46 protein-coding genes and 1 tRNA gene (1 of these 47 running past the window's edge) are annotated in these 57,671 nt (G+C 39.5%); 30 read left to right on the top strand and 17 right to left on the bottom strand.

Going from position 1 to position 57,671, the window contains the following annotated elements; genetic code table 11:
- From I7X29_RS10480 to I7X29_RS10450, 7 genes are all read left to right on the top strand, one after another.
- Positions 1–497, top strand: partial view of a DNA adenine methylase gene (locus I7X29_RS10480; RefSeq protein ID WP_198474537.1) — the 3' portion only. It extends 502 nt beyond the left edge of the window; 497 of the gene's 999 nt are visible here — the last part of the coding sequence; the start codon falls outside the window, past its left edge; it ends in the stop codon at positions 495–497.
- 39 nt (positions 498–536) lie between these two features.
- Positions 537–1,571: a ferrochelatase gene (gene hemH, locus I7X29_RS10475; protein WP_198474535.1), complete on the top strand. Its 1,035-nt coding sequence runs from the start codon at positions 537–539 to the stop codon at positions 1,569–1,571.
- A 4-nt stretch (positions 1,572–1,575) separates the two neighbouring features.
- On the top strand, positions 1,576–2,250 hold the full coding sequence (gene cmk / locus I7X29_RS10470; RefSeq protein ID WP_198474533.1) for a (d)CMP kinase: 675 nt from the start codon (positions 1,576–1,578) through the stop codon (positions 2,248–2,250).
- 84 nt (positions 2,251–2,334) lie between these two features.
- On the top strand, positions 2,335–3,468 hold the full coding sequence (gene bioB, locus I7X29_RS10465) for a biotin synthase BioB (protein WP_009417015.1): 1,134 nt from the start codon (positions 2,335–2,337) through the stop codon (positions 3,466–3,468).
- 40 nt (positions 3,469–3,508) lie between these two features.
- Positions 3,509–3,736, top strand: a complete 228-nt coding sequence (locus I7X29_RS10460) for a DUF3820 family protein (protein ID WP_009414122.1) — start codon at positions 3,509–3,511, stop codon at positions 3,734–3,736.
- Entirely contained in the window at positions 3,717–4,226 is a 510-nt protein-coding gene (locus I7X29_RS10455; RefSeq protein ID WP_009414121.1) for a gamma carbonic anhydrase family protein, read from the top strand. Before I7X29_RS10460 ends, I7X29_RS10455 begins: the two co-directional genes overlap by 20 nt.
- 83 nt (positions 4,227–4,309) lie before the next feature.
- Positions 4,310–4,831: a porin family protein gene (locus tag I7X29_RS10450; protein ID WP_088593642.1), complete on the top strand. Its 522-nt coding sequence runs from the start codon at positions 4,310–4,312 to the stop codon at positions 4,829–4,831.
- 79 nt (positions 4,832–4,910) lie between these two features.
- Here the strand turns inward: I7X29_RS10450 and I7X29_RS10445 are convergent, their stop codons facing one another.
- On the bottom strand, positions 4,911–6,188 hold the full coding sequence (locus I7X29_RS10445; RefSeq protein ID WP_198474531.1) for a sensor histidine kinase: 1,278 nt from the start codon (positions 6,186–6,188) through the stop codon (positions 4,911–4,913).
- Positions 6,189–6,190: 2 nt separating this feature from the next.
- Positions 6,191–6,862: a response regulator transcription factor gene (locus I7X29_RS10440; RefSeq protein ID WP_198466734.1), complete on the bottom strand. Its 672-nt coding sequence runs from the start codon at positions 6,860–6,862 to the stop codon at positions 6,191–6,193.
- A gap of 482 nt (positions 6,863–7,344) precedes the next feature.
- Between I7X29_RS10440 and I7X29_RS10435 the strand changes: the two genes are divergently transcribed.
- The 9 genes from I7X29_RS10435 to ric all read left to right on the top strand — a co-directional run bounded on the left by I7X29_RS10435 (position 7,345) and on the right by ric (position 33,035).
- Positions 7,345–10,371 carry a SusC/RagA family TonB-linked outer membrane protein gene (locus tag I7X29_RS10435; RefSeq protein WP_198474529.1) on the top strand — a complete coding sequence of 1,009 codons (3,027 nt, stop codon included), beginning with the start codon at positions 7,345–7,347 and terminating at the stop codon, positions 10,369–10,371.
- Positions 10,372–10,389: 18 nt separating this feature from the next.
- The gene (locus I7X29_RS10430; protein WP_198474527.1) at positions 10,390–12,048 is read left to right on the top strand and encodes a SusD/RagB family nutrient-binding outer membrane lipoprotein; all 1,659 of its coding nucleotides are present in this window, start codon (positions 10,390–10,392) and stop codon (positions 12,046–12,048) included.
- Positions 12,049–12,066: 18 nt separating this feature from the next.
- Positions 12,067–13,449 carry a glycoside hydrolase family 18 protein gene (locus I7X29_RS10425; RefSeq protein WP_198474525.1) on the top strand — a complete coding sequence of 461 codons (1,383 nt, stop codon included), beginning with the start codon at positions 12,067–12,069 and terminating at the stop codon, positions 13,447–13,449.
- Between the two features lie 12 nt (positions 13,450–13,461).
- The gene (locus tag I7X29_RS10420; protein ID WP_198474523.1) at positions 13,462–14,721 is read left to right on the top strand and encodes a DUF1735 and LamG domain-containing protein; all 1,260 of its coding nucleotides are present in this window, start codon (positions 13,462–13,464) and stop codon (positions 14,719–14,721) included.
- Between the two features lie 135 nt (positions 14,722–14,856).
- Positions 14,857–16,257 carry a BT_3987 domain-containing protein gene (locus I7X29_RS10415; RefSeq protein ID WP_198474521.1) on the top strand — a complete coding sequence of 467 codons (1,401 nt, stop codon included), beginning with the start codon at positions 14,857–14,859 and terminating at the stop codon, positions 16,255–16,257.
- 18 nt (positions 16,258–16,275) lie between these two features.
- The gene (locus I7X29_RS10410) at positions 16,276–17,676 is read left to right on the top strand and encodes a DUF1735 domain-containing protein (protein ID WP_198474519.1); all 1,401 of its coding nucleotides are present in this window, start codon (positions 16,276–16,278) and stop codon (positions 17,674–17,676) included.
- A gap of 13 nt (positions 17,677–17,689) precedes the next feature.
- Positions 17,690–19,072: a DUF1735 domain-containing protein gene (locus I7X29_RS10405; RefSeq protein WP_198474517.1), complete on the top strand. Its 1,383-nt coding sequence runs from the start codon at positions 17,690–17,692 to the stop codon at positions 19,070–19,072.
- Positions 19,073–19,501: 429 nt separating this feature from the next.
- Positions 19,502–31,705: a T9SS type B sorting domain-containing protein gene (locus I7X29_RS10400; RefSeq protein WP_198474515.1), complete on the top strand. Its 12,204-nt coding sequence runs from the start codon at positions 19,502–19,504 to the stop codon at positions 31,703–31,705.
- A gap of 607 nt (positions 31,706–32,312) precedes the next feature.
- Positions 32,313–33,035, top strand: coding sequence for an iron-sulfur cluster repair di-iron protein (ric, locus tag I7X29_RS10395; RefSeq protein ID WP_009414110.1), 723 nt, complete (start codon positions 32,313–32,315; stop codon positions 33,033–33,035).
- A gap of 57 nt (positions 33,036–33,092) precedes the next feature.
- On the opposite strand, the gene I7X29_RS10390 is transcribed toward ric, so the two are convergent.
- From I7X29_RS10390 to I7X29_RS10375, 4 genes are all read right to left on the bottom strand, one after another.
- Complete coding sequence (locus I7X29_RS10390; protein WP_198474513.1) at positions 33,093–34,130, bottom strand: phosphatase PAP2 family protein; 1,038 nt, start codon at positions 34,128–34,130, stop codon at positions 33,093–33,095.
- A 4-nt stretch (positions 34,131–34,134) separates the two neighbouring features.
- Positions 34,135–34,920 carry a PDDEXK nuclease domain-containing protein gene (locus I7X29_RS10385; protein ID WP_225883724.1) on the bottom strand — a complete coding sequence of 262 codons (786 nt, stop codon included), beginning with the start codon at positions 34,918–34,920 and terminating at the stop codon, positions 34,135–34,137.
- Between the two features lie 128 nt (positions 34,921–35,048).
- Positions 35,049–35,651 carry a PAS domain-containing protein gene (locus tag I7X29_RS10380; RefSeq protein WP_198474511.1) on the bottom strand — a complete coding sequence of 201 codons (603 nt, stop codon included), beginning with the start codon at positions 35,649–35,651 and terminating at the stop codon, positions 35,049–35,051.
- An 18-nt stretch (positions 35,652–35,669) separates the two neighbouring features.
- A complete protein-coding gene (locus I7X29_RS10375; protein WP_198474509.1) occupies positions 35,670–37,220 on the bottom strand; it encodes a glycine--tRNA ligase in 1,551 nt (516 codons plus the stop codon).
- Between the two features lie 180 nt (positions 37,221–37,400).
- On the opposite strand from I7X29_RS10375, the gene I7X29_RS10370 reads away from it, so the two are divergent.
- From I7X29_RS10370 to I7X29_RS10340, 7 genes are all read left to right on the top strand, one after another.
- Entirely contained in the window at positions 37,401–38,090 is a 690-nt protein-coding gene (locus I7X29_RS10370; RefSeq protein WP_034555927.1) for a ComF family protein, read from the top strand.
- A gap of 42 nt (positions 38,091–38,132) precedes the next feature.
- Complete coding sequence (locus I7X29_RS10365; protein ID WP_198474507.1) at positions 38,133–38,453, top strand: hypothetical protein; 321 nt, start codon at positions 38,133–38,135, stop codon at positions 38,451–38,453.
- Between the two features lie 74 nt (positions 38,454–38,527).
- Positions 38,528–39,097: a gliding motility lipoprotein GldD gene (gldD, locus tag I7X29_RS10360; protein WP_198466725.1), complete on the top strand. Its 570-nt coding sequence runs from the start codon at positions 38,528–38,530 to the stop codon at positions 39,095–39,097.
- Positions 39,098–39,167: 70 nt separating this feature from the next.
- The gene (locus I7X29_RS10355; RefSeq protein WP_009414102.1) at positions 39,168–39,617 is read left to right on the top strand and encodes a GatB/YqeY domain-containing protein; all 450 of its coding nucleotides are present in this window, start codon (positions 39,168–39,170) and stop codon (positions 39,615–39,617) included.
- Between the two features lie 19 nt (positions 39,618–39,636).
- Positions 39,637–39,708, top strand: a tRNA-Arg gene (locus I7X29_RS10350).
- 168 nt (positions 39,709–39,876) lie between these two features.
- Positions 39,877–40,110 carry a hypothetical protein gene (locus I7X29_RS10345; RefSeq protein WP_009414101.1) on the top strand — a complete coding sequence of 78 codons (234 nt, stop codon included), beginning with the start codon at positions 39,877–39,879 and terminating at the stop codon, positions 40,108–40,110.
- Complete coding sequence (locus I7X29_RS10340; RefSeq protein WP_009414100.1) at positions 40,098–40,568, top strand: DUF2335 domain-containing protein; 471 nt, start codon at positions 40,098–40,100, stop codon at positions 40,566–40,568. Before I7X29_RS10345 ends, I7X29_RS10340 begins: the two co-directional genes overlap by 13 nt.
- A 9-nt stretch (positions 40,569–40,577) precedes the next feature.
- Here the strand turns inward: I7X29_RS10340 and I7X29_RS10335 are convergent, their stop codons facing one another.
- The 7 genes from I7X29_RS10335 to I7X29_RS10305 form a co-directional block, all read right to left on the bottom strand.
- A complete protein-coding gene (locus I7X29_RS10335) occupies positions 40,578–41,369 on the bottom strand; it encodes a hypothetical protein (protein ID WP_198474505.1) in 792 nt (263 codons plus the stop codon).
- A gap of 11 nt (positions 41,370–41,380) precedes the next feature.
- Positions 41,381–41,890 carry a c-type cytochrome gene (locus tag I7X29_RS10330; protein WP_198474503.1) on the bottom strand — a complete coding sequence of 170 codons (510 nt, stop codon included), beginning with the start codon at positions 41,888–41,890 and terminating at the stop codon, positions 41,381–41,383.
- Between the two features lie 115 nt (positions 41,891–42,005).
- On the bottom strand, positions 42,006–43,808 hold the full coding sequence (locus I7X29_RS10325) for a quinol:electron acceptor oxidoreductase subunit ActD (protein WP_198474501.1): 1,803 nt from the start codon (positions 43,806–43,808) through the stop codon (positions 42,006–42,008).
- A gap of 14 nt (positions 43,809–43,822) precedes the next feature.
- Positions 43,823–46,732 carry a 4Fe-4S dicluster domain-containing protein gene (locus I7X29_RS10320; RefSeq protein WP_198474613.1) on the bottom strand — a complete coding sequence of 970 codons (2,910 nt, stop codon included), beginning with the start codon at positions 46,730–46,732 and terminating at the stop codon, positions 43,823–43,825.
- Between the two features lie 23 nt (positions 46,733–46,755).
- Entirely contained in the window at positions 46,756–47,457 is a 702-nt protein-coding gene (locus tag I7X29_RS10315) for a cytochrome c3 family protein (RefSeq protein WP_198474499.1), read from the bottom strand.
- Positions 47,458–47,487: 30 nt separating this feature from the next.
- Positions 47,488–48,072, bottom strand: a complete 585-nt coding sequence (gene coaE, locus I7X29_RS10310) for a dephospho-CoA kinase (RefSeq protein ID WP_198474497.1) — start codon at positions 48,070–48,072, stop codon at positions 47,488–47,490.
- Positions 48,069–48,977, bottom strand: a complete 909-nt coding sequence (locus tag I7X29_RS10305; protein WP_034555924.1) for a YbbR-like domain-containing protein — start codon at positions 48,975–48,977, stop codon at positions 48,069–48,071. Before I7X29_RS10305 ends, coaE begins: the two co-directional genes overlap by 4 nt.
- A gap of 132 nt (positions 48,978–49,109) precedes the next feature.
- Between I7X29_RS10305 and I7X29_RS10300 the strand changes: the two genes are divergently transcribed.
- From I7X29_RS10300 to I7X29_RS10285, 4 genes are read left to right on the top strand one after another with little or no spacing between them, the layout of a single operon-like run.
- On the top strand, positions 49,110–50,144 hold the full coding sequence (locus tag I7X29_RS10300; protein WP_198474495.1) for a hypothetical protein: 1,035 nt from the start codon (positions 49,110–49,112) through the stop codon (positions 50,142–50,144).
- Positions 50,145–50,183: 39 nt separating this feature from the next.
- Entirely contained in the window at positions 50,184–51,023 is an 840-nt protein-coding gene (locus I7X29_RS10295) for a prephenate dehydrogenase (protein WP_198474493.1), read from the top strand.
- A gap of 44 nt (positions 51,024–51,067) precedes the next feature.
- On the top strand, positions 51,068–52,003 hold the full coding sequence (locus tag I7X29_RS10290; RefSeq protein WP_198474491.1) for a hypothetical protein: 936 nt from the start codon (positions 51,068–51,070) through the stop codon (positions 52,001–52,003).
- A gap of 11 nt (positions 52,004–52,014) precedes the next feature.
- Positions 52,015–52,818: a hypothetical protein gene (locus I7X29_RS10285; RefSeq protein ID WP_198474489.1), complete on the top strand. Its 804-nt coding sequence runs from the start codon at positions 52,015–52,017 to the stop codon at positions 52,816–52,818.
- Positions 52,819–52,839: 21 nt separating this feature from the next.
- On the opposite strand, the gene I7X29_RS10280 is transcribed toward I7X29_RS10285, so the two are convergent.
- Positions 52,840–53,817, bottom strand: a complete 978-nt coding sequence (locus I7X29_RS10280; protein WP_198474487.1) for a glycosyltransferase family 2 protein — start codon at positions 53,815–53,817, stop codon at positions 52,840–52,842.
- Complete coding sequence (locus I7X29_RS10275) at positions 53,814–54,269, bottom strand: type I restriction enzyme HsdR N-terminal domain-containing protein (protein WP_009414087.1); 456 nt, start codon at positions 54,267–54,269, stop codon at positions 53,814–53,816. The genes I7X29_RS10280 and I7X29_RS10275 overlap by 4 nt, the downstream gene beginning before the upstream one ends.
- A 36-nt stretch (positions 54,270–54,305) precedes the next feature.
- Here I7X29_RS10275 and holA point away from each other — a divergent pair, with 36 nt between their 5' ends.
- From holA to I7X29_RS10260, 3 genes are all read left to right on the top strand, one after another.
- Positions 54,306–55,319, top strand: a complete 1,014-nt coding sequence (gene holA, locus I7X29_RS10270; RefSeq protein ID WP_198474485.1) for a DNA polymerase III subunit delta — start codon at positions 54,306–54,308, stop codon at positions 55,317–55,319.
- Between the two features lie 62 nt (positions 55,320–55,381).
- Positions 55,382–55,588, top strand: coding sequence for a hypothetical protein (locus I7X29_RS10265; protein WP_009414085.1), 207 nt, complete (start codon positions 55,382–55,384; stop codon positions 55,586–55,588).
- Positions 55,579–55,869, top strand: a complete 291-nt coding sequence (locus I7X29_RS10260; protein WP_198474483.1) for a type II toxin-antitoxin system RelE/ParE family toxin — start codon at positions 55,579–55,581, stop codon at positions 55,867–55,869. The genes I7X29_RS10265 and I7X29_RS10260 overlap by 10 nt, the downstream gene beginning before the upstream one ends.
- Before the next feature lie 58 nt (positions 55,870–55,927).
- Here the strand turns inward: I7X29_RS10260 and I7X29_RS10255 are convergent, their stop codons facing one another.
- Together I7X29_RS10255 and I7X29_RS10250 are read right to left on the bottom strand one after the other, a co-directional pair.
- Entirely contained in the window at positions 55,928–57,055 is a 1,128-nt protein-coding gene (locus I7X29_RS10255) for a TPM domain-containing protein (protein WP_198474481.1), read from the bottom strand.
- A 4-nt stretch (positions 57,056–57,059) separates the two neighbouring features.
- Positions 57,060–57,641 (bottom strand): LemA family protein, encoded by a 582-nt coding sequence (locus I7X29_RS10250; protein WP_088593670.1) that lies wholly within the window; start codon positions 57,639–57,641, stop codon positions 57,060–57,062.
- Between the last annotated feature and the right edge of the window lie 30 nt (positions 57,642–57,671).

Raw genomic sequence — 57,671 nt, 5'->3', positions numbered from 1 at the left:
AAACAGCTCAGAAAGACTTGTACCTTGAGCCTGCTTTCTTTGTTGAAAATGAAAATGATCATTTGGTATTTAATGAAGATAGTAATACCCTTATAACAAAAATTAGTGGAGATATCCTCTATCTCGACCCTCCTTATAATCATCGAGAATACGGAGCTAATTATCATCTACTCAACACTATTGCTAAATACGACACTTTCACCCCACAAGGAAAAACAGGCTTGCGTCCTTATCACAAATCTAATTATTGTAAAAGAACTATGGTTGTTGAAGCTTTTGATGAATTGATTAAAAATGCTCAATTTCGCTATATATTTCTTAGTTATAATAACGAAGGATTGATGTCTCTTAATCAAATAAGGGATATTATGCAAAAATATGGTAAATACGACCTGCAAAGCACTCACTATAACCGCTTTAAAGCAGATAAAGAAGAAAATAGAACTCACAAAGCAAATACTACTACTGAATACATTCATATTTTGGAGAAATATTGAATAAACATTTTCACTTTTAACTTTTTCACTAACTAAAAAATGTCTAAAAAAGGAGTATTACTCGTAAATGTAGGGTCGCCTGATTCCCCTGCTGTAAAGGATATCAAGCGATACCTAAGAAAATTTTTAATGGACGAACGTATAATTGATTTGCCTTACCTATTGCGTTACACTTTGGTGAATGGCATCATCCTCAATACACGTCCGCCAAAAACAAGCAAAGCTTATCAAAAAATATGGTGGAACGAAGGTTCTCCCCTCATTGTGATTACAAAACGACTCACTGAAAAAATACAACAACAAGTCTCAGTACCTGTGGTAATGGCTATGCGCTATGGCAACCCCAATATAGCCAGCGGCCTCCAACAATTGCACGACCAAGGAGTAGATGAGGTGCTTTTGATGCCCCTTTACCCTCAGTATGCAATGGCTACCACTCAAACTATTGAGGTATTCGCTCAGCAATTGGTAAAAAAGCAGTTCCCAAAAATGAAACTTATAAAATTCCCTGCTTTCTTTCATCGCTCCGAGTATATAGAAGCATTAGCCGAAGTAACCCGCAAATACTTAGAAAACAACCCTTGCGACCATCTGCTGTTCTCTTATCACGGAGTGCCCGAACGCCATTTGCGCAAAACCTCTCCTACCCCTGCTCACAAAAATATAGTGGAAAATACCTCCTGTTGCAATCCCTATAGTGAGGAAGGAAAATATTGTTACCGAAGCCATTGCTTTGAAACCACTCGCTTGTTAGCCGAAAAATTAGAATTGAAAGAAAATACCTACTCACAATCATTCCAATCGCGTTTAGGCAACGATAAGTGGATAACCCCCTTTACTGCCGATAAAATAGCCCAACTCGCTCAACAAGGCGTGAAAAAATTAGCGGTTATTACCCCAGCTTTTGTTACCGATTGTGTAGAAACACTCGAAGAAATTGAAATGGCTGGAGGCAAAACTTTCCGCGAAAATGGCGGAGAAGAATTCAAAATGGTTCCCTGTCTCAACGACTCCAATTTGTGGGTACACGCCCTTAGCAAATGGATTAACGAATACCTAACACCTAACATTTAACAAAATGAGTATTATTATTGCCATTGACGGCTATTCCTCAACAGGAAAGAGTACTACTGCCAAAGCTGTAGCCAAAGCATTGGGCTACGTCTATATCGATACAGGTGCGATGTACCGCGCCGTTACTTATTTAGCCTTAGAAAAAGGTTATGTTTCTACCTCGGGCATCGAAGTAAAACCCCTGATGAAAGCCCTGCGAAAGTCGGAAATAAAGTTCGTGTACAACCCTGAGTTGGGATTTTCTGAAATTTATTTGGACGGTAAGAATATCGAAAACGAAATACGCGGTATTGAAATAGCCAATTGGGTGAGCGAAGTTGCCAAACAACCCGAAGTGCGCACTTACTTAGTAGACCTTCAACGCAAAATGGGTAAAGATAAAGGTATTGTAATGGACGGACGCGATATAGGTACAACAGTATTTCCCAATGCTGAACTTAAAATATTTATGACCGCTAGCGAACAAGTGCGCGCCCAGCGCCGTTATAAAGAGTTACAAGCCAAAGGCGATAAAGCATCGTTCGACGAAGTGCTTGCCAATATCCAGCACCGCGACCATATCGATACTACCCGCAAAGAGTCACCTCTCAAAAAAGCCGATGATGCCGTAGTAATTGACAATACCAATCTTACTATAGAGGAACAAGTACAAAAAATCTTAGCAATGGTTAAAAGTTAATATGGCTTTACACACTTTCGTAATTCGTAATTTGTCATTCGTAATTAATTTACTACCTTTGCCCCCGAAATAAAGAAAAGAACTATGTGCGAAAATCAACATACGTGTGGCTGTAGCAATGCCGAAACCCGTCATAATTGGACGAAAGAAGAAATAATGGCTATTTACAATAAACCCCTAATGGAGTTGCTCTACGAAGCCGCTACCGTGCACCGTAAATATCACGACCCTAACTCGGTACAAGTCTCTACACTTCTCTCTATTAAAACCGGAGGTTGCTCCGAAGACTGTGCTTATTGTCCGCAATCGGCGCGTTACGAAACCGAAGTAAAGATAGAAAACGCCGATATGATGAGTGTTACTCACGTAAAAGCCCAAGCCCTCCGCGCTAAATCAGCAGGAGCTTCACGTGTGTGTATGGGGGCAGCGTGGCGTAACGTAAAAGATGGTCCCGAATTTGAACAGGTGCTCGAAATGGTGCGTACTATCAATAAGCTGGATATGGAAGTGTGCTGTACACTCGGTATGCTTACCGAAAATCAAGCCAAACGTTTGGCGGAAGCAGGCTTGTACGCTTACAATCACAACCTCGATACGTCAGAAGAATACTACAAAGAAATCATTTCTACCCGTAGTTATGACGACCGCCTCAAAACGATTGACAACGTGCGCAAAACTAATATCACTGTGTGCAGTGGAGGGATTATTGGTATGGGTGAATCACTCGAAGACCGCGCCGGAATGCTTGTAGCTCTCTCAACGCTCAATCCACAACCCGAGTCGGTGCCTATCAATGCCTTAGTGCCCGTAGAAGGAACGCCTTTGGAAGACTGTGAGCCCGTAGATATCTTCGAGATGGTGCGTATGGTAGCTACCGCGCGTATCGTAATGCCACAATCGCAAGTGCGCCTTTCCGCAGGTCGTACCCAAATGAGCCAAGAAGGACAAGCGCTCTGTTTCTTTGCGGGAGCTAATTCTATTTTCGCAGGCGATAAGCTCCTCACCACTCCTAACCCCGATATCAATGAGGATATGCAAATGCTCGGTGTACTTGGTATGCGTATTCAGAAACCTTTTGAAACGCATCCACAGCCTCAAACGGTAGAAGCAGAAGATTCTCAATATCACTCCTTAGGCGAAAACCCTAAATGGACGCGCCCTAACCATAAAATAGAGCGCAACGAAGAAAAGAGGAAGATGGTTAAAATAGCACATTAGTAAATCTGCTAATTTTCTAATTATCTAATTTTCTAATTCTATGTCCCCCGAAATTCTCAAAGAAATCATCACTACCCCAATGCCTTATGGCAAGTACAAGGGTACTATGATAGCCGATTTGCCTTCCTATTACCTCGAGTGGTTTAGCACCCAGGGATTTCCCAAAGGAAAATTAGGAATGCTATTGGCTACTACTTTCGAGATAAAAACTAATGGTCTACAAGAGATAATCGATAAACTAAAAGAATATGTTAGTCAAGAAAGTTAACGGAAAGCAACCTACCTTTGGGGAAGGTTGCTTTTTTGCTGAAAATGCTACTCTTACCGGTGATGTGCACTTAGGCGACCGCTGTACGGTGTGGTATAATGCGGTTATTCGTGGCGATGTAAACACTATTTGCATAGGTGATGACACCAATATTCAAGATGGTGTAGTGATTCACGCTACCTATCAAACACACCCCACAACCATTGGCAATCGCGTGTCCATAGGGCATAACGCTATTGTACACGGCTGTACTATCGAAGATGATGTGCTTATAGGTATGGGAAGTATCGTAATGGACGGATGTGTGGTAGAAAGCCATAGCATTGTAGCTGCTGGAGCCGTAGTACCTCCTAATACCCATATAGAAAAAGGGAGTCTTTATGCAGGAGTGCCTGCTAAGAAAATCAAAGAAGTAACCGAAGAACAACGTGCTCTTATTGAGCGTACCGCCACCAATTACCCCAAATACGCCAGCTGGATAGACAACTAATTTTATAGATTTGACAATCTACAAATTTGCTAATTAACAAATTATTTGTATCTTTGCCATTATTTTTTAAACTAAGAATATCGATGAAAAAAATTATTGTAGCTGCAATGCTTGTGTTTTTCTCAGTAAAAACATTCGCGCAAGACCGTCAACATCAAGTAAATTTAAACATCTTGAACGCCATTTGGTTAGCATCAGTTGAAGTAGGTTATGAACACTTTATAGCCGACAACCAATCTATCGAAGGTGAATTGTTTTTCAACGACCGCTTTTCAGTGATTCCTAAAGGTAGTGGGAAATTTAATGCTACTAGTATAAAAGTAGGCTATAACTACTATTTTGAAGAAGATGGAGGTACAGGTCTCTATATCAATCCCTTTATAAAACAACGTTTTGGTAATTATAAATACGACGATGGTTCCAAAACAAAGTTAGATAGCTTTATCTTAGGAATTGGTGTAGGTTACCAATGGAACTATGAAGATACCTTTGTTGTAGCTCCTTATGCGAATATTGCTCGCAACTTCGGTAAAGGCGTAAATGATGATAAAAAATTCTGGGCTATCGAACCTAATTTTGGTATCAAAATAGGTTATAGATTCTAATCAACATAATTATAATGAATAAAAAAACAGGTAATATTATTACCTGTTTTTTTTATGCGTTACAAACCTCTCTTACCTCTTATCTCTTATCTCTTACCTGAAAACAGTGTCTTCCCTCCTCAAAAGTGTAATACACCTTTAAATGATAGCGCTCTGCAATCGATTTTACTATAGCTAAACCCAAACCCGTTGAAGTAGCATCCTGCTCTCCCTTGTGGAAGCGTTGGAAAATCTTAGAAGGATCTAAGTGTATGGCATCTTTGGCAGTATTTTTTACTTGAAAACGATTCTCTTCTATCAATATTTGTATATTGCCTCCCTTTTCAGTATATTTTATAGCATTGCGCAATAAGTTTGAAACGAGCACCCTTGCTAAATCAGGATTCATCTCTACTTGAAAATCACTTATTTCTTCTATGTTTACTTCCAATGATTTAAAGGCTATCAAATCACTCAAGTCTTCTATAATATCAGTAGTAAGAGTTTGAAATGAAATATATTCTGCTTGCTTGTATTGTTGATTTTCTATACGAGTGAGCATCAGTAGCGACTTGTTTAGGTGAGTCATTCGCATCAACGATTGTTTTACCTCACTCAGTTGCACCAATTGCTTCTCAGTCAGCGACGAATCATTGCAGAGCAATTCCAATTTGTTGAGCGTGATAGCCAAGGGCGTTTGTAGTTCGTGTGAAGCATTCTCAATAAACACCTTTTGTTCCTCAAACATCACCTCATTACGCTGCCACATCTGTTGGATGTTGTCGTGCAGTATGTTGAACTCTATAACCTCAGTAGTGATAGGTTGTAGAGTAGTTTTACTCCCCACCTCATATTGTCTAATTGCAGAGACAATTCCCTTAAAAGGTTTCCATATTTTGTTGATTACTAATAGATTGATAAGGTACATCGAAATCACTAATACCACATAAAGCACCCCCAAGGCAACCGCCAAGTTGAATAGTAGGTCATCTTTTTCCACTGTCGAAGTGCGTATCTCAAGCGTATAAGGGTTCATATCGTGGTCGTAGAACCCTGTTTTTAGCACCCTATAAGGCTCATCTTCATCGTCAAAAGGCATATAGAAAAATGCATTGCTAAAGATATTGCGGTCAGAAAAATCTTCTTGTGAAGGATAGACCCTAAAATCCTCTATACCAAACTCATTCACTTGCAATAGTTCGGGGTGGCGGAGGATATTTTGGATAATAAGCGTCTTTTTATCCTTAAGTCCATCGTCTATATTGTCGTACACTTCATCTAAAATATAAGCGTAGAATACAACTGCCCACACCGCCAAAATCACTAAGAAGGCGAGTGTAAGGTAGCGCAGAGTGTAGTTTTTCAATGATATTTTCATCCTTATACCAATTTGTAACCAATGCCGTAAACCGCCTGTAAATCTATTTCAGCTTCAGCAGTTTTAAGTTTTTTACGGAGATTTTTTATTTGTGAATAGATAAAATCAAGGCTGTCTACCTGGTCTATATAGTCACCCCACACAGCTTCAGCGAGTGTCATTTTCTCTACCAATCGATCAGGACGAATCATAAAGTAGTATAATAAGTCGTATTCCTTGCGATTGAGAGTCAGAGTCTCCTCACCTACCTTCACAGTACGTGTTTCCGGGAAAAGACGTACGTTTTTAAGATGAATCACCTCTTCACCTTGTTGGTTTTTTCGTCGTATAATCGATTTTATCCGAGCCAAGAGTTCTGCCAGGTGAAACGGTTTTGCCAGATAGTCGTCAGCTCCTTTTTCAAGTCCTAACACCTTGTCTTCCACCGAGTCTTTCGCCGATATAATGAGTACCGAGTGGTTCTTTTTCATCGCTTTCAGCTCGTCTAAGAGCTGCATACCACTGCCGTTGGGCAACATAATGTCCAACAGTATACAGTCGTAGTCGTAATCAGCGAGTTTAGAAAGACCAGAAGTGTAATCTTTCGCTGTTTCTACTAAAAAATGCTCTTCTTCAAGAAACTGTCGCAGGGTAAGACGCAGTTCTTTTTCGTCTTCTATTATCAATATTTTCATACGGGGGCAAAGATAAAGATAATTAGTTAATTAAGCAATTTGTCAATTAGTAATTTTAGTTTGTTATTTTTATATTATTCATATACGTAAGACGAATAGTTATTAAAATATTTTAAAAAATATCGAAAGATTGTTTTTGTCTCAAATACCCTTGTAAAACTTCATTACTTTAATTTTAACAATAAATTAACCTAAACTTCATTTTTAGTAAAAATAATATCTTAAATCTGATGTTTTAATGATTTTAATTTGGTAAAAAGTGGAAAAATAATTCAATATTCATTTTTTTTACAGTTAAAATTTGCAAATTTAGAAAGTGAATAAAATAAAAAATAATCTTATTTAATTTCGTTTGATTATCAAACTACTACATATTTTAAAAAGAAAATATATAAAAAACGAAAAAAATATTGTCCCAAAAATTTGCATTATGTTAATGTATTCATAACTTTGCCCCAAAATTAATTTATTTCAATAAAGTAATGAAAGTAAAAATATCAATGCTGATTTTCGTTTTTGCATTGTTTAGCGGTGCGCTAATGGCACAAACGAAAGTAACTGGTACAGTTACTGGCGGTGATGGAATGCCACTGCCAAGTGTGAGTGTTGTCATTAAAGGTACAACACGTGGAGTTTCTACCGACTTTGATGGGAAGTATGAAATTCAAGCAAATGCAAATGAGACCCTTGAGTTCATCTCATTAGGGTATGCTACTCAGCAGAAAAAAGTAACTCAATCTAAAGGGCATCTCACCCTTAATATAGTGATGCAAGAAGAAGCATTACAACTCGGTGGGGTAGTGGTAACCGCTTTGGGTATCAAACGCCAAGAAAAAGCCTTGAGTTATAACGTACAACAAGTGAAATCTGAAGAACTTACTAAGGTGAAAGACGTGAACGTGGTAAATAGCCTCAATGGTAAAGTAGCTGGGGTAAACATCCAGCGCAGCTCTTCTGGGGTAGGTGGATCTACCAAAGTGGTAATGCGCGGTCTCAAATCATTGGACGGTAATAACGGTGTGCTCTATGTAATTGATGGGGTACCACTCTTCAACAAACAAAGTGATGGTGGAGGTAATAACTTCGGTCGTCCAGGTGGAGGAGAAGGTATTTCAGATATCAACCCTGAGGATATCGAAAGTATCAACGTACTTACAGGTCCTTCGGCAGCAGCTTTGTACGGTAGTGAAGCCGCTAACGGGGTAATCCTTATCAACACTAAAAAAGGTAAAGAAGGTAAAACTGAAGTGAACCTATCCAGCAGTGTAGAGTTGATGACTCCTATATTATTACCTGAATTCCAAAATACTTATGGTAGCAATGGTGATAAAAGTTGGGGTGCTAAATTAGCAACACCTTCTACTTTCGAACCTCGTAAATTCTTCAATACAGGTACAAACTTTATGAACTCTATTACCTTCTCTACAGGGAATGCTCAAAACCAAACTTTTGTATCTGCTGCACAAACCAATGCCGAAGGTCTCATCCCTAATAACGCTTACTATCGTTACAACGTTGGGGTGCGCAATACTGCTAATTTTGCTAAAGATAAATTGCACTTAGATGTAAGTGGTAACTTTATCCGCCAAGGTAGCCGTAATATGATGGCGGGAGGTGGTTATTTCAACCCCTTAGTAGGCTTGTATTTAATGCCACGCAGTATGGATTATCGCGATGTACAAGCTTATGAACGCTACAACCCTTCAAGAGGTATTTATGAAAGATATCAACCTTATTCTGATAGAGTTGACAGTTACTTCTCCGAAAACCCTTATTGGGTAGCGAACCGCGAACTCTTCTTGAACAACAAGAAACGCTATATGATGTCGGCTTCTTTGAAATACGATATCCTCGATTGGTTGAACATTACAGGGCGTGTGCGTTTAGATAACGACTACGGTACTGCTGAAGAAAAACTATATGCCAGCACTACCAACTTCTTAATCGGTTGGAAAACTGAATGGGGGCCTAACAACAACGGTTCTTATGCTAATACCCAAACTAAAGATGAGCAAACTTATGCCGATATAATGTTTAACGTCAATAAAAACTTTGGCGAAAAATTCTCTTTAACAGCTAACGTCGGTTCAAGTTATAACGACCGTTATAGCACTGGTCTTTCGGCAAGAGGCGTGTTGTTCCGTTTGCCTAACCTCTTCTCAACAACTAACTTCGACCCTCAACGAGGAGGCTCAGGTCAGAGTTATTCTCGCGCTAAAAACGTAGCGGTATTTGCAAGTGCCGAACTTGGCTATAAAGGTATGTTATACCTCTCTGCTACAGGTCGTAATGACTGGTCTTCTCAATTAGTAAACTCTGCCGAACCTTCATTCTTCTATCCTTCTGTAGGGCTTTCAGCAGTGATTTCTCAAATGGCAAAATTGCCTGAGTTTATCAATTATTTGAAAGTACGTGGTTCATATACTGAGGTAGGTTCTCCTATCAGCAAAACAGGTATCACCCCAGGTACCATTACCCACAACCTTACTGCCGATGGCTTGAAAACTAATAAAGTATATCCTTATCCAGAATTTAAAGCGGAACGCACTACTTCTTGGGAAGCTGGTTTAAACACCAAATTGTTTGATAATAGCTTGTCAGTAGATTTGACTTTGTACAAGTCTAATACTTACAATCAATTCTTTGAACAACAATTATCCGCTTCTTCTATCTACTCTTCTTTCTATTTGCAAGCAGGTAACGTTGAAAACCGCGGTATTGAGTTGTCAGTGAACTACAACAAAGAATTCTTTAACAAAGAACTCAACTGGAATTCTACCCTTACCTATTCTCGTAACATAAACGAAATAAAAGAATTAGTTCGCGGTTACCGCAATCCTTTCACTGGTGAATTATTCGATATTACCGAAGTGCGCAAAGGTAGCACTGTATTGCGCGAAGGAGGTAGTATGTCCGATGTTGTAGTAAGAGGTGTATTGCTCCGCGATGTAAACGGAGATCTTATCGAAGAAGCTTCTCAATACAAATTTGATAAAACTCAAGAAGTAAAATTAGGACGTTCTACCCCCGATTTCCAAATGGGATGGCGCAACACCCTTTCTTATAAAGGTATCGATTTGAGCTTCTTGTTCAACGGTAGCTTTGGAGGTATCGTTTTAGCAGGTACACAACCTATGCTCGATGCCTACGGAGTATCAAAAGCTTCTGCCGATGCTCGTGATAACCGTGGGGTAGTAGTGAACGGTAAAAAATACGACGCTCAAAAATACTACAATACCATTAAAGACCTCCCTGGTTATTACTCTTACGACGCTACTAATGTACGCCTCCAAGAAGTATCTCTCAACTATACTATAGATGGCAAACACTTCTGGGATAAAGTAAAAAGCGTAACGATTGGTGCCATTGGTACTAACCTTTGGATGATTTACAACAAAGCTCCTTTCGACCCTCAACTTACTTATGGTGTAGGTACCTATGCTACTACTGAGTTCTTTATGACTCCAAGTGCAGCTACTTACGGTGCGAGCTTGAAAATTAAATTCTAATTCTAAAACAACAAAACAATGAAAATATTCAATAAAAATATAGCAGTTGTAGCATTATCAGGTATATTACTCGGCGCTTGTACTAAAGATTTTGCCGATGTAAATACTAATAAAACACAACCTACCGATGAAGATATCAATCGTGGTGGCTATGCCTCTGGTGGATATTTCGCCGAGTTGGTACAACGCCCGATCCCTACAGGAGTAGGTGTTGACCCTGCTAACGACTATCAAGTAGTACAAAATATGAGTACTGATAACTGGGTAGGTTATTTCTCTCCAGGGCGTAACAAATGGGATAATGGTAATAACCAAACCAGTTACTATGTGTCCGACTTCCGTGCCAATGGTACTTTCTCCACACTCATTACTAAGGTGATGAACCCTTATTTTGAGATTAAAAACCGCTTGCACAATGTCCAAACTGTAAATGGTAAATTGGTGTACTCCCCTAAAGATTTAACAAGCCAAGCGGCTTTTTCTTTAGCGCAAATTGTAAAAATAATGGCTATACACCGTGCTACCGACCTCTTTGGCCCTATCCCTTATAGCGATATGGAACCTGGTAAAATCAAAGCTAAATACGATAGCCAAGAAAAAGTCTATAAATCTTTCTTAAAAGAATTAGACGATGCAGTAACCATACTCAACCAATACGGGGCTAACAACAAAGTGTTAGAAAGTTTTGACCCTGTGTACCAAGGTGATACAGCTAAATGGATACGCTTAGCCAATTCATTGATGTTGCGTTTAGCAATGCGTGTGCGCTATGCCGACCAAGCGCTCGCTCAACAATATGTAACTAAAGCTACTACTAATGCAGGGGGACTTATTGAAGACGATTCTCAAGCTGGTAAGTTAGTAACATCTAGTAAATATATTTTCGACCATTCCTTGGTAACTATGTTAGGTTATGGTGAGCTTAAAATGGGCGCAACTATCTATTCTTATCTAAAAGGATATAACGACCCTCGTATGGCTAAATACTTTACCAAAGCAACTGCCGATACCCATACCTCCGATTTCTATGCCGTGCGCTCTGGTATCGACCCTACCACCGATGAAACAACCTACAAAAATTTCTCAGTACCTACTGTAGTAAATGCAACTCCTACCTATTGGTTGCGTGCTTCCGAAGTGCAATTCCTACTCGCCGAAGCTGCTTTGATAGGATGGTATACTAACGATACTGCCGAAAATTTGTACAAAAAAGGTATTGAAATATCTTTCGTCGAAAATGGTTTAACTGCCGCTCAAGCTCAAAGCTATTACAATAGTAGCGCTCAACCCGCTAACTATGCCGACCCTAAAAACTCTGCTTACAATATCAATGCAGCGAGCACTATCGATAAAAAATGGCTCTCCAGCGGTAGTACTGAAGACCACTTAGAGCAAATTATCACTCAAAAATACCTCGCTAACTATCCTAATGGTTTCGAGTCTTGGAGTGAATGGCGTCGTACTGGATACCCTCGTATGTTTACAGCTGCTTTAAACAGAACCAATGTAGGAGCGCAAAACATCCCTGCTTCTGGTAAAGATTTCGGTATGCGCCGCTTCCCATTCCCTGAAAATGAATTTAAACAAAACAGAGAAAACGTTACAGCTGCTCAAAGCCTCTTAGGTGGTGCTGATAACGCCGCTACTAACGTATGGTGGGACAAAAAATCTAAATAAATTTAAAAGTAAAATACGATGAAAAAATTTGTATACACACTATTAGCCCTTACTATCGGACTTACAAGCTGTAGTAAGTGGACAGAAACAGAGTCGAATGCTGAAGATTTTGAAAGAGCGGCATTAGAGGACTTAAAGAACAAAAGAGACGCTGCTAAATGGCTCGCTGAAGCTGAACGCACTGAAGAGAACAAAAAAGCTCTTGAAGCCTATTGGGCTCAGCTCCGCGAGTACAAACAAAAAGCGTGGATCAATACAGGTGAAGCTGGCGGTCAGGTGCCTATGGTATATTTTTGGTTTGATGGACCTACTTGGCAACCTGTAAAAGGTATAGCACGTGGCTGGTTACAAGCAGTTCCCGACTCAGTAGTAGCTATCTCTATCTGGGGAGGTACCAATATGCGCCCTGAAACCCTAACCCCTAACCACAAAAAAGATATTGAGATTTTCCATAAAAAAGGAAGCTCAATTTTAATGTGCTGGCAAACACCAGGCGTAGGTTTAGGCTTACCCGCTACCAAAGATGGCAAAATATCTGGTTACCAAAATTTCCACAACAAATACCCTTATCCTGCTAACTATGACCAATGGCCAGCTATTTATGCTCGTGAGTTAGCGCGCTATATCATCGCTATGGATTTTGATGGCTATGATGTTGACTGGGAAACTTGTGGCGACCACGGATCTGTAACTAAAGAAGGTACGCCTTTAATGATTTCTGACAATAACTACGAAAATATTGCTAAGTTTGTAAAAGAAATGGCTAAATATTTTGGCCCCGTAGGCACAGATCATGCTGTAAAAACTCAAGCTGAACGTGAAGCTAATTTAAAAGCTTTGTTTGATGCCTCTACCGCTGGCTATCACCCTAAAGAAAAAGAATATATAGATGAGTTCAAACCTTATCTACCTGCTAACTATCTTACCAAACGTTACTATTTCTGTGCCGATGTACCTTGTGGTGTCGCACCTATCTTTGGCTCAAATTCCCAAACACCCATACTAAGTGGTAATGCTTTCGCTATTTATTTCGATAAACACTTTATGCAAGATTATCCACACGATGGTGTAAATCTTTCTGGTTCTCAACCTCCAATGTTAGGAGGTCCTTACTACAACTCTACTTCTGCTAACTATCAAGCAGGTAATTTCCGCGTGATGATAGGTAAAGGTAAAGCCGTGAGAGAAGGAAAAGTATGGGGCTTAGGTGCTTATCACGGACAAAGTGATTATGCTGTAACCAATGAAAGTGATGCTTTCTTTAAAAAATATCTCCAAGATAATAATATTACTCGTAAGTATTTGCACTACGCTTGGACTCGTGAAGCAATCCGCATCGCTAACCCTCGCCCTGATTACTCAGGATATAAAGAAATGGAACCTACAATCATTCTCCCTTAAAAAATTATTACAATGAAAAATACAATCATAAAATTAGCAAGTGTAGCCCTTTTCTTAGGGCTCACCGCTTGCCAAGAAAAGTTAGACAACGACAATAGTAACAGTCTCGGAAACCTTTCAGCGGTGTATATGAACGACAATAATGTCAATGTGAGCTTTGCCAAGTCTACTGAATCGGGTAGCACTAAGTTTGAAATCCGTATGTCTAACCTCAGAGACCGCAATGAAACCATCACCATTGCCGCTACCGATTTTTTCCCTGAATACAACGAGAAAAACACCACTAATTACAAAATGTTGCCCGCCTCTGAATACGAATTGTATGAAGAAGGTAATACTGCCAATAAATCTACAAACGGTAGTTTGAATATTACTCTAAAACCTGGGCAAACCGCTGTACAAGTAGGAGTAAAAGTACGCCCTTTAAATGAGAATAATTTCCCTATGGGCGTAAAATATGCTATTCCATTGCGTATTGTCTCTGCTTCTTTACCTATTCTTTCTAATAAAGATGTGGTGGTAAGCCTTAGTCGTCCATTTAAAACTTCAGTAGCCAAAATTAAACAAGGTTATGCTTTAGGAGTAAAAGTAGCTGATAATATACAAGGAAGTGATGAGTTTACCATACAAGGTATGTTCTTGTTTGAAGAATTTCACTCCTATAATAATACCAATGTAAATATGTCACTTTTCCAAGGCGAAATGTTACCTTATACCCGTATAGATGCTGGTAAAATACAAGTGAAAAACGGTGGTGGTGACAGCCCTGACGACTGGGCAGAAACTTCTGATATTGCTATAAAAAAATGGGTGCAAATCACTTTTACTTACAAGGATTCTTTCCTTAAACTCTACATCAATGGCAAATTGGTTAAAACCTACCAACGCCCTAGTTTAAAAGTATCTCCTGGTATGCGTATCAATATCGAAAATACCCAAACCTCTTATTCTGCGAATCGTTATTTCCGCGAGTTTAGATTGTGGAACAGAGTCCTTACTGATGCCGAAATCGCAGATGGTCTATATCTACCTGTCGACCCAGATAGCAAAGGTTTAGTAGTCTACTTGCCTATCACCAAAAAAGACGGATTTAAAGATATGAGTAAGTACAACAATACCACAATCTATAGAAAAGGTACTTCATATAGTAATACAGGAATACAAGATGGCGATCAATTCGTAAAAGATATTGATGAAGCTACCTTTACCCCTACGGTAGAATGGAAAGAGAATGTAAAATTCCCTGCTGAAATCTTAGAAACAGAAAATTAGTAATAAAGCTGTCCTGATTACCTTAGTAATCAATCGCTTTCACTCACATTGTAGGGGCGATTGGCAAATCGCCTGATTAGCAAATCGCCCTTACAAAATAAAACTTTTCAAACACCCCTTAAAAAGGCAATTACAATGAAAAAAATATTTATGCTCGCCTTCTGTTTAACTGCTTTAAACGCTTGTAAAAAAGAGGATATTAGCATTCAGAAGAACGATAGCACTACTTGGGAAATCGATAAGAGTATAGTCGATGACGATATTCGTACACGTATCGGATACGACCCTCGTTATCAATATGCTTACCCTACTACTTCTGAAGTAGTAGTGCCCATGCTCAGCTTAGAAGGTTTTACACTCACAGGGCAAAACACCCGTTCCTTAGAAGTAAAACTTTCTCGCGCGTCCGAACAAGATGTAAAAGTTTCTTTAGTATACGATGCAACTCTATTTGAGAAACTAAAAGCCAATTATTCCGAATATGAATTAGGAGCAGCTTCTTTGGCGCAAATTACCTCTGCTGAAAAAATAATTACAGCAGGAACCACTACCACTACTTTTGAACTCAAAGTAGCTAATCAAGCTAATTTCAACAAAAAACTAATTCTTCCATTCGCCGTAAAAGTAGCTAACAACAATTTAGTGAAAACACTCGAAGGTAAAGATAGTTTTGTAGTGAGAATCTACCCTAAAACTATTACTTTTGATGTAGCTAATAAAGCCATAACTAAAAGTGCAGTCTTAGAAAATGGTAAAGCTGTGATGAGTAACAAAAATGTAAGTGTAACGGTAACCCCTTCCGACCTTATTGGAACTGATATTTCCTTAGGTTTGGTAAGAGATAATAGCTTGGCAGCTGGCAAAACCTTAGCCCCTGATAATATTATTGGGACTATCAATAAAGTCAATTTCAAAGATAAAACTACAGGTACTATTTCATTTACACTGCAAAATGTAGAGAGCCTTACAGCTAAAGGAAAATATGTATTACCTTTAAAATTAATGGCTTACAACACTTCAGGTACAGCCCATCAAGTGCTTGATACTCCTATATTAGTAACTATTGAAGTAGGCGATGAAGATGTGCCAAATACTAATGAAATAGAAATACTTAGTTCCTATTCAGGAGCTTTGATCAATGCAAATAATTATAGCTTTGAAACCAATTATAAGCCCGACCATATCGAGAAAATGCACGATGGTAATGCTTATGGAAATCCTTGGTGGATAGACACTTCCATTGATGAGAATAGTGAGGATTCTCCTTATGTATTAGTAGCTTTTGACGAAAAAACATTGATCAATGGTATCAAGATAACTCAAAATACGCCAAACAAAAGAATAGGTTCTATGAGTATATATGCACAAAAAGAAGGTGCTTATAAACTTCAAGCTACTTATACCTCTACAGGTAGTAAACCAAGAGTCTTGTATATCAAGTTCAAAAAGCCTATCAAAGTAACTGAATTATATTTAGCATATTTCAGAAACGCTGACGACCAATATATTGACATCCACGAAATGGAGTTTTTCTAATAAAAAACATTTTCACAAATGTACAAAAAGCTAAAGAAAACTATAATCTTCTTTATCGCTGGAATATTACTTTCCTGCGGTAAAGAAGATATTTCTATTCAGAAAAACGATAGCACTACTTGGGAAATCGATAAGAGTATAGTCGATGATGATATCCGTACACGTATTGGCTATGACCCTCGTGAACAACAGGCATATTTCTATAAAACAGAAGCTGATTTGCCAATGTTTTCTTTTGCAGATCTTACTGTTAAAGGTATAAATACAGCTGTAGCTGAATTGAGACTAACTCAAAAAACTACCCAAGATACTAAAATATCATTAGTATACGATGCTGCTTCTTATGAAAAAATAAGAGAAAACTACAGTGGTTATGAGTTAGGAACTCCTAATTTAGTCCAACTTACCCAAAGTGAAATCTTTGTTCCTAAAGGAGGTAATGTAGCTAAATTTGAATTCACAACTTTAAACGATAAAGATTTTAATAAAAAAGTAATTCTCCCATTTAAATTGAAAATTGAAGGAGATAAAGCTAAAATATTAAAAGGTAGTGATATTTTTGTAGTGAAAGTTTTTCCAAAAGAAGCACTTATTACAATCGATTCTCCATCTCTCAATAGAGTAGTAACCCTCGATGCTGCAACCGATGCCCTTTCTGTTGATTTTAAAGATATGACATTTACTATCAAAAGTGATACTAAAATTTCTGAAGATATATCATTAGGATTAATACGTGATGAGGCTTATACTTCAAGAGATCTTGCACCAATAGGAACTGAAACTACTATTGAGAAAGTACCTTTTAAAAATCTAACAACTGCAAAATTTACTTTTAAATTTAATAATCTAAATCTAATAGGAAGAGTAGGAAGGTACACAATTCCTCTCAAATTAGTAGCTTATGATGCTAATGGAGGTGTACATACTTTAGCAAATATTAAACCTAAAGTGTTTATTACAACCCAATTGGTTTATCCTAAAAATAATATAGAAACATCTAATAGTTTAACAATTCCTTCTGGAAATAAAATTACAGGAGTTACAGGTGATTTTCAACAATTTTTTAATTTTGATAAAGAAGGATTTGGTAATATGTTAGATGGTGATGAAACTACTTTTGCTCGCTTTGCTTCAGCCGATTACTTACCTGAAAAATTAGGCTTTACCTTTGGTGAAAATAAAAAATTAAAAACAATTCGCTTAAAGGTAGACGCAAGTTCGCCTATTAAAACTATGGTAGTATATACAGGTGCTGATGAGCAAGTGTTAGGATATCTCACATTCAATGCTTCAACTAATTGGTATGTAATTACTTTTAAAAAAGCAATAACCATAGCCGATATTTATCTTGCACAGTTTGGAAACGATAAAGAAGAAAATCAGTTTAAAATTTATGAAGTAGAGTTCTATGAACAATAATTAATACACCATTATGAAAAAATTTATAATAGCACTAAGTTGTTTTTCTCTATTAGTATCTTGTAAAAAAGACGAGATTACTGTCGAAAAAAACGATAGCACTACTTGGGAAATCGATAAAAAAATAGAAGACAACGATATTCGTACCCAATTAGGGTATGACCCTCGTCTCAACTATATTTATCTCAGACCCACGGTTGCCGATCTGCCAATGCTCTCTTTTGGTAATGTAACTATTAATAGAAATTATACCAAAGAAGTAGAAGTAAAACTGCTTGACAAACCTTATGATAAGGATATTCAAGTATCATTTGCTTACGATGCATCAGCTTACAACAAAGTAAAAGCTAATTATTCAGGCTTTGAATTAGGTGATGCTAACCTTGTTCAATTGAGCGAAGCTACCAAAACCCTTAGCAAAGGTGAAACTTCTGTTACTTTCACGCTTACTATTAGCAATAACTCTAATTTTAACAAAAAAGTTATTTTGCCTTATGCCTTAAAAGTAACTGATAGCGGTCTTACACTTCCTAAAGGAAAAGATGTATTTGTACTAAAAGTCTTCCCTGAAGAAATAAAAATCACTGCGGTAACTCGAGAAGTACCTAAATTGTTAGGTTATTATAATGGTACAACCTATATTGGAGATAACGATAAAAAAGTAACTTTTACAGTAAAGAGTAGTTACGAATTACCTTCAGGACTTACTGTAGCTCTGGTACGCAATACCAATCCTTCTTTAGGGAGCAAAAAGTTAGCTCCTAACGGAGTAGAAGGTACATTGCCTGAAGAAAGCTTTGACGCTATAAGCAAAGACCTCTCATTCAACTTAGATGCATCAAACATCACAGCTAAAGGAGAATATGTATTACCTCTTAAATATATAGTAAAAGATGCTTCAGGAGTTGAGCAAGAATTGTCAAACAACGGAGTTGTTGTAAATCTAAACGTAAAAGAATTAGTTGCTTCTAATGATAACGTAGAAGTCGCTTCTAAAGAATTAGGTACAAAATTAAATAGAAAAGGTATCCGTATATCATATTATGGAACTGTTTATTACTTAGGTGATATGATAGACGACGATCTTTCTTCTTTAGGATATGTTAAAGAAGGTGCGTTTGTATATTTTACTTTTCCTAAAGTAAGAAATATAAAAACGGTCGTTATAAAAACTCGTCAAGGTAATGAAATGAAAGCTCTTTCATTGTATGCTGGTCTGTCTCAAGGAAATGAACAAATACAAGGATCTGCTACATATAGTGGAAAAGGTGATTTCATTATCACATTCAAAAACTCAGTTCCTCTTATCCGCTTAGCGTTAGGTAATTTTGTCAATAAAGATGATGCAACCTCTCATTGGATGGGTATAACTGATATTCAATTCTACGAAGAATAACACCATCTAAAAATTGCCCGTGTGATTCACACCCTTTGCCAAAGTTTATAGCATAAAAGCTATCAAAACTTTGGCAAAGGTTATTTTTGACACATTCCCTTTATCCCCCCCACTTGCATCTTGTCCCCCTTCGGGGGTTCGGGGGCTATCTCCAAACTGTTAAATTTTTGTATACAAAAAGTTAAAATATAAAATATAAACAACTGCTGATAACCCTGTGTAAGAAAGTTTAATTATATGCTATTTGTTTATAAATGATACAGTTGTATAATTGTTGCTGCATTAATTAAATAAAGGTAGCCCCTTATAAACACCCTATTAGTTTTAACATTTAACAAAAATAGATTTTGCAGTTTCGTTGGAAATGTGTACTTTTGTGCATTAAAGTACCGTTGTGTACTATCGTTTCAAAATAGCATTTATAGCATTATGAAAAAGTTTTTTCTAACAATTTTCTTACTACTTATGGCAATGGGTGGGCTCAGTGCCCAAGCATTGAACTTAAACAACTTCTCAGCCATTGGTGAAAATGGCCAATGTAGTTCTGATGGTAAAATAAAAGTGTCCATACCTGTAGGTATGGGGCCTACAGGCACTAAGTTGCAAGTGAAGTTGGATATCCCTAACGACCCAACAGGTCGTACCTGGCCTCTCGAAATAGGTGTAACAGGTAAAGATAGCTACGAATTTACTACTCTCAAAGCCGGTATCTATACCGTTACTATGATAGAAGTAGCTACTAATAAAAAATCTACAAATCCAAAGGTGATAACCATTACTTCTACCTATGTACCACCCCTATTTGTAGCAAATACTCTAAAATCTAACCCCCCAAGCTGTACCGGTGCAGGTAATGATGGAAGTGTCGCTTTTACTATCCAGCCCGGCGCCAAAGGCCCTTTTGTAGTAAAACTCACCAAAGGGGGCACCTTAATATATAGTGGTAACCATACCAAAACTACCGCTTCTCAGTCTCTACCTATTACTATTCAAGGAGGAGCAACTCACCCTATCACTGTCGGTAGTGACTATGAACTCTCTGTAGAAGATTTAGCCGGAGGAGTCCCTAACTGTGGAGATACCAATAAAACCAATATCACCATACTCCAACCCTCTCTCTCTTTAGCCTGCTTAGATTTAGAACTCAATTTCCTTAATTCAGGCATACGAATGAATGAAAACTGTAAGATAGGTCTTTCTTTTCAGTTGCTTCGTAAAGATAATGTAACACTTTCTAACTTCCAAAATCAAATAAAAACTTCTAATGCTGTATTCGTAAAACGTTACGATTCAGCAGGAAATTTCATTGCTTCCTATCCCATAGCCTCTACTTTTGATATGGCCTGGCGTGGAGCTCAGATAGCTAATTCTTCATCTTTCACTACCCCTTATGTGTTTCAAGAAAACGATATAGTAGAAATAATAGTAAATATAGGAAAAAACCCTATTAAAAGAAAATTTAAACTCGATGGAAGTATCTTAAATGTTATAAACAATACTGCAAGTAGCCCAGCTTATACTGATCACGCTATTTTTAGAGATAATGCTGGTTCAAAAGTGATTGAAGCTCTAAACCGTTCAGACTTGAACGTAAACCCTTCAAAATTATGTACCGACCCTACTCAAAGATATTTATACGTCGATAACTATTGGCGCTCCGTCCGTTTGCCTGATGCCGATGATCCTACCAAAACATTAAATTTTGGCACTTATTATTGGTATAACGGCTTAGTAGGCAAATGGCACCCTGACGCTTCTTTCTCAGGTGCAGGATATTATTACGAAATATATAAATTTATAGGTACAGGCTTCCCCGGTTGGAATAACGCTTATACTACCAATCAAATGGACGAAACCGATACTTCTAAATGGTCAAATGAAAGCGGAAACGTAATTTGGCTCAACGAAAACTATGCCGACCTATCCGGATTGCCCGATGGTTACTATATGGTCAAGTTTAAAGCTAAAAAAGCAGATGGTTCTTCTTTCTGCTACGAGCCTAAACGCATTGTCGAAATAAAAGCTAAACCCAATGAAATAGCAAAACAATTCCATTTAATTGAGGTAGATAAAGGGGTGTTCAAAGGTACTGTAGCCGTACGTAAATGGCTTTCTCCCGAGCATTTTAACTATCCCGTAACTGTATCAATCGATTACTTAGACGACCCAGGAGCTGGAACAGGAAATCGTACCTACAATTTCCGCACTTCTATGCCCTTCGAAACCTCTCAGCGTACAGTTACTTATACATTCCCTATCGTAAGAACTTTGCTCAACCCTCAAACAGCACCTCCTAATACCGGGCTCTTCCAATTTGGAGACCTACCTGCTGGTAATTATCGCATTACACTTACCGATAACTGCGGTAATACTACCTTCAAAGATTTCAATTTTGATACCCCAATGCAGTACGACAGAGATGAAGTGAAAGTAGAACAAGGTTGTGCAGGCTCTTCAAAAATAACTTACGACATAAGTTCCTCTCCCATAGGAACTATACGTGATGCTGTCTACACCTTATATAGAAAAAGCCCCTCTGGTAATTATGATATAGTGGTAGCTGGATCAAGAAACCCCAATCATACTTTTAACAACCTCCCTGAAGGAGACTACTTATTCGAAGCCAGAGGTTTCTACTATATGCGTATGAAACAAGGCACGTGGAAAGATAGTGCCCAGTCTGGAAATACAGGAGTAATGAATTGGCAAAACTTTACCGACCCTAATGGGGTGATAAATGGTTATAGTATGATCAACTCTCCTGACATCATAAACCCATCCGACCCTCAAATGAACGGTACTACAGCCTTGCACAGAAGTAGAGTATATCTCACTGTAAAACCAACAGGAGAACTCCAACGTGATGTGGTAGGTACCTCTTGTAATGCTGGTGCAGGATCAGGTATCGTAGCAGTTGGTATTAAAAACCCCAACTATATCCGATACCCTCTTACCTTTACTCTTAAGAACAAAGTTACCAATGCTCAGGTAGGAACAGTAACTTTCGGGGCTACCTCCACCGCTACGAACCACGTGTTCAAAAACGTAGCCAATGGCACCTATATAGTTACTACTTCCCACGCTTGTGGCGTCTATACCGATGAAGTCCTCGTAAATACCGATAGCTATACCTCCCCAGGAATTAGTTATGTTGCCCGCTCTACAAACCCTTGTAACGGCGACGTAGTCGATCTTACCTTCGGTGGTTCTACACAGCTCTTCGATATCGAGTGGTTCCGTATAGAAACTGATGGTACCGAAACCGAATTAGGCTTCGCTCAAACAATCTCCGATACCGTAACCCGCGATACTAAATATGTCGTGCGTTACAAATTGCAAGACCCTAACTTATGCGTAAATCGCAACGGTGAAGCCTCTATTACAGTTCAGTTCGCTAAAGATACAACCCCTCCAGTAATTACAGGTTGCCCTACTGGAACTATCACCGTTGAAGCTATCTCCGGACGTTGCTATGGTGTACCTACTTGGGGTGTTGTAACGGCTACCGACGATTGCCGTATCGGTACTTGGAGCCAGTCACACCAAAGCGGACAACGATTCGATATAGGTACTCACACCGTTACCTATGTATTTAAAGATACATCAGGAAATACCGCTACTTGTACTTTCAATGTAGTGGTAAACTCACGTGCCGTAAAAATGAAAGTGGATAACGACTATGTAGATGCTTCCGGAAGTCCTATCAACCGCGAATTAGGACTTACCGAAACATTCTACTACCGATTGAGATATAAAAACGAAGGTACAGCCAATGTCGCTACTGCTACCTTGCAGATTACATTGCCTAATCACCCCAATATCACAATAGGTACCCCCGATTTCAGTAAAGCTAAACAAACTATCTACCACCCTACAGTGGTAGCTAGCACCGCTAATACTTTTACAATCGATATACCTAAACAAACCCTTACCCCTGGAGCTAATGAGAGAACCATACTCATCCCTATCACTCTCAATGGCGATTGTACCCAAATAGGTAAACCTTGTATGAACTTGCTCACTTCTACCTATTCATTCACCTATGTAGGTGGATTGACTGGCTGTACAATCCCCGAGCAAATAGCTACAGGATCTAAAACAATCGCTATCTCTACACAAAACTGTATGCGTAACGAGTTAGCTTGTAGCAACGGTTCTGGCATCAGTACCTTCCGCATTCAGGCTATACCAGGTTTCCTTGAATACAAATGGTATAAAAATAACATCTTACAACCTAACCCTAACAACGATTCTTTCTTTGATGCTACACAAACAGCTACCTATAAAGTAGAAAAAATAGCAGTGTGTGGCGGGGTAACCTATACCACTACCGAGATAATACAATTGCAAACCCCTGAAGACCTCGCCGACCCTATCAAACCGCAGTCTAACGGAGGTGATTTGTGTGCCGATAACAACATTTGGGTAAGTCACTTCATCTTGTGTAACCAGCCCTCACGCAATATAGTAGTAAACTTTAAAAATAGCAACTTCGTATGGCAAAAACTCAAACCTGGTTCTAACCCTACCAGCTTGAACTGCCCTAATGTCGATGATGCTGCTTGGGAAGATGTACATTCTAACCGTACTTTCGTCGCTAATGCACAAGGCCATTTCCGATTGAAAGTAACTAATCCTGAAGGTTGTGATGCTAAATTCTATTTTGATGTATTCACTAACTCTCTCAACGGAAGAATCCTTGACCACGGCGATATTACTAACTATCAACAAGGTTATATCCACGTACAAATGGCTACAGCTGGTATTACCTATAAATATGTACTAAAAGATGCTTTTGGAAACGTAGTAAACCAAAACGGTCAGCCTTTTGTCAATACTACTCAATTAGAGTACCGCGTTCCTGTTACTACACCAGGAACCTATACTGTAGAAATAACCTCTCCTGCATTACCCGATAGCTGTAAGTTAGTATTAACTCAAGAAATTAAAAAAGTTACTACTCTTAGCGCTAAAGCTATTGCTAAAGCTTGGAAAGGATGTAACCTCCGCTCAATGCGATTTGAAGCTACCGGCGGTAAAAACCCTTATCAATTCGCAATATGGAGTATAGACGGCATCGTACAAAACGGCTATTCCGACTATGCTTCCGTACCAGCTTCTGCCTTTATATCAACTATTCCCGTAGGTTCTAGCTTCGTCGAAAGCGATATACATATCGATCAACCTGGTAAGTACATCTTCATCGCTAAAGATGATACAGGTGCCTATGCCCTTACCCCCGAAGTAGAAATCTATCCCGAAAGCTTCTTGGGCTACACCATAAAAACACGCGATATCCTTTGTGGTTTCGCCGATAATACCGGTCAGATTTCTGTAACTTACAACACTATACAAAATGTAAAAACTACCCTCTATAAGTTCGATAACTTCGGTGGTAAAACTTATATTGACGAAAATGGTACTGGTTTCTTCGATAACCTTACTGCTGGTAAATATGAAATAGAAATAAAAATTAAAATGGGTTCTTCTGCAAGTGCAACTTGTACCTATAGAAACCCTAATATCGTAATCAACAGTATAGAAAGCACTTTGCGTGCCTATGCTGGTGTGATCGAAGATATCTCTTGCGATACCGCTACTCCATCACAGTACAAAGTACGTGTCAACAACGTTAGCGGTGGTACAGGTACTGGCTACGAATATAGTACTAACAACGTAACCTATAGCACTAACCCTGTACTAATGGTAGGATCTACAGCTAGTGTGGTATATGTACGCGATAGCAACAAATGTACCCTCGAAATTCCTATCACTATCCGCCCAATAGTACCCCCTACCGTTACCGCTACTACAGTCAGCTACGATTGCGAAGGTAAAGGTACCTTCACCGTAACTGCTAATCCTGCAGGTAACTACGAATATCGAATCATAAAAGACGACGGTACCCTTAGCGAAACTCGTACCTCTAATGTCTTTACACTCCCACCAGGCGTATATAGCATCGAAGCTATTTATACTCCTGCTACAGCTACAGGTACCACACCTAACATCTTGTTCAAAGAAGACTTTGGCAAAGGTAATGATACTTGTGACTCACAATCAGTATTTATCACTTGTGCCGCCGGCGCAACTACTTTGGGTGATAACCAATATATGATCACTCGCCAAGTACCTACTGGCGGAACCAATTGGGTAACTACCCCTCCTTCCGATGCCTCTGGCGTTACCGATGGTCGCTACTTAGCTATCAACGGCACTTCTCCAGATAACGATAACGGGGTAATCTATAGACATACAATTAAAGATATAGTCCCTAATACCGAACTAAAAGTAGCAATGCAATTATTCAACCTATTGCCACCTACTTTTGTCGGAGGTGCTAACCCTAACATATTGGTACGCCTATATACCCCAGGTAATCCTGCTATCGGCGTACAACGATCATTAGGTGAATTGCAACGTATGGCTGCTTGGGAACAAAAAGAAATAACTTTCCCCGATACTGATATTACATTCAATACCGCTGTACTCGAAATTAGAAATACTGCCGCCGCCTCTACAATAGGTAGCGACTTAGCTATTGATGATATCGTAATTTCACAACCTACTAAACTATGTGCCGTACGCGCCGAAAGTATCTCAGTGAAAGTAGATAACAACAGAGCATTTACAGTACAAGCTACTGCCTACGACGAAAAATGCGGAAAAGACGATGGTTCTATCTATTTAATAGTCAATAACCCCGCTGGTAACTCAGTACAATATCACGTCGCTGGTGCTACCGTTTGGACTCCATTAACACTTACACCGCTTACAGCTACTCAAGGAGTCGCTACAATCACCGCTCTTAGTGCAGTAAACAACGGAACGCTCTTTGTACGTCGTACTTCCGACCATAATTGCGAAACAAGTGTCGACTATACAATCAAAAAACCTATACCACTCACCGTTACGGCTACCATTACAGCGCCTGTAACTTGTTTGAATACTTTTGCTTCTGTACGATTTACTGGCGATGGAGGTGCAAAACCTTATAAAAATTTCAGTTTCTCACCTATTACAGGTACAACACCAGCTGCTAATAAAGGCGCAGTAAATAACGAAGCCGACTTTAACCTCTCTAAAGGTACTTACCTTATACAGGTGGAAGATAAGAACGGTTGTACTACTACCGCTACCCTCGAGGTTCCCGATGTGAAACCTTTACAAGTAGAAGTAGTCGACTTAGAACCTTGCTTCCGAGGAAATAATACCGGTCGTTTGCAACTAAAAGTCCTCAACGGTAATGGCGAGTATAAATTTAGTAAAGATGGTGGTGCTACCTTTGAAAATGGCTCTGTAGCTGGTGGTACATCTCATATATTCGAAAATCTTACCGCCGGTCAATACAACTTTGTAATTAAAGATGGCGCTGATTGCCAAACTAATACTACCTATACTATCGAAAACCCATTGCGTATACAAGTAACTGCTGTAAATGCCTTGAGTTGTGTCGCAAATAGCGAAGCCGAATATAAAATTACTTATACAGGCGGTAGAGTAGGAACTCGTGAATTCTTGTGGAGTCATAGCCCTACCACTGGATTTACTACCGCTGTAGGTACTGGTATGACCTTGAGCCAATCAGCAAATGTGTATACATTCAAAACCAAAGTAGAAGGCGACTACTACTTTAGAGTCCGTTACCTAATGCCTAATGGCGACTATTGTAATGTTACCTCTGATAAACAAGTAGTAAAAGTAGTATTACCTTCATTTACAGTAAGTCCTACTGTCGAAGATGTGAGTTGTGCAGGTGCTAATACTGGTAAAATACACATCAACCCTGCCAGCGTAACGGGTGGAGTACCTCCTTACACCTTGTTAGTAGACGATGGACTCACCACACAATCACACCCTGTAGCCGATATCACAGGATTGCAACCTGGTACTTATACCATTACAATTCAAGATGCTATCTCTTGTAAATCAATACCTGTAGGATTTACAGTTTCCCAAGTAACAGCTATGGTAGCAACCGTTACTCACACACCTATACGTTGTGCCTCTTCAGGTACCCAATTGGCAATTGCCGAAGCAGTAGTTACAAAAGGTGGTACAGCTCCATACAAATTTACTTTAGTGAAAAATGGCGTTGATGTTCAAACTCAAAACAATGTTACTCAAAACACAATTGTTCCTTACAACAATTTAGACATCGGTAACTACCAAATAGTAATAGAAGATGCCAAAGGTTGTAAGTATACTCACAACTTCGTCGTAAATTCCGAAGCCAATGGCTTAGATGTACGCCCAACTGGCGTTACAGGTTGTGCAGGAAATAGCGGTGAAGTAGCAATCTCAGTATACGATAAGAGTGGAGGAGTAATCCAAGACGGACAGTACATAGCTGTTTACCACGAAGGTATGCAAATACCTTATGGAGCAACCGGAGGTGTAAAACCAATGCCTGATGGCCACACTTGGTATCGCGGTGGAGCAGTAGTCTCTACTACCCTTTCCGATGGTACAGTAGTACAAGCCTCTACACACACCTTTACTGGTTTGGTACCAGGGGTTACTTACACCTTTATAGTATACGATGCTAATACCCAATGTACCTTCACTAAAGAAGCAAACATCCACGTTCCTACACAATCTAATTTGAAGATAACAATCAATGGAACAGCTTCTACTACTTGTGCCGATGCAAATGATGGTAAAGTATTTGTAAACTTGAAAAACTGGAGTGCAGGAACAACTCTCTTGACCTATAGAGTTTATCGCTATATACCATCTCTCATTCCAGGACTTTTAGATCCTACCATAGGCCCTGTAGGTGGAAATATCCCAGTGTCAGGTACAGAAACTGATGTTACAATTACAGGAGTTCCTGCAGGTCGTTACTTTATACTCTTTACCGATGGTAATAACTGTACTATGGGTAGCAAAGAGTTTACTATAGGTAAATCTACCTCATTGCTCACTGCTACAGCCACAGTAACCAAGTTAGCAAACTGCAAACAGCCTGCTAATGTAGGTTTGGGTAGAATAGCAGTAGAAGCTGCAGGTGGAACAGCCCCTTACCAGTACTACTATCACAATTTGGCTACTCCAGCCCCTACAGGTAACGCTTTAGATAATGCACTCGCAAATTCTATTGATCGTGTCGCTAAAGATGTACCTTCAGGTAATTGGCAAATATTTATAAAAGATGCCAATGGCTGTCTCACTAATACTACAGTAGTAGTAGGAATGGATCCTCAACCTTCTATTGCATCAGTAACAGTACTCGACGCTTGTAGCGACAATGCCGATTATCCTATAAGTGTACTGTTCAACACTGTAGGTATAGGTCAAAACCAATACAAAATTGATGGTATTACTAACTGGCAAAATATTACAGTAGCTACCCAAACTACTTTGCCTATACGCTTAGCACCTAATGCGTCGCCTTACACTATTTCGTTCCGCGATGCCAACGGTTGCGAAACTAGTACTACTTTCAGAGTGAATGAGATGATCAACTACAAGGCTTCTCATACACCTATGTATTGCGGTGGATCAGCCACTACTACCATCAGTGTAACAAATATTACTGGAGGTTCAGGATCCTATAAAATAGGATTGTATAGAATCGTCGATAAGGGTACTCCTAACGAACGTGCCGTAACTATTGTATCTCCTGGCACTGCAGTACCAGGTACCTCTTACAGTGTACCTACCGGTTATGGTATTGGAGCTTATCGCATCCATATATACGATGCCACCACTTTTGGTACTTCAGCCGAATGTGCAAAAATAATGGATTTCAACGTAGTAGCACCAGAAGTACCTCAACTCGAAATACTCTCAGTTTCAACACCTACTTGTGCTAACGAAACCGCAACAATCCGTGTGAAAGCTACTCCTGTGGGTATCGCACCTTATACATTTAATATCGTAGATAAAACTACAGGACTCACACCAGCAGGTGTAACAAGCATTACCAATGTGAACTATATCACATTTATAGGAGTACCTTCAGGACCTAAGATCACTGGTGGAATCGATTACTATATCTCTGCCCAATCAGTATATAGTTGTACAGCTACCATCACCGTGAATGTAACCTCTCCCGATGTAGTAACTGTTACAACAGGTGCACTCACTAAAGAGGAATACCAATGTACATTAGATGATGAAGGTTATCTTACAGGCGAAAGTACTAACCCTAAACTCCACTTTGATATCACTGGAGTCTCAGGAGGTACTGGTAAATATACTCGAGTAGAATTTAAAACAGCCTCAGGAACTTTAGTAAACCAGCAACAAATAGAAGATGGCATAACTAAATATACTTATACTTTGCCTAATTATCTTACTGCTGCAACTAGTTATTATGCCGAAGTATACGATACCAATGGTTGTTCAGCTTCTACTACTGTAGAAACTATTTCACCTACCTTGATAATGAGTAACTTAATAGTAAACCAAACACAAACAAAAACTTGTGTTCAAAACGAAGTGTTAAGTATAACACTGACCACCACTACTGTATACAGTAATGAACCTATTGAGTATAGCATTATAAAAGTAGGTTGGCCAGGAACTGTTGGTTCACCAGTAATTCTCAACTCTCTCTCTTGGTCTGCTACAATCGCCGACCCCGGTAACTATATCATAAAAGCAAAAAATATGGTTACTAATTGTGAGATTACAGCTAACTATAGCGTCTTAGAACCTAACACTCTATTGCTCGAAGCTAAAGATCCTAAACGCATCACTTGTAAAGGTGGTACAGGTGAAATCACCTTAGAGCTTACTGATACCCGTCTTTCCGATGGTGACCAAGTGGCAAATGGTTTCAACTATGTGATAACACCATTACCTACAGGAACACCTATCCCAGGACCATTCTCACCATCAGGAACTATCGTTCACACAGGATTACCAGCAGGTCACTACAAAGTAGAAGCAACCTCTCCAATTACAGGTTGTAGCGCTGTAGCTACCTTTGAACTCGTAGAAGCTGCCGAACCTATTACCGTGTTAGCTAAAGAAACACGAAGTGTAACCTGCGATAACAACCGTGGCGAAATACTCGTTACCGTATCAGGTGGTTGGGCTCCTTATACAGTAAATATACAAGGTGGTGCTACCACTAAACAGAAAAACATTACCTTAGATGGCGATAGCGTATTGTTCAAAGAGTTAGGTGCTACAGGTACCCCTGGTGGATCGCTTACTTACAACATCACCATCACCGATGCTTGGGGTTGTAACGTAGCTTCAGGTACTACCAGTGTAACCTTGTTAGACCCCGATCCTATTGCAGCAGTAGTTACTGTTACCCAACATCCTACTTGTGTAGGTAGTGTCGATGGCGTTATCACCGTATCTGGTACTGTAACAGGTGGTTCAGGTAACTTCTACTATACACTCCTAAATGAAGGAACAGGAGAAGTATTAGGACCACAACGCAATGAACCTAAATTTGATAGACTATCACCAGGTTTCTATACTTATGAAATTATGGATACTTGGGGTTGTAACCTCACAAAACAACAATTAGAGGTGATAGAACCTAAACCTATAAAAGTATCCATTGTTTCAGCTACCTCCGAATTGCAAGTATGCTATGGCGATATTGATGGATCTATAGACTTTACAGTAGAAGGCGGTCGCCCTCCTTACACTATAAAAGTATTGAATAAATACACTAATAGTCCTCACCTTCTATTAACTAGTGTAACTCCTACTACAAATCCTTTCCGTGATACCGGACTTGGAGCAGGTGAATGGAGAATAGAAGTAACCGATAGCAGCCCTAATGGCGGTTGTACAATGTCTCCTACATACGAGTTTACCGTAGATTCTGCACCAGATCTTAGAGTAGACCTCGAAGTGATTAGTTCTTGTAAAAACAATAGCCCTTATACTCAGTTACAAGTGCGTTTCAAAGACCAAGTTGATGTGAATAAAGTAACATATAGACTCAACGGAACTGGAACTCCTAAAAACTTTGTAGAAAGGGGTAACGGAGTGAATGTATGGTATATCTCCCCTCCAGATTTGAATACCAATATCCAAACTCAAACCATAGAGCTTATCTATACCAATATACACTCTATCACCCAAACCTCAAAAACTTGTAGCATTACACTCGCAAATGCATTTGAGGTGAAAAAAGTTGAAAAACTTAAACTTACAAGAACCCCTACTACAGTAGTGAATACCTTGCAAGTAGAAGGTAAAGATGGAGTTAAACCATATCGTTACGTATTCAACGGTCAAGATTACGATACAAATAATGTATACGAACTCAAAATCACCGATCCTGATTATGTAGACCCAATAAGTGGAAAAACTAAGAAGAAAGTAGAAGTACAAGTAATCGATGCTTCAGGATGTATAGCCTCTGATACTATATACGAAGAATACTTCGATGTGATGATACCTAACTTCTTTACGCCTAACGGCGATGGTGTTTACGACACTTGGGCTCCTATGCACGTTGAGAAATATCCTTTCCTACGCGCTACTATCTTCGACCGTTTCGGTCGCCGACTCAAAGTGTTGAGAGCTGGTGAAGCTTGGGATGGTAAGTATGAAGGTAGAGATATGCCTACTGGCGACTATTGGTACATCGTCGAACTCACCGACGAGTTTGATACCCGTATCTTCAACGGTAACTTCACCCTTTATCGTTAATGATAAAGTGAAATCATAACAAAACAAAAAAGCTGCCCGAAAAAGGCAGCTTTTTTGTTTACCTCTTACTTCTTATCTCTTACTTATAAAAAAAGGCCGCCCAATCTCTTAGGCAGCCTTTTTGAATTTAATAATAAAAAAGAAAACTTAAAAATAAAAATTATGAAAAAAACTTTTTGTTTTACGCTTTATCTTTTTACACACAATTGTATTTTGGTTTCTATGGCTATGAAAAAGTCACTATTTCTTTCATTTCCTTTTCTTGACGGCACAAAGGTACAATAAAATTATGAACTACCAAACTTTTTCTTAAAAAATATTTAAAAATATTTAAAAGGATTATTAAAAATAATGATTTTTAACTGCCGAAAATATATTAAAAACTTGCTATCATTGATTTTTATACAATAAAATTCTTTTTCCTTTACAAAATATCTAAAGATAATGTTAAAACAATGTCAAAAATTGAATACTGTTAAAAAGTGTCTTTCATACTTTTTCACTTCTTATTTTTAGCACTTTATAGGATAATACAATAAAAAAGATTTTAAGCACTTTTATTATCCAAATACTTTTCGTATCTTTGCACCCTAAAATTTAATTCACTATGAGTATATCAACAAACAAAACCATTGGCGAAATCGTTGCCGACGATTTCCGCACTGCCGCTATATTTAAAAAACACGGTATCGACTTTTGCTGCAAAGGAGGTCGCTCCATAGAAGAGGCTTGCGACAAAAAAAATATAGATAAGCAAGCCCTTATCAACGAATTAGAAGCTCTTCCTAAAGGCAATAGCAACGAAGTAGATGTACGCGATTGGCCTCTCGACCTTTTAGCTAACTACATCGTGCGCATCCACCACCAATACGTGCGTGACAAAACCCCTATGCTCTTGCAGTTCTTAGACAAACTATGTCGTGTACACGGTGAGCGCCACCCCGAACTTTTTGAGATCAATCGTATTTTCAATGAGAGTGCACAAGACCTTGCATCTCACTTTGTAAAAGAAGAAAACGTACTTTTTCCTTACATCGAAAATCTCGTGAAAAAACAACAATCAGGTGAGCCTCTTGGCGAAATACCTTTCGGTACAGTAGAGAACCCTGTAGCAATGATGATGCAAGAACACAGCGTTGAAGGTGATCGTTTTGAAGAAATCGTAAAACTTACCGATAACTATACACCTCCCGCCGACGCTTGCAATACTTACAAAGTAACCTATCAAATGCTCCAAGAGTTTGAAGCCGATTTAAACCGCCATATCCACCTCGAAAACAATATCCTTTTCCCTAAAGCCATCGCTTTAGAAAAACAACTAAGAGGCTAATAACAAAAAAAAGCTGTTCAGCACCCGCTGAACAGCTTTTTTCTTATCTCTTACCTCTTATCTAAATTTAATATTTACCCCTACTAACTGATAGCCGTCCCAAGTATTGGAAGTACTGAATTCCCAATGATATTTTTTAGGGTTGAGAGCATTCACTTCTTCTGTTTTTACTTTAGTAATGCGTCTGTTAGCAATCGTTTTACCAGTGATATAGCCCACAAATAGGGCGATAGGGTAATCGGAAGCCCAGTGTACTTTACTTTGCATCATCTCGTAGCACATCAAACCTAAGGCTGTGTAACCTACGGGCTTTATCCATTTGTAGTCGGGGTAGTTTTCGGCAATCACTGTGAGTGCCGACATTGCAGTAGTGAGGTGTCCAGAGGGCATAGCGTCATACATAGGGGTATCCTCTTGGTAAGCTTTAAAGCTGGGAGCAAATGTCCACTGACTGTGCCAACGCCCATCGCCTGCGGTTATAAACGGACTCTCGCGCCCTGTAAGTCGCTTGATAGGTTGTACAAATGCCCCCGATACAATGATGCTTTCTAATATCTGCATAGCAGTACTTTTGGCACGATAATCACCTGTGATAAGACCATAAGTAGCCATCCCCCCACTGATAATGATAAAAGTCGTACCATTGCCAATAAAATACATTGCTGAGTTTACATCGGCAGGAATAATCTTCAAAAAACCTAACTTCTTATAGGTATGTGCTTCATTTAGTCCTAAATTCTCTCCCAAATTTCTACTCTCTCTAATGAGCCAAGGGTCGGCAGGGATAAGAGCAGCAGTAGCACCAATAGCTGCCAATCCGTAAGGATAATTCGGTTTAGACACCATCTCCACCGCCGATTTACCTATGTTGCGTGGTATTTTGTTGAAGATATCCACAAAACGCGGTTTTTGGTATACATAGGTTAGATTATCATTGATTTTATATTGTTTGCCTGATAAATCTGCTTCAGATGGGTGTGAGCCTTGCAAAGCATTTGCAATGCTATCCAATGTAGCTTGTGGAATAGAGTCGTTTTCCTGTGCTATAGTAGGGGAGAGGGGAAAGAGAAACAGGGAAAGTAAAAAGTATTTCATTTATTTATAAAAGTTTCTTTAATTCTTCAATAGGAGGGAGGGTTTTACGCAATTTTTCAGGCATTTCGTCTGCTGTTTTAAAAGTAGCAACCCCCATTGGCTTGTCGTAATTGCGAACAATATATTGCACATAAGGCTGGTCAGCTTTACGACAAAGGATAATACCAATGCTGGGATTTTCGTTAGGTTTGCGGACGAAATCGTCTAATACAGTTAAATAGCCATTCATTTGTCCTAAATAAGCTGTTTTGAAATCACCTGTTTTCAGTTCAATAGCTACCAAACAAGCAAGTTCACGGTGGTAAAACAATAAGTCAATAATATGTGTATGTCCTAAGGCTTCTACTCTAAACTGATTGCCTAAGAAAGCAAAATCATAGCCAAAAGCCATTATAAACTGTTTTACGTTTTGTACAATCTGTTGTTCTACTACACGTTCATCTATATCTTCAACATCTCTCACTCCCAACTCCTCAACATTGATGAAATCCAATAAGGAGTCTTTAAACATACTCACAGCTTTGAGTGCCTGTTGGGCTGAAGGAAGTGTTTGTATAAAATTATTAGGCAGAACACCTCTATGGTGAAACTCATCAGCTTTAATGGCTTTTTGTAGGGCTCGAAATGATAATTGTTCTTTTATAGATAATTCTATGTAGAATATTCGCTCTTCTAAATCTTTTACTGTTGTTAAAATAAGTTTATGATGCGAGAAACCGATGTTTAAGAAAGCCTCGACAAACCATTCTTTGTAATTTGGTACTTGTGAGTACCGAATTGAAGATAACAATTGTTCTAACTCCTCAATTTTAATAGAAGTGTTTGTAACAGCTAAATCGTCAGTCGCGACTGACGATTTAGGTATGTCTAAATCAGCAGACGCGTCTGCTGATTTATAATCAACTGATATTTTTTAGGTTATCGAATCAAATCATTCAAAAAACTATCAGTGTTTTCGTTGTTGTAGAAGGCTTTGATTTCTTCAGCGTTTTCTTTGAGCAATTGGCGAATGAAAGCATCGTAGGTAGTTTTACGGTCTTCTAAAAAGCCGTTGAAATAGCGTTCGCTTACTTCCAAACCATTGGCTTTTTCTATCTTTAAAAGACGCTCGTACAAAGGGGCTATATGCTCGCTGATGAGTGCTTGAGGCAATGCCTTGCGGTGTGATACAAAAGCAGTAATCTCATCGTGTTCATCGCGTACTATTTCAAAATTAGTAATCACCCAATAATAGCGCCCGCTTTTAGAGAGGTTCTTGATGATAGCGTGGAAATTATTATGCCCTTTGAGGTTTTCCCACAATATTTTGAAAACTACTTTGGGCATATCGGGGTGGCGGATAAGGCTATGAGGCTGGTCGTATAACTCAGCCTCAGTATAGCCTGATACTTCCTGAAATGCCTTGTTGGTTTCCATTATATGTCCGTGCTTGTTGGTACGACTCATCAGGGTAGTGGTTTTATCCCACAACACTTCTTCGTCTATGGGCACAGGGCGTTTAATCGTTGGATTTTCAATCATTTTCTTACCTCTTATCTCTTACTTTGTATCTAATTTGTGCAGCCAATTGCGCATATCCACTTCTTTGGCAATAGCAGCGCGCAATTCAGGGATGGCAATGCGCACTTGCTCCATAGTGTCGCGGTGGCGTAAGGTAACGGTCTTGTCTTCCAAAGTTTGGTGATCAACGGTTACGCAGAAAGGTGTCCCTACCGCATCTTGACGGCGATAACGGCGACCTACAGCATCTTTTTCGTCGTAAGCTACATTGAAATCGTATTTTAACTCGTTCACGATTTGTTCGGCAACTTCTGGAAGTCCGTCTTTTTTGAGCAATGGCAATACGGCTACTTTGGTAGGTGCCAACACAAAAGGCAAGCGCAATACGGTGCGAGTATCTCCTCCTTCTAACGCTTCTTCTTGCAATGAGTTAGAGAATACTGCAAGGAACATACGGTCGAGCCCGATAGAAGTTTCGAGTACATAAGGAGTATAGCTCACTTTTTCTTCAGGGTCAAAGTATTGCATTTTTTTACCTGAATACTTTTCGTGGTTACCGAGGTCGAAATTAGTACGAGAGTGGATACCTTCTAATTCTTTGAAACCAAAAGGGAAACGGAACTCGATATCGCAAGCAGCATCGGCGTAGTGGGCGAGCTTTTCGTGTGGGTGATAGCGATAGTTTTCTTCACCCATTCCTAAGGACAAGTGCCATTTGAGGCGCGTTTCTTTCCAATACTCATACCATTGTTGTTGGGTACCTGGTTTGATGAAGAATTGCATTTCCATTTGTTCGAACTCGCGCATACGGAAAATAAACTGACGTGCCACAATCTCGTTGCGGAAGGCTTTACCCGTTTGAGCGATACCGAAAGGAATTTTCATACGTCCGGATTTTTGCACGTTTAGGAAGTTTACGAAAATACCCTGAGCGGTTTCGGGACGTAGGTATAAATCCATAGAGGCATCGGCAGAGGCGCCTATTTTGGTGCCGAACATTAGGTTGAACTGTTTCACATCTGTCCAGTTGCGAGAACCTGTTTCGGGGTCGGCAATTTCGAGTTCTTCGATAAGGGCTTTTACATCGGCGAGGTCTTCTTTCTCAAGCGATTTACCCAAGCGGTGTAATATTTCTTCGCCACGTTTTTTGTATTCTAACACACGAGGATTGGTAGTTACAAACTGTTCGCGGTCAAAAGCATCACCAAAACGTTTTTGAGCTTTAGCGATTTCTTTTTCAATCTTATCGTCGAGTTTGGCTACGTAATCTTCTACGAGCACATCGGCGCGGTATCGTTTTTTAGAGTCTTTGTTATCGATAAGAGGGTCGTTGAAAGCATCCACATGCCCAGAAGCCTTCCACGTAGTAGGGTGCATAAAGATAGCAGCATCGATACCCACAATATTCTCGTTCATTTGCACCATTGCGCGCCACCAATATTCGCGGATATTCTTTTTTAGTTCAACGCCATTTTGCCCATAATCGTACACAGCTCCGAGTCCGTCGTAGATTTCACTGGATGGGAAAATAAAGCCATATTCTTTGGCGTGAGCAACAACTTTTTTGAATTGATCGTCTGTATTTTCCATATATTCAATTGATTTTCAGTTATTAAAATAGATTAAGTTTCGTTTCAGTTTAAAAATAATTGGACAAAAGTACTATTATTTTTTGGAAAAAGGAGTATCTTTGCCGAAAAAGTTGTTGTAATTGTGTTTTTTAGGTAGCCAATCACTAATAACAAATCATTAAACCTAACAACTAAAACTATGATACTATCAGATTTATTATCAGTTTTTACCCCTCATTATTGTAGGTCTTGTGGCAAAATGTTGAAAGAAGAAGAACACTTTTTGTGTCGCGATTGCAGCAGAGATTTGGAAGAGACTCATTTTCACTTACAAGCAGATAACGAGGTAATGCAATTGCTTTCACTACAAAATGATATTACAGCCGCAACCACATTATTTTATTTTCAGAAAGGCAGTGTGGCACAAGATTTGATACATCACCTCAAGTACAGAGGTGAAGAACAAATAGGAGAGTGGCTCGGCAATTGGTTGGGTACCCGTCTCTCACAATCGCCTCTCTATCAGTCAGTAGAAGTGGTAATACCTGTGCCTCTACACCGCGATAAACTAAAGAAAAGAGGCTATAACCAAGTGGCTTTATTAGCTAAAACAGTGGCTAAAGTGTTAGGTGTGAGTTATATGGATGATGTATTGCTAAAGGTGAGCGCTAATACTACTCAAACTAAAAAAATATCGTGGCGACGCTTAGAAGAAAGCGAACATATATTTGTATTACAACAGCCTGAAAGACTGATAAACAAACAGATATTACTCATCGACGACCTTATCACCACGGGGGCTACCCTCTCCCATTGTTGCGAGCAGTTATCCACTATCGAAGGAGTGAAAATTGCTGTAGCAGGAATAGGTTTTACCACCCGCTCTTAACATTAAAAAAAAGAAAATTAATAACTAAATAAATATTTTTGTATGAAAAACACTTTTAAATTAATGCTTGTAGCATTCGCTATGTTCGCGTTCAGTACAAACGCAGGGGCTATGACCCTTAATCTCAATAAAGTAGCTAAATCTCTTATCGTAGACCAAGATGGTAACGGTGGCGTGAAAGTGAAAAAGTCTTGCGATAAAGACGGCGAGAAAAAGGAATGTAGCAAAGACGGTAAGAAAAAATCTTGCTGCAAAAAAGACGGTAAAGAAGCCGATAAAGAAGAGTGTAGCAAAGATGGTAAAAAGAAATCTTGCTGCAAAAAAGACGGCGAGCACAAAGCCGAAAATGCAGAAGCTAAATAGTTTCTCATTATATAAATTTTAAAATTACTAGAAAACCTTAGCAGTTGCGCTGAGGTTTTTTGCTATTGAATCTAATGAAAACACTTATTTACAGTATTTTAATCCTTATAGGGGCATTGGCGGTAGCCGCTTGTGCCAACGATGTGTTGCCTAAACCTAAAGGTGGACTTCGCTTAGATTACCCTCAAGCAGCTTATAGCAGAGTTACCGACTTGCCTAACTGTCCGTTTACTTTTGAGGCAAACACTCTTTCGGCTATAGAACACAAAGCCAACTCTTGTAATGTGAATATCAATTATCCCACAATGAAAGCAACGATTTACCTCACTTACAAAAATGTAGATGGCAATATACGCAAACTCCTCTCCGATGCACAAAACTTTACGTACAAGCACACCGTAAAAGCCGATAATATTGCCGCAACCACTTTTGTGAACGATACGACCAAAGTGTACGGTATGTTCTATCAAGTGTATGGCAATGCAGCTTCACAATCACAGTTTTACGCCACCGATAGTGTAAAACACTTCATTTCGGGCTCTATTTATTTTAATGTAGAACCTAACTACGACTCGGTACAACCAGCGAGTAATTATTTGCAGAAAGATATGCGCCGCATAATGGAAACCCTTCGTTGGAAATAAAAATAGGGGAGAAGTGTTGGCAAATTAGAAATATTGCTTTACTTTTGCCCCACAAAACACTAAATGAATTATGAGTTTACAAACTAAAGTAATGGAAGCGCTCAAAGAAGCGATGAAAGCCAAAGATACCGTAGCTTTAGAATCGCTAAGAGCCATTAAATCGGCTATATTGTTAGCCAGAACCGAAGCAGGAGCCTCTGAAGAACTATCGGAAGCCGACGAGCTTAAACTCTTGCAAAAATTAGTAAAACAGCGCAAAGATAGCGCCGCGCTCTACACCCAACAAGGTCGCAATGATTTAGCCGAACCTGAATTGGCACAAATGGCAGTAATAGAAAAATTCTTGCCAGCCCAGCTCAGTGAAGCCGAAGTAGAAGAAGCGTTGAAAGGCATTATCGCCCAAGTAGGTGCTACAAGCCCTAAAGATATGGGCAAGGTAATGGGCGTAGCTACTAAGCAATTAGCAGGTAAAGCCGACGGCAAATTGATTTCGGATATTGTAAAGAAATTATTGTCATAGTAGTATACATTTTAAAGAAGGCCGCATAGTTCAATGGATAGAATGTCAGATTCCGGTTCTGAAGATAGAGGTTCGAGTCCCCTTGTGGTCACAAAAAAGGTAATGCTTAAAAAGAGTATTACCTTTTTTTGGTGTAGTTTTTGTAACATCATCTTTGATGATTCAAAATGTTTTTGTAGTTTTGCAACGTAAAAAGCAAATATCATATATTATACTCATTATATAAGTATTGTAATATGAGTAATAAAATAACAAAACTATGAATGAGGAGATATTACAACAAGAAAAAAAACTTAATAGTACCACTTTCTTACTACCTAAGAATAATTTTTGGGTAGGTTTAGGGAGTGTTTTTAATATTTTTGGTAAGTATTTCGCTTACAATTATTCAAAAAGCGCACAAGAAGCAGATGTAAATGCTATAGCTTCCGATTGGACTATGGTAGGTGAGGATTTTAAAACTATAATGAATGATTTGCAATGGGGGAAATAGCAGAGCAAAGAGATAAAGTTCAAAAAATAGATAGTGATTTAGTTGCTTCAAATCCGTCATTAAATGAGATAGACCCTACACTTAGGCAGGAATTGATACAAACTATTATAGGTGTTACAGCTATTTCAAAAGTACATTCAGGTCCACTTCCTGATGTGGAAACTCTCAATGGGTATAATCAAATAATCCCTAATGGAGCAGAACGACTTATGCAACAAGTAGAAAAACAAAGTCAGCATCGTAGGGATATAGAAAATAGAGTAATAAAATGGAATAGTATAGAGAGTCTCATAGGTCAGCTTTGTGGGATGATAATTGCAGGTAGCGTATTATTTGCTTCTTATAGGCTTGCAATGAATGGACACGAAGCAGTAGCTTCTGTTTTAGGTGGTACTACTATCGTAGGGCTAACAAGCATATTTGTATATGGCAAGAAAAAACAAAAGGAGAATTTTTAAAGAAATTGATTACTCCTCCACAAACGGCATTACCATTAAATAGAAATTGAGGTATTGCCCTAATAATATAAGGAGAGCTGTTCCAAAAAGGAGCAGCTTTTTTTGTTTGGATCGTGAGGAAAGCAAGATGAGAAAAGGTAGCGCAAAACTGAGAATGAGCATTGCTACAATAGCCTCTCCATAGCCTTTGCTAAGAAGGGTTTGGTAATAAACAGTTTCTTCAGGGATATTGGCGTACCATATCAGCATATATTGTGAGAACCACAAATACGCCCAAAAAATAGAGAATCCCAAGAGGTATTTTCCTAAATCGTGATAGTGCTCTGGCTTGCTAAATAAGGTAATGAGGGCAATGCCTGAAAGCAGAAAACTGCTGAGCAATTGCCACGCAAATAGGGTGCTATGCCATTCGGGAGTGAGACTCAAAAACCAATCCCACGCCATTGGAGTTTCGGTAAGAAAGAAAATAACTAACAATAGTACGTGAGGCGTTAAACTCTTAAACTTTTTTAAAGTATGGCGATACCCCACCCATACTGCCATATAGCCCACAGCACGCAACAGAAAATAAGGTTCGCGATGCACTATATACAGCACTCCCAGCAAAACTAATAACACCAACCACAAAGGCGTTGTGATACGCTTCATTATAGGGTACAAACTCACAGCCCACTCAGCGTGCGTGACTTTGTTGATAGCATAAAATACCAATACCCCTACTAACGTAAGCGCTACAAACAACAAAGTGAATAGTGAAAAGTGAATAGTGAAAAGCGAATAGTGAAAAGTGAATAGTGTCATACCTTTACCTGTTACTTGTTACCTGTTATCTGTTCTACGTACATTGTTACTTGCCAGCGTTCTTTCTCACTGAGTTGAGTAGCAAAGGCGGGCATTGCATTGCGTCCGTAGTAAATTACGTGATAGATACTCCCCTCCGTAAAATCTCTATTTTTATAATTAGGCACTCCAAAAAATTTCTCCCTTTGCACTAAAACTCCTTTGCCGTTGCCTTTCTCACCGTGACAGAGCCCGCAATAGATGGCGTAAAGTTCTTTGCCATTGGTGAGGTTTTGAGTTTGCTGTAGGGTATCAGTTGCTAAAGGGTTGTGCAATTGAGCTTTGGCTTGCTCATACCCTTCAATAGTATTAGGGTAGCTATAGGGCAACTCACCTCTTTTTACAGTGTGCTCAGGAGGAGAGAGCGGTGCGACTTCATAAGTTTTATAAGCAGGACTCTCATACATATCGGGCATAAACTCAATGTTGCGCTCTTGTTTGTTCCTGCAACCAACTACCAATAGCATTAGTAATACATACATTAGAGACTTTGACAAAGTCTTAAACTTTGTCAAAGTGTAGCGACAAAATATATATATTATATGAATATCAACATATCCCATTATTTGTTAATTGTTATTTCTTAATTGTTGATTGTTAATTGTTATCTCTTACCTGAATTACAAATTTATCATCACTACTTCTCTTTATAGGATTTTCAGCTTTTTTGAATGGATATAACCTACTTTTGATAAAGAAACTAATCACCAATAGATGCGCTGCAAAATATACAACCAACTCGAATATTATGGGTACAAAAGCGGGGAGGTTTTGCCAGAAAGTGGCATTAGGCTTTCCACCAATATCCATTGGCCAGTCTTTTATCATTGTGAAATAGGTAAGCCAACACCCGAAAAACAAGCCTATGAGTCCGTATAGAAAAGTAGCTTTGCCTAAGCGAGTGCGCTTAAGCCCCAAGGCTTCGTCTAAACCGTGTACATAGAAAGGCGTATATACTTCTTGAATTTCCTTGCCTTCTGATTTTAATTCTTTTATTTTATCTAAAAGTTCTTCAGGCGAGGTAAGAGTTAAGAGATAAGAGTTAAGAGACTCCTGCCCGCTAACATCTGTCCCCTGACATCTGTCCCCTGACACCTGTCCGCTGACACCTTTCACTTCTGCTTGTGCAATCATCGGGAAACTCCTTGCATATAATAAAAACAACAAAAAGAAGAATCCCAAAGTGCCTACAAATATCCCTATATCCACCCACGTAGGACTGAACATCGTCCACGACGACGGCAGATAACCGCGGTGTAGTGAGGTAACGATAATCACAAAGCGCTCAAACCACATCCCTACACATACCACCAAAGCAACACATACAGAGAAAGTGATACTACGTCGTAACTTTTTGAACCATAAGAGTTGAGGGAGGACTATATTACAAATAATCATCGTCCAGAATGCCCACGCGTAAGCACCTGTAGCACGATTGCGAAATACGTATTGTTCAAATTCTGAGTGAGAGCGCATTGCCATAAAAAACTCGGTGAGGTAAGCAACCGCTACAATACTACCAGCCACTAACATCACGGTATTCATCAACTCGATGTGTTTGAGGGTGATATAGGCTTCTAACTTACATACTTTGCGCAAGATAATTAGTAGCAGGCTCACCATTGCGAAACCCGAAAAGATAGCTCCTGCTACAAAGTAGGGCGGGAAGATAGTAGTGTGCCAACCAGAGACTACCGAAGTAGCAAAATCAAAAGAGACGATAGTATGCACCGAAATTACTAACGGAGTGGCAATACCAGCTAATAAAAGCATTGTTTCTTCCATACGTTGCCAATCTTTGGCACGACCACTCCACCCAAAACTCAGCAAGCTGTAAATCTTCTTCTGAAAAGGCTTGAGAGCATGGTCGCGGAGCATCGCAAAATCGGGGAGTAAGCTTACCCACCAAAACACTAAGGATACCGAAAAGTAGGTAGCAATAGCAAAAACATCCCATAGCAAAGGCGAGTTGAAATTGTCCCACAACGAGCCGTATTGGTTAGGAATAGGCAAGTTGAAATGTAGCAACCACGGTCTGCCTAAATGCAGTATTGGGAAGATACTCGCTTGTAGCACAGCGAAAATAGTCATTGCTTCAGCCGAGCGATTGATAGCCACTCGCCACTGTTGGCGAAAGAGCAACAATACTGCCGAGATGAGTGTCCCCGCGTGCCCGATACCTATCCACCACACAAAGTTGGTGATGTCCCACGCCCAGCCTACGCTTTTGTTGAGCCCCCACGCGCCTATGCCGTCGCGCAAGGTTACCCATATTGCCCACACCCCCCAGAGGGTTGCAAGAAAGGTAATGCCAAAGGCAATCCACCACGCACGCGAAGCACGACCTTCGATGGGGCGCGCTATATCTTCACTGATGGTATGATAGGATTTATTTACCATTTACTTTTGATTTTTCACTTTTCACGATTCACTATTTTCACTTGATACACCACATTAGGGTCTGTCCCCAGCTCTGCTAAAAGCTGATACATACGATCGCTGGCACTTAGCTGGGCGATTTTGCTTCCTTCTTCGTTAGCATCGCCAAATACCATAGCTCCTGTATTACAAGCAGCTGCACAAGCTACTACATTATTGAACTCTCCTGGGGCAACGGCACGACCTTCTCTTTTGGCTTTCAGTATTACCGCTTGGGTGTTCTGGATACAGAGGGAACACTTTTCCATTACCCCTCGCGAACGTACCGTTACATCGGGGTTGAGCACCATACGCCCTATTTCGTTGTTCATATTGTAGTTGAACTGCTTGTTTTCACTATACTGAAACCAGTTGAATCGGCGTACTTTGTAAGGGCAGTTATTAGCGCAATAACGCGTACCTACACAGCGGTTGTAAGCCATTTGGTTTTGCCCTTGCTGTCCGTGAGCGGTGGCTACTACGGGGCAAACAGTCTCACAAGGGGCATTATTACAATGCTGACACATCACGGGCTGAAAGCCTACGCACCTTTGTTCGTTTTCTCTTGATTCATAACGGTCGATGCGCAACCAATGCATATCGCGCGAGCGGCGCACTTCGTCTTTGCCTACTACGGGCACATTGTTCTCGGCGTGGCAAGCAATCACACAAGCCGCACAACCCGTGCACGCATTTAGGTCGATAGAGAGTTTAAAGTGATGTGGGGTAGTAGGGTCTTTCTTTGTTGTAAAGCGTTTGGGGTTCCACACTTCAGCGGATTCGCTTAAAAAAGTCTCTAAAGAAATCTCTTTGAGGATATTTTTACGCCCTACTAATTCATTTTGCAGTTGCAAGCAGGCAAATTCGTGTGTGCCGTCTGCTTTTTCTATCTGTACGCCTTGGTTTTTACAATGGTCTTTATAAAGCACAAAGGCATTGACGCCCACTTGCATTTCGGTTTGTATGCCTGCCTTGCGCCCATAACCTAAGGCAAGCCCTACACTGCCTTGTGCTTGCGCAGGGGTGATGAGTACGGGAGCAACAATAGTTTTACCATTAGCGCTGATTTTCGCCTGATGTCCGTCCAAAGCACCGTCGGCAGTATGCCAATTCTCAATACTTAGACGTTGGGCATCGATGGGGTGCATCGTGAGGAAGTTATCCCACGTAGTGCGGTGGATAGGGTCGGGGAGTTCTTGTAGCCAAGGATTGTTAGCTTGCTGTCCGTCTCCCAAAGCGGTGCTGGTATAGAGGGTGAGTTCAAAAGGTGTTTCTACTAATTCTCTGGGAAGTACTGTGCCTATTAGCCTTAAAGTTTCCTCACGTGTGAGGGTCATAGGCGGTTTCCTCAGTGAAGGAATTTTTTCTTCTTTCGGCAACTCAAAAGATTTTATATCTTCTTTTACAAATGTGCCATTGTGTAAGGCTTGTTCCCAAGAAAATCCTTTTAAGATATGGACTTCCCAATGAGCTTTGATAAAATCGTAATAGCTCTCCTTGTGTCCTATCCATTGCAAAAAGCAGTCTTGCCATTGGCGGGTGTTGAAAAGCGGACGTATACAAGGTTGCATCAGTCCGTAGTGCCCGTATTTAAATTCTACATCGCCCCACGACTCTAAATAATGAGGTTGAGGCGCCCAAAGGGTCGTTTGCTGGGCAGTTTCATCAGCGCGCATCGCAAAGGATACTGAAAAAGGTACTTTCTTCAAGCCTGTGGCAAACACTTCGGCGTTAGGCAAACTGTATAAGGGGTTGAGATTGTTGATAAAGAGAACGCCTACCTTGCCTTCGTTCATATCGGTGAGTAGCTGTTGTAGAGCTTTAACATTACCTTTACGGGTAAGCACGGGAGTTTGAGGCGAGAAAGCTTCACTTTGGAGATGTTCATTGATAGCAAAAGCGATTAATTGAGCTTCAACGCTATCAATACCTGTTACTACTAAGGCTTTGCTACCCGCTTTTTTGAGTTCGGAAGCTATTTTCTTTATTTTGTCCTCAATAGTAACTTTATTCTCCTCTTTTTCTATAATAGAGTTTGGGAAATGAAATTGTTCATTCTCCTCAAAACCTTTTAGGTATTGGAAACAGTAAGCTAATGCTTTTTTCACTTGGTCAGGAGTGAGTGCGATACGTTCATCGGCATTAGCGCCTGTAAGGCTGAGGTTGGCTTCTAACTGAATATGGCGCGACATTCCGTTTGCTTTGCTGGGGATACGCCCTTGCGCATAGCCTGCTTCATAGCCTCCGCCATTCCAATCACCCAAGAAATCGGCATCAAAGGAAACGATGAGCTTTGCCTTGCTGAAATTGTAATCGGGCATCGCGCGCAGTCCACAACGTTTTTCAAAAGCGTTGAGAATAGCCTCTTCTGATATGGTATCGTATTCAACGAGCTTAAAGGTAGGGTATTTTTCTTTTAATAGTTCTACAAGAGCATAACTCGACGGACTTGCGAGTGTTTGACTGAGCATCACTATTTGTTTCCCTTCAGCTTTTGCTTTCTCTAAGGCTGTAATGGCTTTAGTATCCAGCTGTTGCCACAATTCCCCTCCTTGAGAGAGAGTAGGGGAGGGGTTTCTATGCTCATCATACAAACTCAATACCGATGCCAATATCCTTGCATTCACTGCCCCTCCTGCTTTGGCTTCGGGGTTGCGCAATACAGCAATGGGTCGTCCTTCGCGAGTTTTCACCAGTACGCTGGCAAAGTCAAAACCATCGGCGATACAAGTAGCATAGTAATTGGCTTCACCTGCTACAATGCTTTCAGGCTGTATTACATACGGAATCGTTTTATGTACAGCACCTTCGCAACCTGCCAAGGCAGCCACCGCTGTAGAAAAACCTAAGAATTTTAGGAAATCCCGCCGTGATGTTGATATATTATGTATATTCTCATTCGTCATTCGTAACTCGTCATTCGTAATTATCAATAGTGGCATTTAGCACATTCTAAGCCTCCCATTTCGGCAACTGTTAGTTTGCTAACATTTAGCTTTTTAGCCAAAGCCTTGTGCACTTCTTCATAGTGCTGATAATAAGGGTTGTTAGCATTCACAGGCATTTGACGGTGGCACTCTATACACCACCCCATCGTAAGAGGCGCGTGCTGGTGTACCACCTCCATTTGTTGTACTTCGCCGTGACATTTCTGACATTCCAATCCACCCACTGCTACGTGCTGACTGTGATTGAAATAAGTAAAGTCGGGGAGTTTGTGAATGCGCACCCACTGCACCCCTTTAGGAGTGCCCGTATAGCGAAATTTCTGCTCGTCCCAGCCTACTGCTTCGTATAATTTCTTGATTTCTTTGGTGTAAAATTCTTTAGTGTAACCATTGGCGAGATCCTCCTCACCCTCATATTCCGAAATGGTATTATGGCAGCCCATACACACATTCAGTGAGGGCACGCCTGTTACTGCCGAAGTCCGCGCCCCTGAATGGCAATATTTACAATCGATTTGGTTATCACCTGCGTGAATTTTATGAGAGAAGTGAATAGGTTGTATAGGTTCATAGCCCTCGTCTACCCCTATCTGCATCAGAAAGGCGTAAAGAGCGTAAGTAATGCCTAAAAAGGCAATAATAAGGGTTGATATAATGATAATCTTTTTCAATTGATAATTCATAATTGACAATTGACAAATAATGCCGTTGCGTTACAAACTTTGGCAAAGTTGAAAATGTATCCTCTTTACTTGTTCTTTGGCACTTTCCAAATCGATGTTCTCAATCACTGCATTTGAAAGGGCAATGCGCTGGGCATCACTCCATTGTTGTGCTATACGCGCTCGCACTTGGGCTTCGGTGCAATGGTCGCGCGCCATTACGCGGGCAATGCGCACCTCCTCAGGTGCTGTAACCGTGATGATATAATCACAATCCTTATAACTTCCACTTTCAAAGAGGATAGCGGCTTCTTTCAGTACATAAGGTGAAGTTTGCTTCTTTGTCCACTGTTTAAAATATTTTGCAAGAGCAGGATGTACAATGCCGTTGAGTATCGCCAATTTCTCAGAATTGTTGAACACAATCTGGGCGATATAAGCGCGGTTATATTCTCCATTGTGGTAAGCCTCCTCACCAAAAGCAGCGATAATGCGTTTCTTTACCTGCGCATTGTTAGCGATGAGCACTTTAGCTTGTTCATCTGAATTGAATACCGCGATGCCTAAGGCAGCAAATGCTTTGGCTATCGTGCTCTTGCCACTGCCAATACCTCCTGTAAGTCCTACTACCATCATTCTTTGCGTATGAGAAAATCAACCGTTGTTTCGTTCATTAGTACCACCTTTATCCGTCGTTTATGAGTGCTGATTTGTAGTGGAATATGCCCTGCGTTAGCCTCGCACATATCAGCAGTTACTTCTATATCGTTAGGAGTGAGTGTTTTAAGTAGGTTTAATTCCCCCGTACAGAGCACGCTTACCTCATCGGGAAAAACTTTTACTTGACTGTTTTTTGATACGCCCATCACTTTCACGGGTACTCGCAACTCTTGTTCGCTTACCTTATCTACAAAGGCCTGCATCGCTATTTTATGAGCGTTGAAATGTACCAAAGGGGTGCTTTTAAGCGTGTAAGTCTCACTAAAATTATCCTTTATAGGGCGTTTGCTATGATAGTGAAAAACAACCTGAGAGAGTGTGTCTATTACTTTTTGGCTACCCGAAGCCACTACCGAATCAGGAGAGAGCCTTAATTCTGTAAGTTGGTATTCCTTAGGGTATTCCACGTTTAGATGTACCACTACGGGGATTTTTTTAGTGTGTTTAGGAGCTAAATACAGTTGTAGTGTATCGGAGACTACCGAGCGTATTTTGAAGTTTGCAAGATAAGTATTGCTCAGTTTGTCTTTACTGTTTTTAGAAAGTGTATAAAAGTGTTCGCCTACCTCTTGTAGGTCGGTAAAATCTACAGTAAGGGTAGGGTTTTGTCGGTAGGATTTCAGTAGAGAAAAGCCATTGCCTTCAACTATAATTCTCACGAAGTTAGGGGCAGAAGGCAGTAATACCTCGTTGGTAGGAGGATTGATAACTATCACAGGGATAGATACTTCCCTAAGTAAATTTTTAGAAAGTTTTACTAACGACCAGATAAAAACCGATAAGATGAGGCATATTATAAAAGTGAGATTGCGGCGGTTCATAGCAACAATAAATTACGAGTAACCTAATAATGAGGGCAAAGATATGAAATGATTGGCAAATGAGCAAATTTGGTAATTTGGAATTTTGCAAATTATTTTTTACTTTTGTGCTTTCATTTTTCATTTTTAACTATGAAAACACTCAGAAATATCCTTATAGCCTTGGGCGTTACTTTCACGGCTTATGTTCTTATAGAAGGCAACAACCCTACTTTCTCACTTCCTGATTGGGATTTAGATTCTTTTTTTACTGCTGATGATAGTGATAATAGTGCTCTTTACAATCAAGAAATGGAAGATGAAGAAGTATATATAAGCAAAGAAAATGAAGATCTTGCAATTATCAATTTTTATAATTTTTGCAATACTTTAGTGGCTGCTTGCTATAATGAGGCAGCTGCTCCTGATAAGTTGCGAGAAATTAACAGTGCTTTAGAGGCAGTGAAAAAAGGCAAAACACCCCCTGAACTTTCTACTAAAAATACTCTTCTGAAAAATCTCAAAAAAGACAATCTTTCACAAGGAGTGCCTAATATATTAGGTTTTGAAAAGCACGATGTAGAGAACGCATATAAAGCACTAAGAGCCAATGTAATTGCTATAATGGAAGCACGCGAGAGTATTATTGCTGATTTCAATAAACCTCTGCAAGGTAGCTTTGTTGAACAAAAAATAGGCAACTTTGAAAGGCGTGCTAACCACCTTCTTACGATGCAATCACGGCTAAATGCACTCTTGCAAAACAGCATCATCGCTGCTGGTGACCATTTGATGGAAGACAATAGACAAGCTACTACTTTCTACGACTATCAAGAGATGCTCAAAACTTTTGAAAACCTTCTCAACCTCTTGGAAAGAGCCGAAGCAGGCGAAACCGTAGATGTACAAGAAGCTAAAAAACTCTATAACAGTTTTATAGAACAACATACAGCCCTAAAAAGCAAACCTCTTGGGCGTGAACATTTTATCAATACTGATGTCTTTTTGGTATTAGAACTCGAAAAACCAATTTTTCCCTCTTTGAGCCAACTCATTTATCAACTCACTAACTCTCAGAAAATAGACTCGGCTACTTTTTGGAATGTGCGACATCTGGCACAACCTCTCCTAAATCCTTATGCCCTATTTGATACTCGCAACGTCTCATACTACGAATACGATTTGTAACGCACTCATTTTTAACTATTCACTTTAAACTATTCACTTTTGAAAAAAGCTGTTATTATAGGTTTAGGGCTCATTGGGGGCTCCTTTGCCTTAGAATTGAAAAAACGTTTGGGGTACACCATTGCAGGCATCGACCTCAACCCCGCTCATATACAAAAAGCCTTAGATTTAGGCATTATCGATGAAAACACCGATTACAATCACCTCACCGATGCCGACCTCGTACTCATAGCTGTACCCGTGAATCACATTCACAAAGTATTGCTACAAGTGCTCGATAAAATAGGTGAACAAACCCTTGTAATGGATGCTGGTTCGGTGAAATCACATATTTGTGAAGCAGTAGCCACTCATCCTCATCGCCAAAATTTTGTCGCGGCACACCCTATGGCAGGTACAGAACATTCAGGACCTGAGGCAGCGCTCTACGACCTTTTCGACGGCAAAGTAATGGCACTTTGTGAAGTAGAAAAAAGTAACTGGCGATTGTTAGACCGCGCTTTGAGCATCGTAAAAGCATTGAATATGCGCGTGAAAATGATGCAACCTGCCGATCACGACCTCCATACCGCCTACGTGTCGCACCTTTCGCACGTAAGCTCCTTTATGCTGGGGAAGACCGTTTTAGAAATTGAAAAGGACGAAGCTCAAATATTTGATTTGGCGAGTACCGGTTTTGCCTCTACCGTGCGTTTGGCAAAGAGCGATGCCCAAATGTGGTGTCCTATCTTTTTGGAAAACAAAAACAACGTACTTAAAGCGCTGAATGAGTATATTAAAAACTTAGAAGCCTTTAAGATTCTTATTGAAACTGAACAAGCCGAAGCGCTTACTCAAAACATACACGAAGCCAATTACATTAGAAAAATATTGAAATAATGTATCTTCGTTTTTATATTGAACAAATTAATTATTATATTTATATGAAAAACTTTACTTTTTTATTTGCTCTATTGTCCTTTATAGGTACAGCAACCGCACAAAACACAAATATCGAAAGCCGACTCTATTATCAGAAATTAGATAATGTCGCTACTTATGGAGCTGGAAAATACCAACTCAGATATACCGACGTAGAGGTAGATGGCGTAATTACTAAGAATTTGCCAAAATTCATTCGAGGATTTGCTCACGACAAAGGTTTTACCGACAGCATTCCTAAAATAAACCCAAAACTGAATATATCTCACTATTATGTGAGCACCCACGAAAAGGTAAAGGATGGGCTTTGGAATAACAATATTTGTTATTTCATCTACGACAAAAAACAACTCCAAAAACCCATTAGAATGGTGCTTTTAAAATCAACCACTGCTGCAAAAAGCAATGCAATAGATGAAGAGATGCTAAAAGCCGTAATGAGTGGTAAATACCAAAAAGACCTCGAAAAAAACGCTTTAGGTGGAAAAGAATTCGATTTTTTAGGTAGAAAAATAATTTTGGATGACGAATGCTTTTGGGGAGATTTGGGTCTTGTGCGCTGTCCTACTAAGGGCGAAATGAATTGGAGTTTGCACCGCACTTTAGCAGAGGCTCAAGAGTCTGTTTTTTTGCAAGCAAAATCTGGAGAAGTATTGGATGCAATGGAAATCCCTGAAAAAGATGCTACTTTTAATCGTGTAGGAGATCGCGAAATTGAACTAATTTTTGAAGGGAATCCTACAAAAGCAAGAGAGATTACTTACCTATTGCACTACCAGAAATCTCAGGACATTGATAAAAAACTCATTGTTTACTATATTGCTACTACTGTGCGCGGATATCACATAGCTTGTGTGCTCAGCTATTGGGACGATAGCCCTAAACTCCCCAACACTCAGCTGCCAGCCTTTATCTCAGAATTTATACAATTAAAATAAACTGATATCCAATGAAAACACTGATTCCTAAAACAACCGTATGGTACATTTTTGTCGCTCTTATAGCATCTAAATTACTGTTGAATTTGTATTATGCTTTATCCTATGAAACCTTATTTTTTTTAATGCGATGGGAAGAAAATAGTATTTTTTTACTTAAAAGTTTTGTGATAAGCTATAGTGTAGGGCAATTTGTACCCTTTGAAAAACTTTCCAAAGGCGGAATCATTGCTATAGCATTATTGTGTTTACTCATATTGCCAATTATAAACATTTATAATTTTTGGCGTATTTATGATGAGTTTAATATTCAAAATCATTTAGGTTACTTAGGTTTAAATATCATTATAGGGATATTATTAGGAGTGATGCTACACAGAATTGCTAAAAAAGAAGAGGCAATCCCTCCAATAAATCAGCTTAACCCAAGAATAAGGGCAATTCTTTACATTGTTTCCTCTTTTTGGATAGGAGCTATTATATTAATGATCATAATGGGAGTTTATTATTCAGGGTCATTGGATTCATTTTCTGTGGTTGTTTCAATAGCAGGTATATATACCGTTTTGGGAGCAATTTTAGCACTATTCATTCCTTTTACACATTATACTAAAAGTACAAATTTCAAAATAGGCTGGTTTATTACAATTATTGTTTGGGCACTTCCGCCTTTAGTTCTAATTTATATAATTAGCCCTCCCTATATTAATGAAACAAGAATATTAGTTACTTATACTTGTTTCACCTTTTTCCCAGCTCTGATAAGCGGTTTTTACTTAGCCAAAAAGCTCCAAAAATTAGGAAAAACACCCTAAAAACCTCTTACCTCTTACTTGTTACTTCTTACCTAATACAAAGTGTTCCCACACTATTGATTTCACTTGGTAATAATTGGTAATCAGCTTTGAAGGTCGTTTCTTTTTAAAGAAGAAAAATCGTTTGTAAAAATGAAAATGCGCTCTTATTACTTCCCACGTAAAACGCGGCTTGCCTTGTAAAAGGAAACGCACTCCTGCAATGCCGTCCAATACCATACGTAAGAAAATTGTAGTATAGAGCCCTTTAGCGGGTAGGTTTTTCAGCAACATAAACAAACTATTGCGGAAGTTGAGGTAGGTTTTTTTAGGGTTGGCTGCGGTGAGAGTTGCCCCTCCTACGTGATAGACAGTACTCTCGGCGCAATACACCACTTGTTTGCCGAGGTGATGCACTCGCCAGCACAAATCTACTTCCTCTTGATGGGCAAAGAAATCTTCGTCAAAACCTCCTAACTGGTGGAATACTTCTGCACGTATAAAAAAGCACGCCCCCGATGCCCAAAAAATGGGTACGGGGGAAGGCTCGTTATACTGACCTTTGTCCTCTTCTATGGTCTCAAATACCCTTCCTCTGCAATACGGGAACCCATATCGGTCGATAAAACCACCTGCTGCACCGGCATATTCAAAATACGTACGGCGTTTTTCATCTTTAATTTTAGGCTGTACCACTGCAATGCGTTCCTCTTCAAAAGTGCGCAAGATAGGGGAGAGCCAATCTTCAGTTACTAACACATCCGAGTTCAGCAGGCAATACACATCGGCTTTAATATGTTGTAAAGCGCGATTGTAACCTCCCGCATAACCGCTGTTGGTGGGGTTTTCTACAAGATGTATTCCAGGGAAGTGGGTGCGCACGAAATCAAGAGAATCATCGGTAGAGGCATTGTCTACGATGTAGAGTTGCCCTTCGGGTGAGTAACGCACTACCGACGGGAGGAATTGTTCTAACAGCTTTTTGCCGTTCCAATTGAGTATTACGATGGCAAGAGTCATTGTGAGAGGTCGTTGTAATGAGGGAGTTCTTTTAAAAAATGATATTGATTGTGCTGGTAATCCATTTGGCAATAGTAATGTGTAATGCCGTTGGTAACCATTAGATATTGAGCGTTTAAGGTAAGGTTATAGCGCGCAATTTGGTCGAAAGTATGTTGGGTAATAGGCACATTCGGTGCTTTGCATTCTACCGCTAAGAGCACTGTTCCTATTTTAGCATATACTACCACATCGTAACGCTTGGTGAGCCCATTGATAGAGAGTTTTTTCTCCACATTGATAAGTGATTTAGGGTAACCTTTCTCCTCAATGAGAAAATGCACTACGTGTTGGCGTACCCATTCTTCGGGCTGTAACACCACATATTTGCGACGAATCACATCAAATATCCACAGTTTCTCATCGGCTACTTTAGTGCGAAAAGGGTAGTTTTTGAAATTTAATACTTCCATACTGCAAAAGTAGAATATTTTTTGTATTTTTGCACTATGAATGAAGTAAAAACCATTGTAGGCAACATAAAAAAAGGCATCATCGCTTCTATCTACTTTTTGATGGGCGAAGAACCTTATTTCATAGATATAGTATCCGATTACATCGAAGAGCACATGCTGCAAGAAGACCAAAAGGGTTTCGACCAAATCGTGCTTTATGGTCAAGATGTAACGGTGCCTATGATTATTGATTATGCGCGCCGTTTCCCGATGATGAGCGACCGCCAAGTGATTATCGTTAAAGAAGCACAAAACCTCAGAGCTACCATCGACCAGTTAGTGCCTTATGTAGAGAACCCTACCCCTACAACGGTTTTGGTATTCTGTTACAAATACGAGAAGTTAGACGCACGCAAAAAACTGCTAAAAACCTTACAAAAGAACAAAGATTGCGTACTGCTCGAAAGCAAAAAACTTTATGAACCCCAAGTAGCCGCTTGGTTACCCGATGTATTGAAGAAAAAACACCTCAGCATTCAGCCTAAAGCCATACAAATGTTAGTAGATTTCTTAGGTACCGACCTGAGTAGGATACAAAATGAGGTGAATAAATTAGCCCTTATCGTCCCTGAAAATACCGAAGTGACCCCCGAAATTATAGAGAAAAATATAGGTATTAGCAAGGAGTTTAACAATTTTGAGCTCAAGAGTGCTATTGCCGCAAACGATGCCTATAAGGTAGCGCGTATCCTTAAACACTTCGCTGATAATCCTAAAGATAACCCTTTAGGTGGAACTATCACTGTTCTCTATAACTATTTTCAAAAGTTATTGCTATTTCATGGTCTCACAGACCAAAGTGAAAAGAATGTAGCGGCAGTATTGAAAGAAAATCCTTATTTTATAAAAGAGTTTTATTCGGGGGCACAACACTACCCTATGAAGCGTGTGAGTGCTATCATTGCTACGCTGCGCCAAATCGACCTAAAAAGCAAAGGGGTAGGAGCTACCAATAACCTCACAGAAGCCGACTTTCGCAAAGAACTGATTATAATGTTACGAGCGTAATTTGAAAATCTTTTTTGTAGCTTAAAAAATAATATCATACCTTTGCAAAAAATAGAAATGTTATGCAAACAAATGTCATACCTTTAGAAGAAAATACGGACTTTCAACCTTGCCAATTAATTGAAAATGAAGAAGATTTCTACTATGAGCTAACAGCCGAAGACCTACGTAAATTAGCTATAGCTGAAAAACAATCACAATTAGGAATGTTTACTGATAGTTCTGAAGTACAAAGAAAAGCCCAACAGATGATCAACCAATGGAAATAAAATGGATTTGCGACGCTGAAGAAGACTATTACAACACCCTTGCTTATTGGTATAAACATAATGGGAGTTATACCTATTCTGAAAAAATAATGAAAGCAGTAGAAGTTTTACAAAGAGAAATAGCAAAAAATCCTTACTTCTTAGCAAAATATAGTGAGCATTTAGGAATGTATCGAAGAAACTTTTTAGATAATAGGTTTGTAATTTATTATAAAGTTATAGAAGATAAAAATAGAATAGAAATACACTATTTTAGAAGTACTAAACAAAGACCTTTATAAGAAAAAAGCTGTCTAACATTTTACTTTGTTAGACAGCTTTTTTGTCATATCAATTGTTTTAAAATCGTGTAGAGGCGCCACCACCACCAGAGCGTCCCCCTCCAAACGAACCGCCAAAGCTACCGCCTCCAAAACTGCCTCCTCCAAACGAACTACCTACCCCAAAGCCAATGCCTCGTCGGTAATTACGGTTGTGTTCAATCTTGAAACTCTTTTCCTCTGTATGCAGGTGGTTGCAATTTTTGCAACGAAATTGCACTGTAATTTTTATGTAATCACCTATTGTATCTCGGGTTACTTTTTCGACAACGGTGGTGCCTGTGCGCTCACATTCTTCGCAAATCATCTCGGTGAGCAATCGCTTTTTGAGTCGTTTGCAATAAAAATACCAATAGATTCCAAAAGGTAGGGTAGGGAAGAAGAGTATGAATAGAGGAATGTATTTTTTTGAGATGCTTACATTTTCTATAGTTAGATACTTCACATAAGGCGATATAGCAGGATTAGCCATTTGTTCTTTTATTTCTTTTCTAGTCTTTCCAAAAATCATAAGGATAAAAAAGAAAAAAGCTATAGCGCTGTAGAATACTCCAGAAAACATTTCTTTTATTTCTTCCCACCAATTGGTATTTTCTTGTGCATCAAGTAGTTGTGGTAGGTCGGAATCGCCTGAGATGACTTTTCGTATTTCTTCAGCTCCTGCTATGAGCCCTGCACCGTATTGTCCTTTCTTCATCAGAGGAGTCATCGTGCGCGTTTGTATGAGTTTGCACAAGCCGTCGGGTAGAGTCCCTTCTAAGCCATACCCCACTTCTATAGAGATAGCTCGCTGCTCGGGGTCGGTGATCAAGAGCATTAGTAAGCCGTTATCTTGGTCTTTTCGTCCTAATCCCCAATGCTCAAATAGTTGGAATCCAAAATCGCGTATATCGGCATAATCGTCGGTAAAGCGAGGCAATACTACCACTGCCATTTCCACTCCTTTTTCAGCGCGCAAGTCTCTACAAATAGCATTGAGACTATCAACTTCAGTAGCTGTGAGCAAATGCTGAGGATCGGTAGTATATTGCCGACTGTCCTGCAATTGTACATTAGGTACACTTTTTACAGTATAAGCCTTTTGAGCAGAGGTGAGCCCAATGCCAATGAGAAAGGAAAATAGTAGGGTTAATAGCTTGTTATTCATTTTTTTAGAAACTTACTTTAGGAGCTTTTTCGCTACCTTCATCGGCTTTAAAATAAGCAACTTCACTAAATCCAAAGGCTGAAGCAAAAAGGTTGTTAGGAAAACGTCGACGTGAAGTGTTGTAATTTTTAGCGGCATCGTTGTAACGCTTGCGTGCTACGGCAATACGGTTTTCACAACCTGATAATTCGGCTTGTAAGGCTGTAAATTGTTCACTTGCTTTCAGGTCGGGGTAGGATTCAGTAACCATTAGCAAACGACCGAGGGCTTGAGAGAGTTCTCCTTGTGCTTTATTGTATTGGGCTAACGATTCAGCATCAAGTCTGTCGGGGTTGATGTTGATTTGAGTCGCTTTGCTGCGTGCCTCTACAACCTCTTTCAAGGTGGTACTTTCGTGTTTGGTATAGCCTTGAACCGTTGCCACAAGGTTAGGGATGAGGTCAGAACGGCGCTGGTATTGAGTTTCTACCTGTGACCACTCGCTGCGCAATTGTTCTTGTTTGTTTACCAAGCCATTATAGGCTGAGATCGCGTATATTACTATAAGTGCAATGACACCAATAAGGATAAGAGTTGATTTTTTCATTTGTTTTTATCTTAAAATTGAATTTAAAAT

The sequence above is a fragment of the Capnocytophaga periodontitidis genome, from assembly GCF_016126015.1.
Classification (GTDB): domain Bacteria; phylum Bacteroidota; class Bacteroidia; order Flavobacteriales; family Flavobacteriaceae; genus Capnocytophaga; species Capnocytophaga periodontitidis.
The sequence above is the reverse complement of the archived record's forward strand: the minus strand, read 5'-3'. Positions and strand labels throughout refer to the sequence as shown.

Coding starts and splice junctions, on each gene's coding strand:
- I7X29_RS10455 (WP_009414121.1), top strand. CDS start 3,717: ATGTTAGTCAAGAAAGTTAACGGAAAGCAACCTACCTTTGGGGAAGGT.
- I7X29_RS10375 (WP_198474509.1), bottom strand. CDS start 37,220: ATGGAAAATACAGACGATCAATTCAAAAAAGTTGTTGCTCACGCCAAA.
- I7X29_RS10315 (WP_198474499.1), bottom strand. CDS start 47,457: ATGAATTATCAATTGAAAAAGATTATCATTATATCAACCCTTATTATT.
- ric (WP_009414110.1), top strand. CDS start 32,313: ATGAGTATATCAACAAACAAAACCATTGGCGAAATCGTTGCCGACGAT.
- I7X29_RS10390 (WP_198474513.1), bottom strand. CDS start 34,130: ATGAAATACTTTTTACTTTCCCTGTTTCTCTTTCCCCTCTCCCCTACT.
- holA (WP_198474485.1), top strand. CDS start 54,306: ATGAATGAAGTAAAAACCATTGTAGGCAACATAAAAAAAGGCATCATC.
- I7X29_RS10365 (WP_198474507.1), top strand. CDS start 38,133: ATGAAAAACACTTTTAAATTAATGCTTGTAGCATTCGCTATGTTCGCG.
- I7X29_RS10355 (WP_009414102.1), top strand. CDS start 39,168: ATGAGTTTACAAACTAAAGTAATGGAAGCGCTCAAAGAAGCGATGAAA.
- I7X29_RS10420 (WP_198474523.1), top strand. CDS start 13,462: ATGAAAAATACAATCATAAAATTAGCAAGTGTAGCCCTTTTCTTAGGG.
- I7X29_RS10405 (WP_198474517.1), top strand. CDS start 17,690: ATGAAAAAATTTATAATAGCACTAAGTTGTTTTTCTCTATTAGTATCT.
- I7X29_RS10250 (WP_088593670.1), bottom strand. CDS start 57,641: ATGAAAAAATCAACTCTTATCCTTATTGGTGTCATTGCACTTATAGTA.
- I7X29_RS10410 (WP_198474519.1), top strand. CDS start 16,276: ATGTACAAAAAGCTAAAGAAAACTATAATCTTCTTTATCGCTGGAATA.
- I7X29_RS10450 (WP_088593642.1), top strand. CDS start 4,310: ATGAAAAAAATTATTGTAGCTGCAATGCTTGTGTTTTTCTCAGTAAAA.
- I7X29_RS10305 (WP_034555924.1), bottom strand. CDS start 48,977: ATGAACCGCCGCAATCTCACTTTTATAATATGCCTCATCTTATCGGTT.
- I7X29_RS10290 (WP_198474491.1), top strand. CDS start 51,068: ATGAAAAACTTTACTTTTTTATTTGCTCTATTGTCCTTTATAGGTACA.
- I7X29_RS10400 (WP_198474515.1), top strand. CDS start 19,502: ATGAAAAAGTTTTTTCTAACAATTTTCTTACTACTTATGGCAATGGGT.
- bioB (WP_009417015.1), top strand. CDS start 2,335: ATGTGCGAAAATCAACATACGTGTGGCTGTAGCAATGCCGAAACCCGT.
- I7X29_RS10415 (WP_198474521.1), top strand. CDS start 14,857: ATGAAAAAAATATTTATGCTCGCCTTCTGTTTAACTGCTTTAAACGCT.
- I7X29_RS10285 (WP_198474489.1), top strand. CDS start 52,015: ATGAAAACACTGATTCCTAAAACAACCGTATGGTACATTTTTGTCGCT.
- I7X29_RS10300 (WP_198474495.1), top strand. CDS start 49,110: ATGAAAACACTCAGAAATATCCTTATAGCCTTGGGCGTTACTTTCACG.
- I7X29_RS10435 (WP_198474529.1), top strand. CDS start 7,345: ATGAAAGTAAAAATATCAATGCTGATTTTCGTTTTTGCATTGTTTAGC.
- I7X29_RS10330 (WP_198474503.1), bottom strand. CDS start 41,890: ATGTATGTATTACTAATGCTATTGGTAGTTGGTTGCAGGAACAAACAA.
- I7X29_RS10345 (WP_009414101.1), top strand. CDS start 39,877: ATGAATGAGGAGATATTACAACAAGAAAAAAAACTTAATAGTACCACT.
- I7X29_RS10265 (WP_009414085.1), top strand. CDS start 55,382: ATGCAAACAAATGTCATACCTTTAGAAGAAAATACGGACTTTCAACCT.
- I7X29_RS10440 (WP_198466734.1), bottom strand. CDS start 6,862: ATGAAAATATTGATAATAGAAGACGAAAAAGAACTGCGTCTTACCCTG.
- I7X29_RS10280 (WP_198474487.1), bottom strand. CDS start 53,817: ATGACTCTTGCCATCGTAATACTCAATTGGAACGGCAAAAAGCTGTTA.
- I7X29_RS10380 (WP_198474511.1), bottom strand. CDS start 35,651: ATGATTGAAAATCCAACGATTAAACGCCCTGTGCCCATAGACGAAGAA.
- I7X29_RS10335 (WP_198474505.1), bottom strand. CDS start 41,369: ATGACACTATTCACTTTTCACTATTCGCTTTTCACTATTCACTTTTCA.
- I7X29_RS10370 (WP_034555927.1), top strand. CDS start 37,401: ATGATACTATCAGATTTATTATCAGTTTTTACCCCTCATTATTGTAGG.
- I7X29_RS10340 (WP_009414100.1), top strand. CDS start 40,098: ATGGGGGAAATAGCAGAGCAAAGAGATAAAGTTCAAAAAATAGATAGT.
- I7X29_RS10430 (WP_198474527.1), top strand. CDS start 10,390: ATGAAAATATTCAATAAAAATATAGCAGTTGTAGCATTATCAGGTATA.
- I7X29_RS10445 (WP_198474531.1), bottom strand. CDS start 6,188: ATGAAAATATCATTGAAAAACTACACTCTGCGCTACCTTACACTCGCC.
- I7X29_RS10460 (WP_009414122.1), top strand. CDS start 3,509: ATGTCCCCCGAAATTCTCAAAGAAATCATCACTACCCCAATGCCTTAT.
- I7X29_RS10325 (WP_198474501.1), bottom strand. CDS start 43,808: ATGGTAAATAAATCCTATCATACCATCAGTGAAGATATAGCGCGCCCC.
- I7X29_RS10255 (WP_198474481.1), bottom strand. CDS start 57,055: ATGAATAACAAGCTATTAACCCTACTATTTTCCTTTCTCATTGGCATT.
- I7X29_RS10260 (WP_198474483.1), top strand. CDS start 55,579: ATGGAAATAAAATGGATTTGCGACGCTGAAGAAGACTATTACAACACC.
- I7X29_RS10275 (WP_009414087.1), bottom strand. CDS start 54,269: ATGGAAGTATTAAATTTCAAAAACTACCCTTTTCGCACTAAAGTAGCC.
- hemH (WP_198474535.1), top strand. CDS start 537: ATGTCTAAAAAAGGAGTATTACTCGTAAATGTAGGGTCGCCTGATTCC.
- I7X29_RS10425 (WP_198474525.1), top strand. CDS start 12,067: ATGAAAAAATTTGTATACACACTATTAGCCCTTACTATCGGACTTACA.
- coaE (WP_198474497.1), bottom strand. CDS start 48,072: ATGATGGTAGTAGGACTTACAGGAGGTATTGGCAGTGGCAAGAGCACG.
- cmk (WP_198474533.1), top strand. CDS start 1,576: ATGAGTATTATTATTGCCATTGACGGCTATTCCTCAACAGGAAAGAGT.
- gldD (WP_198466725.1), top strand. CDS start 38,528: ATGAAAACACTTATTTACAGTATTTTAATCCTTATAGGGGCATTGGCG.
- I7X29_RS10320 (WP_198474613.1), bottom strand. CDS start 46,732: ATGACGAATGAGAATATACATAATATATCAACATCACGGCGGGATTTC.